The sequence below is a fragment of the Rhodococcus sp. NPDC003318 genome (genome assembly GCF_042879035.1).
GTDB lineage: Bacteria > Actinomycetota > Actinomycetes > Mycobacteriales > Mycobacteriaceae > Rhodococcus_G.
The window spans coordinates 1-56,161 of the sequence record NZ_JBIAOU010000015.1 but is presented as its reverse complement, the minus strand read 5'-3'; the positions used below and the strand labels follow the sequence as shown (position 1 = coordinate 56,161).

Annotated in this window: 56 protein-coding genes, 1 pseudogene and 1 riboswitch (1 of these 58 cut by a window edge); of the genes and pseudogenes, 26 read left to right on the top strand and 31 right to left on the bottom strand. The window is 70.3% G+C overall.

Translation table 11 applies throughout. The features are described 5' to 3' along the window. A protein-coding gene (locus ACFYVR_RS20575; protein ID WP_387476575.1) for a cytochrome P450 crosses the window boundary here: on the bottom strand, positions 1-594 show its 5' portion. The gene continues 807 nt to the left of window position 1, outside the view; 594 of the gene's 1,401 nt are visible here — the first part of the coding sequence; the start codon lies at positions 592-594; its stop codon lies beyond the left edge, outside the window. A gap of 164 nt (positions 595-758) precedes the next feature. After that, positions 759-1,670, bottom strand: a complete 912-nt coding sequence (locus tag ACFYVR_RS20570) for a dioxygenase (RefSeq protein WP_387476573.1) — start codon at positions 1,668-1,670, stop codon at positions 759-761. A gap of 279 nt (positions 1,671-1,949) precedes the next feature. Here ACFYVR_RS20570 and ACFYVR_RS20565 point away from each other — a divergent pair, with 279 nt between their 5' ends. Further along, complete coding sequence (locus tag ACFYVR_RS20565) at positions 1,950-2,984, top strand: phosphotransferase family protein (RefSeq protein ID WP_387476571.1); 1,035 nt, start codon at positions 1,950-1,952, stop codon at positions 2,982-2,984. Positions 2,985-3,337: 353 nt separating this feature from the next. Here ACFYVR_RS20565 and ACFYVR_RS20560 read toward each other — a convergent pair whose 3' ends face one another. After that, entirely contained in the window at positions 3,338-3,784 is a 447-nt protein-coding gene (locus tag ACFYVR_RS20560) for an acyl-CoA thioesterase (RefSeq protein ID WP_387476569.1), read from the bottom strand. 50 nt (positions 3,785-3,834) lie between these two features. Further along, a pseudogene (locus tag ACFYVR_RS20555) lies at positions 3,835-4,658 on the bottom strand (benzoate/H(+) symporter BenE family transporter); the annotation flags it as partial. 178 nt (positions 4,659-4,836) lie between these two features. On the opposite strand from ACFYVR_RS20555, the gene ACFYVR_RS20550 reads away from it, so the two are divergent. Together ACFYVR_RS20550 and ACFYVR_RS20545 are read left to right on the top strand one after the other, a co-directional pair. After that, positions 4,837-6,129, top strand: coding sequence for a serine hydrolase domain-containing protein (locus tag ACFYVR_RS20550; RefSeq protein WP_387476567.1), 1,293 nt, complete (start codon positions 4,837-4,839; stop codon positions 6,127-6,129). Positions 6,130-6,138: 9 nt separating this feature from the next. After that, positions 6,139-6,651, top strand: coding sequence for an O-acetyl-ADP-ribose deacetylase (locus ACFYVR_RS20545; RefSeq protein ID WP_387476565.1), 513 nt, complete (start codon positions 6,139-6,141; stop codon positions 6,649-6,651). A gap of 90 nt (positions 6,652-6,741) precedes the next feature. On the opposite strand, the gene ACFYVR_RS20540 is transcribed toward ACFYVR_RS20545, so the two are convergent. Next, positions 6,742-7,569: a shikimate 5-dehydrogenase gene (locus tag ACFYVR_RS20540; RefSeq protein ID WP_387476563.1), complete on the bottom strand. Its 828-nt coding sequence runs from the start codon at positions 7,567-7,569 to the stop codon at positions 6,742-6,744. A 382-nt stretch (positions 7,570-7,951) separates the two neighbouring features. Here ACFYVR_RS20540 and ACFYVR_RS20535 point away from each other — a divergent pair, with 382 nt between their 5' ends. From ACFYVR_RS20535 to yhjD, 6 genes are all read left to right on the top strand, one after another. After that, the gene (locus ACFYVR_RS20535; RefSeq protein ID WP_387476561.1) at positions 7,952-9,175 is read left to right on the top strand and encodes an NADP-dependent isocitrate dehydrogenase; all 1,224 of its coding nucleotides are present in this window, start codon (positions 7,952-7,954) and stop codon (positions 9,173-9,175) included. A 199-nt stretch (positions 9,176-9,374) separates the two neighbouring features. Next, positions 9,375-10,517: an MFS transporter gene (locus tag ACFYVR_RS20530; RefSeq protein WP_387476680.1), complete on the top strand. Its 1,143-nt coding sequence runs from the start codon at positions 9,375-9,377 to the stop codon at positions 10,515-10,517. A gap of 36 nt (positions 10,518-10,553) precedes the next feature. Beyond that, the gene (locus tag ACFYVR_RS20525) at positions 10,554-11,357 is read left to right on the top strand and encodes an exodeoxyribonuclease III (RefSeq protein WP_387476559.1); all 804 of its coding nucleotides are present in this window, start codon (positions 10,554-10,556) and stop codon (positions 11,355-11,357) included. Positions 11,358-11,382: 25 nt separating this feature from the next. Further along, on the top strand, positions 11,383-11,838 hold the full coding sequence (locus tag ACFYVR_RS20520) for a barstar family protein (RefSeq protein ID WP_387476557.1): 456 nt from the start codon (positions 11,383-11,385) through the stop codon (positions 11,836-11,838). Positions 11,839-11,893: 55 nt separating this feature from the next. Then, positions 11,894-12,940, top strand: coding sequence for a tryptophan--tRNA ligase (trpS, locus tag ACFYVR_RS20515; RefSeq protein ID WP_387476555.1), 1,047 nt, complete (start codon positions 11,894-11,896; stop codon positions 12,938-12,940). Between the two features lie 65 nt (positions 12,941-13,005). Then, entirely contained in the window at positions 13,006-14,028 is a 1,023-nt protein-coding gene (gene yhjD, locus ACFYVR_RS20510; RefSeq protein WP_387476553.1) for an inner membrane protein YhjD, read from the top strand. A 12-nt stretch (positions 14,029-14,040) separates the two neighbouring features. On the opposite strand, the gene ACFYVR_RS20505 is transcribed toward yhjD, so the two are convergent. The 4 genes from ACFYVR_RS20505 to ACFYVR_RS20490 are packed head-to-tail and all read right to left on the bottom strand — an operon-like array spanning position 14,041 to position 17,159. Beyond that, positions 14,041-15,351 carry a D-alanyl-D-alanine carboxypeptidase family protein gene (locus tag ACFYVR_RS20505; protein ID WP_387476550.1) on the bottom strand — a complete coding sequence of 437 codons (1,311 nt, stop codon included), beginning with the start codon at positions 15,349-15,351 and terminating at the stop codon, positions 14,041-14,043. A 1-nt stretch (position 15,352) separates the two neighbouring features. Next, on the bottom strand, positions 15,353-16,336 hold the full coding sequence (locus tag ACFYVR_RS20500; protein ID WP_387476547.1) for a hypothetical protein: 984 nt from the start codon (positions 16,334-16,336) through the stop codon (positions 15,353-15,355). Continuing rightward, positions 16,333-16,848 (bottom strand): hypothetical protein, encoded by a 516-nt coding sequence (locus ACFYVR_RS20495; RefSeq protein WP_387476545.1) that lies wholly within the window; start codon positions 16,846-16,848, stop codon positions 16,333-16,335. The genes ACFYVR_RS20500 and ACFYVR_RS20495 overlap by 4 nt, the downstream gene beginning before the upstream one ends. Continuing rightward, positions 16,848-17,159 carry a hypothetical protein gene (locus tag ACFYVR_RS20490; protein ID WP_387476544.1) on the bottom strand — a complete coding sequence of 104 codons (312 nt, stop codon included), beginning with the start codon at positions 17,157-17,159 and terminating at the stop codon, positions 16,848-16,850. Before ACFYVR_RS20490 ends, ACFYVR_RS20495 begins: the two co-directional genes overlap by 1 nt. 319 nt (positions 17,160-17,478) lie before the next feature. Between ACFYVR_RS20490 and ACFYVR_RS20485 the strand changes: the two genes are divergently transcribed. Further along, complete coding sequence (locus ACFYVR_RS20485; protein WP_387476542.1) at positions 17,479-18,009, top strand: hypothetical protein; 531 nt, start codon at positions 17,479-17,481, stop codon at positions 18,007-18,009. 114 nt (positions 18,010-18,123) lie between these two features. Here ACFYVR_RS20485 and ACFYVR_RS20480 read toward each other — a convergent pair whose 3' ends face one another. From ACFYVR_RS20480 to sdhC, 5 genes are all read right to left on the bottom strand, one after another. Beyond that, positions 18,124-18,543, bottom strand: a complete 420-nt coding sequence (locus tag ACFYVR_RS20480) for a helix-turn-helix domain-containing protein (protein ID WP_387476540.1) — start codon at positions 18,541-18,543, stop codon at positions 18,124-18,126. A gap of 220 nt (positions 18,544-18,763) precedes the next feature. Next, complete coding sequence (locus tag ACFYVR_RS20475; protein WP_387476538.1) at positions 18,764-19,540, bottom strand: succinate dehydrogenase iron-sulfur subunit; 777 nt, start codon at positions 19,538-19,540, stop codon at positions 18,764-18,766. Beyond that, positions 19,540-21,291, bottom strand: coding sequence for a succinate dehydrogenase flavoprotein subunit (gene sdhA, locus ACFYVR_RS20470; RefSeq protein WP_387476535.1), 1,752 nt, complete (start codon positions 21,289-21,291; stop codon positions 19,540-19,542). The genes ACFYVR_RS20475 and sdhA overlap by 1 nt, the downstream gene beginning before the upstream one ends. Before the next feature lie 15 nt (positions 21,292-21,306). Next, positions 21,307-21,744 carry a succinate dehydrogenase hydrophobic membrane anchor subunit gene (locus ACFYVR_RS20465; protein WP_387476533.1) on the bottom strand — a complete coding sequence of 146 codons (438 nt, stop codon included), beginning with the start codon at positions 21,742-21,744 and terminating at the stop codon, positions 21,307-21,309. 1 nt (position 21,745) lies between these two features. Further along, positions 21,746-22,150 carry a succinate dehydrogenase, cytochrome b556 subunit gene (gene sdhC / locus ACFYVR_RS20460; RefSeq protein WP_387476531.1) on the bottom strand — a complete coding sequence of 135 codons (405 nt, stop codon included), beginning with the start codon at positions 22,148-22,150 and terminating at the stop codon, positions 21,746-21,748. 267 nt (positions 22,151-22,417) lie between these two features. On the opposite strand from sdhC, the gene ACFYVR_RS20455 reads away from it, so the two are divergent. Genes ACFYVR_RS20455 through ACFYVR_RS20445 form a run of 3 tightly spaced genes read left to right on the top strand, consistent with a single transcriptional unit; the run spans position 22,418 to position 25,287 of the window. Next, positions 22,418-22,843, top strand: a complete 426-nt coding sequence (locus ACFYVR_RS20455) for a cytidine deaminase (RefSeq protein ID WP_387476529.1) — start codon at positions 22,418-22,420, stop codon at positions 22,841-22,843. Continuing rightward, a complete protein-coding gene (locus tag ACFYVR_RS20450) occupies positions 22,840-24,135 on the top strand; it encodes a thymidine phosphorylase (RefSeq protein ID WP_387476527.1) in 1,296 nt (431 codons plus the stop codon). Before ACFYVR_RS20455 ends, ACFYVR_RS20450 begins: the two co-directional genes overlap by 4 nt. 30 nt (positions 24,136-24,165) lie before the next feature. Beyond that, entirely contained in the window at positions 24,166-25,287 is a 1,122-nt protein-coding gene (locus ACFYVR_RS20445) for an adenosine deaminase (protein WP_387476678.1), read from the top strand. A 135-nt stretch (positions 25,288-25,422) separates the two neighbouring features. Here ACFYVR_RS20445 and ACFYVR_RS20440 read toward each other — a convergent pair whose 3' ends face one another. From ACFYVR_RS20440 to ACFYVR_RS20420, 5 genes are read right to left on the bottom strand one after another with little or no spacing between them, the layout of a single operon-like run. Next, a complete protein-coding gene (locus tag ACFYVR_RS20440; RefSeq protein ID WP_387476525.1) occupies positions 25,423-26,694 on the bottom strand; it encodes a primosomal protein in 1,272 nt (423 codons plus the stop codon). Between the two features lie 10 nt (positions 26,695-26,704). Beyond that, entirely contained in the window at positions 26,705-27,007 is a 303-nt protein-coding gene (locus tag ACFYVR_RS20435) for a YbaB/EbfC family nucleoid-associated protein (protein ID WP_387476523.1), read from the bottom strand. Then, a complete protein-coding gene (locus ACFYVR_RS20430; RefSeq protein ID WP_387476521.1) occupies positions 27,004-27,408 on the bottom strand; it encodes a hypothetical protein in 405 nt (134 codons plus the stop codon). Before ACFYVR_RS20430 ends, ACFYVR_RS20435 begins: the two co-directional genes overlap by 4 nt. After that, positions 27,405-28,535: an NlpC/P60 family protein gene (locus tag ACFYVR_RS20425; RefSeq protein WP_387476519.1), complete on the bottom strand. Its 1,131-nt coding sequence runs from the start codon at positions 28,533-28,535 to the stop codon at positions 27,405-27,407. The genes ACFYVR_RS20430 and ACFYVR_RS20425 overlap by 4 nt, the downstream gene beginning before the upstream one ends. After that, positions 28,532-28,861: a type VII secretion target gene (locus tag ACFYVR_RS20420; RefSeq protein ID WP_387476517.1), complete on the bottom strand. Its 330-nt coding sequence runs from the start codon at positions 28,859-28,861 to the stop codon at positions 28,532-28,534. The genes ACFYVR_RS20425 and ACFYVR_RS20420 overlap by 4 nt, the downstream gene beginning before the upstream one ends. Before the next feature lie 121 nt (positions 28,862-28,982). On the opposite strand from ACFYVR_RS20420, the gene upp reads away from it, so the two are divergent. After that, entirely contained in the window at positions 28,983-29,612 is a 630-nt protein-coding gene (gene upp, locus ACFYVR_RS20415; protein ID WP_387476515.1) for a uracil phosphoribosyltransferase, read from the top strand. 9 nt (positions 29,613-29,621) lie between these two features. On the opposite strand, the gene ACFYVR_RS20410 is transcribed toward upp, so the two are convergent. Next, positions 29,622-31,235, bottom strand: coding sequence for a phospho-sugar mutase (locus tag ACFYVR_RS20410; protein WP_387476513.1), 1,614 nt, complete (start codon positions 31,233-31,235; stop codon positions 29,622-29,624). Next, positions 31,232-32,017, bottom strand: a complete 786-nt coding sequence (locus ACFYVR_RS20405; protein ID WP_387476511.1) for a purine-nucleoside phosphorylase — start codon at positions 32,015-32,017, stop codon at positions 31,232-31,234. The genes ACFYVR_RS20410 and ACFYVR_RS20405 overlap by 4 nt, the downstream gene beginning before the upstream one ends. Before the next feature lie 53 nt (positions 32,018-32,070). On the opposite strand from ACFYVR_RS20405, the gene ACFYVR_RS20400 reads away from it, so the two are divergent. The 3 genes from ACFYVR_RS20400 (at position 32,071) to ACFYVR_RS20390 (ending at position 35,205) form a co-directional block, all read left to right on the top strand. After that, positions 32,071-32,769, top strand: a complete 699-nt coding sequence (locus ACFYVR_RS20400) for an enoyl-CoA hydratase/isomerase family protein (protein ID WP_387476509.1) — start codon at positions 32,071-32,073, stop codon at positions 32,767-32,769. A 94-nt stretch (positions 32,770-32,863) separates the two neighbouring features. Continuing rightward, complete coding sequence (locus tag ACFYVR_RS20395) at positions 32,864-34,039, top strand: M20 family metallopeptidase (protein WP_387476507.1); 1,176 nt, start codon at positions 32,864-32,866, stop codon at positions 34,037-34,039. Continuing rightward, a complete protein-coding gene (locus tag ACFYVR_RS20390; protein WP_387476505.1) occupies positions 34,036-35,205 on the top strand; it encodes a M20 family metallopeptidase in 1,170 nt (389 codons plus the stop codon). The genes ACFYVR_RS20395 and ACFYVR_RS20390 overlap by 4 nt, the downstream gene beginning before the upstream one ends. Positions 35,206-35,235: 30 nt before the next feature. On the opposite strand, the gene ACFYVR_RS20385 is transcribed toward ACFYVR_RS20390, so the two are convergent. Beyond that, positions 35,236-35,712 carry a gamma-glutamylcyclotransferase gene (locus ACFYVR_RS20385; protein WP_387476503.1) on the bottom strand — a complete coding sequence of 159 codons (477 nt, stop codon included), beginning with the start codon at positions 35,710-35,712 and terminating at the stop codon, positions 35,236-35,238. 185 nt (positions 35,713-35,897) lie between these two features. Between ACFYVR_RS20385 and ACFYVR_RS20380 the strand changes: the two genes are divergently transcribed. After that, entirely contained in the window at positions 35,898-37,301 is a 1,404-nt protein-coding gene (locus ACFYVR_RS20380; protein ID WP_387476501.1) for an NAD(P)H-quinone dehydrogenase, read from the top strand. Between the two features lie 12 nt (positions 37,302-37,313). On the opposite strand, the gene glpK is transcribed toward ACFYVR_RS20380, so the two are convergent. Continuing rightward, positions 37,314-38,804, bottom strand: coding sequence for a glycerol kinase GlpK (gene glpK, locus ACFYVR_RS20375; RefSeq protein WP_387476499.1), 1,491 nt, complete (start codon positions 38,802-38,804; stop codon positions 37,314-37,316). A gap of 77 nt (positions 38,805-38,881) precedes the next feature. Between glpK and ACFYVR_RS20370 the strand changes: the two genes are divergently transcribed. After that, positions 38,882-40,615, top strand: coding sequence for a glycerol-3-phosphate dehydrogenase/oxidase (locus ACFYVR_RS20370; protein ID WP_387476497.1), 1,734 nt, complete (start codon positions 38,882-38,884; stop codon positions 40,613-40,615). A gap of 2 nt (positions 40,616-40,617) precedes the next feature. Here ACFYVR_RS20370 and ACFYVR_RS20365 read toward each other — a convergent pair whose 3' ends face one another. Beyond that, positions 40,618-41,112 (bottom strand): hypothetical protein, encoded by a 495-nt coding sequence (locus ACFYVR_RS20365; RefSeq protein WP_387476495.1) that lies wholly within the window; start codon positions 41,110-41,112, stop codon positions 40,618-40,620. A gap of 267 nt (positions 41,113-41,379) precedes the next feature. Further along, the gene (locus ACFYVR_RS20360; RefSeq protein WP_387476493.1) at positions 41,380-42,021 is read right to left on the bottom strand and encodes a TetR family transcriptional regulator; all 642 of its coding nucleotides are present in this window, start codon (positions 42,019-42,021) and stop codon (positions 41,380-41,382) included. An 81-nt stretch (positions 42,022-42,102) separates the two neighbouring features. Between ACFYVR_RS20360 and ACFYVR_RS20355 the strand changes: the two genes are divergently transcribed. The 3 genes from ACFYVR_RS20355 (at position 42,103) to ACFYVR_RS20345 (ending at position 44,051) form a co-directional block, all read left to right on the top strand. Continuing rightward, a complete protein-coding gene (locus ACFYVR_RS20355) occupies positions 42,103-42,867 on the top strand; it encodes an SDR family NAD(P)-dependent oxidoreductase (RefSeq protein ID WP_387476491.1) in 765 nt (254 codons plus the stop codon). A gap of 111 nt (positions 42,868-42,978) precedes the next feature. After that, positions 42,979-43,563 (top strand): TetR/AcrR family transcriptional regulator, encoded by a 585-nt coding sequence (locus ACFYVR_RS20350; RefSeq protein ID WP_387476489.1) that lies wholly within the window; start codon positions 42,979-42,981, stop codon positions 43,561-43,563. A 29-nt stretch (positions 43,564-43,592) separates the two neighbouring features. Continuing rightward, positions 43,593-44,051: a hypothetical protein gene (locus ACFYVR_RS20345; RefSeq protein ID WP_387476487.1), complete on the top strand. Its 459-nt coding sequence runs from the start codon at positions 43,593-43,595 to the stop codon at positions 44,049-44,051. Positions 44,052-44,141: 90 nt separating this feature from the next. Here the strand turns inward: ACFYVR_RS20345 and ACFYVR_RS20340 are convergent, their stop codons facing one another. The 5 genes from ACFYVR_RS20340 to ACFYVR_RS20320 form a co-directional block, all read right to left on the bottom strand. Beyond that, the gene (locus ACFYVR_RS20340) at positions 44,142-44,465 is read right to left on the bottom strand and encodes a fluoride efflux transporter FluC (RefSeq protein ID WP_387476485.1); all 324 of its coding nucleotides are present in this window, start codon (positions 44,463-44,465) and stop codon (positions 44,142-44,144) included. Positions 44,466-44,481: 16 nt separating this feature from the next. After that, positions 44,482-44,569: riboswitch (Fluoride riboswitch) on the bottom strand. A gap of 22 nt (positions 44,570-44,591) precedes the next feature. Then, complete coding sequence (locus ACFYVR_RS20335) at positions 44,592-45,383, bottom strand: DNA-formamidopyrimidine glycosylase family protein (protein WP_387476483.1); 792 nt, start codon at positions 45,381-45,383, stop codon at positions 44,592-44,594. Further along, on the bottom strand, positions 45,370-49,908 hold the full coding sequence (locus ACFYVR_RS20330) for an ATP-dependent helicase (protein ID WP_387476481.1): 4,539 nt from the start codon (positions 49,906-49,908) through the stop codon (positions 45,370-45,372). Before ACFYVR_RS20330 ends, ACFYVR_RS20335 begins: the two co-directional genes overlap by 14 nt. Before the next feature lie 37 nt (positions 49,909-49,945). Next, positions 49,946-50,953 (bottom strand): acyl-CoA dehydrogenase family protein, encoded by a 1,008-nt coding sequence (locus ACFYVR_RS20325; protein ID WP_387476479.1) that lies wholly within the window; start codon positions 50,951-50,953, stop codon positions 49,946-49,948. Between the two features lie 123 nt (positions 50,954-51,076). Continuing rightward, entirely contained in the window at positions 51,077-52,588 is a 1,512-nt protein-coding gene (locus ACFYVR_RS20320; protein WP_387476477.1) for an aldehyde dehydrogenase family protein, read from the bottom strand. A gap of 55 nt (positions 52,589-52,643) precedes the next feature. Here ACFYVR_RS20320 and ACFYVR_RS20315 point away from each other — a divergent pair, with 55 nt between their 5' ends. The 4 genes from ACFYVR_RS20315 (at position 52,644) to ACFYVR_RS20300 (ending at position 55,670) form a co-directional block, all read left to right on the top strand. Next, complete coding sequence (locus ACFYVR_RS20315) at positions 52,644-53,084, top strand: Lrp/AsnC family transcriptional regulator (protein ID WP_387476475.1); 441 nt, start codon at positions 52,644-52,646, stop codon at positions 53,082-53,084. A gap of 63 nt (positions 53,085-53,147) precedes the next feature. Further along, complete coding sequence (gene lat / locus ACFYVR_RS20310; protein ID WP_387476473.1) at positions 53,148-54,479, top strand: L-lysine 6-transaminase; 1,332 nt, start codon at positions 53,148-53,150, stop codon at positions 54,477-54,479. Positions 54,480-54,627: 148 nt separating this feature from the next. After that, positions 54,628-54,810 (top strand): hypothetical protein, encoded by a 183-nt coding sequence (locus ACFYVR_RS20305; protein ID WP_387476471.1) that lies wholly within the window; start codon positions 54,628-54,630, stop codon positions 54,808-54,810. 50 nt (positions 54,811-54,860) lie between these two features. Continuing rightward, the gene (locus ACFYVR_RS20300) at positions 54,861-55,670 is read left to right on the top strand and encodes a tyrosine-protein phosphatase (protein ID WP_387476469.1); all 810 of its coding nucleotides are present in this window, start codon (positions 54,861-54,863) and stop codon (positions 55,668-55,670) included. On the opposite strand, the gene ACFYVR_RS20295 is transcribed toward ACFYVR_RS20300, so the two are convergent. Next, the gene (locus ACFYVR_RS20295) at positions 55,657-55,998 is read right to left on the bottom strand and encodes a hypothetical protein (RefSeq protein WP_387476467.1); all 342 of its coding nucleotides are present in this window, start codon (positions 55,996-55,998) and stop codon (positions 55,657-55,659) included. The genes ACFYVR_RS20300 and ACFYVR_RS20295 overlap by 14 nt on opposite strands. Positions 55,999-56,161: the final 163 nt, after the last annotated feature.

Here is a 56,161-nt window from a genome sequence, read left to right as displayed (position 1 = left end):
GGGCAGGCGGTACGCGCTGCGCCCCATGTAGGCGAAGCCGCGCATGACGGCGGCCGCGTACGGGTCCGGATCCGCTCGATCGAACGAGTGGAAGTCGTGGCCGAAGCCGATCAGTCCGATGGTCTGCAGCGTCATCTTGCTGGTGCCGGTGTGCACGTCCACCGGTCCGGTCCGGGACTCGGAATCCCAGTAGGCGATCAGCTGCCGGGCCGTCCGCAGCATCGTGTCGTGATAGTTCTTCATCGCCGACAGCGAGAACGCCGGTTGCAGAATGTTGTGCGCGCGAACCCAGTTCGGTTCGGTGGTGTACGCGGAGAACAGCGCGTCACCCACCACCTCCCGCGCGAACGCGATGCTGAATCCGATGTGTTTGCCGAAGCGCCTGTCGTCGCACAGGTCCGCATACAGGTCGGTGCCGGACACCACGGTCAGGTGTCTGCGGAAGATCCGGGTGTCGAATATCGGACCGAGCGTTGCCGCGAGTTCGGTGAGGTGCTGCGCCGGGCGGCTCGGGTCGGCGGTGAGCACGTCACCGAGGACAGGCAGACGGTGCGGCGGGTGCGGGAGGCTCGAACGCGGGAGCGTGGTGGTCATCGGATTCACTTCGATTCCCTGATACACGGCGGTTCTGGCTGCACTGCGGTTCTGGGTCGCACGTCGATTCTCCCGCACCGTCCGCGGAATGTCTGTGCCCGATCTGTGATGCATCGGTTTCGTTTCGGCGCCGCCCGGTCGGGGTGCGCCGCCCTACCCTGACCTCACCCGACAGAAGAGCAGGAGGACTGCCCATGAGGTTCGTTCGAGGATGTTCGGCAGCGGGAGCCCTGGTGGGGGCCGTGGCACTCGTGGCGGCGCCACCCGCCGTCGCGGCAACGGCGTACCAGATCACCGTCGTTCCCCCGATCGGGACGGTGTACGCGAACAACCTGGTCACGCTGGGGGTCTCGGTCGGTCCGGTACCCGTCGGCGCGGACGCGACGACGCCCGTCGAAGCGACCGTCACCGAACCGGACGGTGACAGTCGTGTCGTGACGATGCCGCTCACCCTCGGCGTCGCCACGGTGGTCACGCCGATCGACGAACCCGGGCACTATTCCGTGGCGTTCACCTACGACCCGCCCGGTGGCGATCCGGCGGAGGCGAGCCTCGAGTTCGACGCCGTCGCGTCGCCGATCACGGGCGGCAGCGCGTCCTGACATCCGGGCATCGGCGACGGGATTGCCGTCGGTGTCGGTGACGGTGCCCTCCACCCAGCACGGCTGGCCGGTGGCACCGCCCGCGATGTCGCCGCCGAGCTCGATCCGTGGGGCGTCCTCGACGAAGAACGGGCCGAACACCGTCGCGTCGGTCGCCCCCTGATACGCCTGGTTGTCGACCGCGATGGTCTGCATCGACGCACCGAGAACGTCGGAGAGCAGCACGAATTCCTGCCGCTTGTCGTCGGTGACGTGGCCGACGGCGGTGAGGAATTCGATGGCGGTGTTCCACTCGGCCTCCGTCAGCCGCACGTCCCGGATGAACGCGTGCCGGTGCCGCGTCAGCGACTGCACGACCTGCCGCAGTCGGGGATCGGGCGTGTTCTCGAACGAGGCGACGACCCTGGCGACCAGGTCGTCCTCGAGTGCCCGTTGTTCGGGGGAGACCTCGGTGGTGGCGGGGGTGGTGGTCATGGCGTGAATTCCTTTCACAGAACCGGGGTCTCGCCTGCACGTACCGCGCGCAGTCCGGAGGGCTGGTGCGGTCGGCTCGACCGCCCGGAGATGCTCGCCGCGGAGTCCACCGTCCTTCGGCGAGCCGGACGCGTCAAGGGTGCCCGCACCGCGCCGGGGAATCTCTCGCTGTGCGGCCCTCCCGAGCACTAGCATCGTGGCAGGACCAGGCGGTGCACGGCCGTCGAAGCCGCCTCGCCCGAACCGGGACGCGGGCGCCACCTCGAAGGGAGCGATCGCATGAGCAACGTTGTGGTGGGACTGGACGAGCGGGCGGTGACCGCCTGGATCGCGAATCTCGGGGTCGGTGCCCTGGCGCCGCTGTCGTTCCGGCGAATCGGAAACGGCCAGTCCAACCTGACCTACCGGGTCACCGATTCCAGCGGGTCGAGCTGGGTGCTGCGCCGGCCGCCGCTCGGGCATCTGCTCGCGTCCGCACACGACGTCGCCCGGGAGTACCGGATCATCTCGGCCCTGCAGGGCACGGGGGTTCCCGTTCCGAAAGCGCTTGCCCTGAGCGAGGATCCGTCCGTCACCGATGCGCCGCTCATGCTCATGAGCAACGTCGACGGCATCGTGGTCGACAGCATCGGCGTGGCCAAGCAACTGACGCCCGCGTTGCGCCGCGCCACCGGGCTGTCGATGCCGAAGGCGCTGGCCAGCATTCACCGCGTCGATCTCGAACTCGCCGGCCTCGACGACCTGGCCAGCCGGTCGCCGTTCGCGGAACGTCAGCTGAAGCGATGGACCGGGCAGTGGGAGAAGTCGAGGACGCGGGAGGTTCCGGCGATCGACGAGTTGACCGCCCTGCTCACCCGATCGATTCCGCAGCAGCGGGAAACCACGTTGGTGCACGGCGATTTTCACCTGAGCAACGTCATCACCTCGCGCGAGGACGGCAGTGTGATCGCCGTCGTGGACTGGGAGCTGTCGACCCTCGGTGACCCGCTCGCCGACGTGGGCGCGCTGCTCGGGTACTGGGCCCAGGCCGACGACGAGGTGGCCGGGCCCTTCGTGGCGTCGACGGTCGACGGCTTCCCCACCCGCGACGAACTCGCGGAGGTCTATTTCACCGAGACCGGGCGCGATCCGGCGGCGCTCGGGTTCTGGCACGCGCTGTCGCTCTGGAAGCTCGCGATCATCGCGGAAGGCGTGCTGCGCCGGACCTTGGAGGACCCGCGCAACACCGCGGAGACCGGCGGTCCGTCGCTGAAGAACATCGACGACATCGTCGAGCGGGCGATGGCCACGGCCCGCGACGCGGGACTGCGCTGAACGGCGCAATTAGCAGAACTCCGTCAAGATCGTTGCCGATTCGTGTCCATTCGGCTCTTGCAAAATTGGTGTTCGAAACGCCGGCGGTGGAGGGTGCGACGGTGCACACTGCCTCGGCAGCCGACACGGCTACCGGTAACACAGCACCGAAGGAGTCACCATGGAAGCGATCATCGCTAGGGTATTTCTCCTGATTCCCTTGTCGGCGAAGGGAATCGAGAGACACGCCGAGCGGGCGGGTCCCGCATCCGGGAACGTGTGCCCGCGCGTACGCACAACTGCATCCGAACGCCCGCTCCGTGCCCGGAGCGGGCGTTCGGCGTGTCCGCCGAACCTGCGGCGGCTCTCGTGGCTCAGGGTCGGACGAGGCGGGCGACGGCGCCGCGGATCTCGTCCGGAATCGACACCGGACGGCGGGACTGCGCGTCCACGTACACGTGCACGAAGCGGCCCGTCGCTGCCAGCTGCAGAACCTCTCCGGACTCGCGGAAGATGGCCAGCGAGTAGGTGATCGAGCTGGTCCCTAGGCGTTCGACGGACAGGCCGACGCGCAACTTGTCCGGGAAGCTCAGCTCGCTGCGGTAGCTGCACGACGTCTCCGCGACGACTCCGATCGCGGGCAGGTCGCGGATGTCGACGCCGGATTCGGCGATCAGGAAGGCGTTCACCGCGGTGTCGAAGTACGAGTAGTAGGTCACGTTGTTCACGTGCCCGTAGTGGTCGTTGTCCGCCCACCGCGTCGGCACCGGCCACAGGACGGGGTAGTCGGCTGCGGTCGGGGTGGGCGCGTCGGCGGTCACGAGGGTGACCCTATCGCGGGTGTGTTCACCAGCAGTCGGATGCCCAGACCCGCGGCGAGCGCGGCGCTGATCGCCGCAAGGTTGATCGCGTGACCACCGGCAGGAGCCCCGACGATCGTGCCGACGCCGGTGACGGCCGTCGCGGCCCGCCACGGCACCCGGTAGCCGAACGCGCCCATCACCGCGGTGCCCGGAAGGTTCTGCGACGCCATCGTGACGATGTACAGCGGCAGGGCGATGCCGACGATCGCCTGCCACGGCCACTGGGGGGCGGTGACCTCGAGACGAGGGTCGGTGAGCCGGTGTCGAGGGACGCGTCGCCGAGAACGAGATCGACGCCGATCACCACGGCCGCCGTCGCGAACGCGGCGGGGGCCGCCCACCGCGTCGAGAACGGTTGCAGGACAAGCCAGACCACCACGACCGGCGCGACCGCCGCCGGTGAGGTGCGCAGCGCGGTCACCGGCGCGAGGCACAGCGGCAGCAGGACGCCGGCGAGCATCGCCTGCACGAGCGGGACGGGAATCGACTCGATCAGCCGGCCCAGTCGTGGCCACAGCCCGGTGAGGACCACCGCGGCACCGACCACGACGAACGCGCCGACCGCGGCGGGCCAGCCTCCCGTGATCGTGCCGGTCCCGGCGAGCAGGGCGGCGCCGGGCGTCGACCACGCCAGGGTGATCGGCATCCGGTAACGGTGTGCCAGCCACAGCATCCCGACCGCCTGCGTCACGCACAGGATCATCAGACCGGACGCCGCCTGACCGGCGCTCGCTCCCACCGCCGTCAGTCCGGTGAGCACGACCGCGAACGAGCTGGTGAAGCCGACGAGCGCGGTCACGACACCCGCCGCCAGCGGTTGGCCTCGCCGCATCGAATCGGCCGGGACGTGAGGACACGTCCGCCATCCTCACCCACGGTGATCCCGGTCCGGGTCACCTGCCGGCTCTTCCGGCTTCGTGTTCGGGCGGACCACTCGCGCCCGAGGGTCGTGATCTGTCACAGTCTCATGGAGGTTCGACGACAATCCACTCCGACCGACGGGACGTGCGATGAGGAATCAGACCGGGACCGGAACTGTTCGATGCAGAGCACTTCGCCACCGGGGGCTGGTCGCCGCGGCGGCCGTCGGCCTCCTCGTCGCGGCGGGCTGCGCCGACGACTCGACCCCCGATTCGACCACCTCGACCACCGGGACCACGTCCGCGGGCGAGGCCGCCGCGATGGACTCCGCGGTCGCGGAACGACTCGACTCGGCGATCGAGGCCGCGATGGCGCAGGCCTCCGTGCCGGGTGCGATCGTCGGAATCTGGGGTCCCGACGGGAACTACGTCGAGGCCCACGGGGTTGCGGACAAGGCGACCGGCGCGCCGATGCAGGCGGACTTCTTCAGCCGGATCGGCAGCGTCACCAAGACGTTCACCGTCACCGGGGTGCTGCAGCTCGTCGACGAGGGCAAGGTCGGTCTCGACGACCCGATCTCGAAGTACGTCCCCGGAGTGCCCGACGGCGACCGGATCACGATCCGGCAGCTGGCGCGGATGCAGAGCGGGCTCGCGAACTACACCGTCAGTGAGCAGTTCCAGCAGGCGTTCTTCGCCGACCCCTCCGCGCCCTTCACGCCGCAGCAGCTTCTCGGCTACGCGTTCGCGCTGCCGCCGACCTTCCCGCCCGGCGAGGGCTTCGAGTACTCGAACACCAACACCACGCTGCTGGGCCTGGTGGTCGAGAACGTCAGCGGAATGACCCTCCCGGACTACGTGCACGACAAGATCGCCGTGCCGCTGCAGTTGGACGACACGATCTTCCCCACCACCAACGCGTTCCCCGAGCCGCACGCGCAGGGCTACACGAACCAGACCGCGGACGGTCAGGAAGCGGCCGCGACCGACTGGAACCCGTCGTGGGGCTGGGCCGCCGGCGCGATGATCTCGACGCTCGACGACCTGCGGATCTGGGGTCCGGCGCTGGCCACCGGCACCCTGCTCGAGCCGGCGACGCAGGAGCAGCGACTCGAGACGGTCACCGCACCCGGTCATCCGGCGGGCGTCGGCTACGGCCTCGGCATCTTCGACGTGAACGGGTGGATCGGCCACAACGGCAGCCTGCCCGGCTACCAGACCGTGGTCGTGTACCTGCCGGAGCAGGAGACGACGCTCGCGATCATGATCAACACCGACGAGGCGTACGAGGGCTCGGAGCCGAGCACCCTCCTGGCCACCGCGATCACGCAGATCATCTCCCCGGACCACGTGTACCGGCTCTCCGACAGCGGTCCGATGCCGGGCCAGACCGGCACGTCGACATCCGGGACCAGCGTGCCGACCCCGACACCCACCAGCTGAGGCGGGCCGGTGGTCGCCATCGAGGTCGTGCGCGGCGACATCACGCGGTTCGCGGCCGACGCCATCGTCAACGCCGCGAACTCGCGGTTGCTCGGCGGCGGGGGAGTGGACGGGGCGATCCATCGTGCCGGTGGCCCCGCGATCCTCGCGGAGTGCCGGGCCCTGCGGGCGAGCAGCCTGCCGGACGGGCTGTCCGCCGGTGACGCGGTGGCCACCACGGCGGGAAACCTGCCCGCGCGCTGGGTGATTCACGCCGTCGGCCCGGTGTACTCGACGGTCGAGGACCGGTCGGCGATCCTGCGTTCGGCGTACACCCGCAGCCTCGAGGTCGCCGACGACCTCGAGGCGCGGACCGTCGCGTTCCCGGTGATCTCGGCCGGCATCTACGGCTGGCCGCACGCGGACGCCGCCCGGCAGGCGGTGTCCGCGGTGCGTGGATCGGGGACGGCGGTGGAGACGGTGACGTTCGTGGCCTTCGCCGACGAGATGGCGGACCTCCTGCGCGCCGCGCTCGACGCCTGAACCCCACCGGCTGAAGGCGACCTTCGACTCGCCCAGCGGTACGAAGGCCACCTTCAGCCGCAGGGGGAGAGGGGGCTGGGGGAGGCAGGGTCAGGCGCGGGAGAACTCGGAGGCGCGGCGCACCTGATCCGGGGTCGGGGTGACGCCCGTGTAGAGCACGAACTGGGCCGCCGCCTGCAGCGCGATCACCTCGGCGCCGGTGATCACCGCCTTGCCGGCCGCGCGGGCCGACCGGATCAGCGGCGTCTCGGGCGGCATCGCGACCACGTCGAAGACGGTGTCGGCGGCCCGGACGGCGGCGCCCTCGAACGGTGAGCCGTCCTCGTCCGCGCCCGCCATGCCGATCGGGGTGGCATTGACGAGCAGCGCGGCACGCAGGTCGCCGGGCTCGGACCGCCAGTCGAAGCCGTACTCGTCCGCCAGCGCCCGGCCGGTCGCCTCATTGCGGGCGACGATCGTCACCGCGCGGAAACCCTTGTCGCGCAGGGCCGCCACCACCGCCTTGGCCATGCCGCCGCTGCCGGCCACGACGGCGGTGCCCGACGGGTCGACGCCGCGGTCGGTGAGCAGGGACGCCACCGCCTCGTAGTCGGTGTTGTACGCGTGCAGCACGCCGTCCTCGTTCACGATGGTGTTCACCGACGCGATCGCCGACGCGGACGGGTGCATCACGTCGATGTGCTCGATGCACGCCTCCTTGAACGGCATCGACACACCGCAACCGCGGATCCCGAGCGCGCGGATACCGGCGATCGCAGCGGGGAGGTCGGTGGTGGTGAAGGCCTTGTACACGTAGTCGAGATCGAGTTCCTCGTACAGGTGGTTGTGGAACCGTGTCCCGATGTTCGACGGTCGCCCGGACAGCGACATGCACACCGTCGTGTCCCGGTTGATGGAGTCCCTGCTGATCCGGCGCACGGACTCCACCGTATCGCTCCCCACGACCCGGCGCGTCCGGTGGGCGCGGGCGCTTCCGCGGGCCGGTGACTCCCGTCACGATGCGTCGTAGAGTCGTGGGGAGGCCGAGGGTTCGACGAGGCGCCCACTGTCGTGGCGGCGGCGGTGGATCCGTCGCAGGTAGGGGTCTGAGCTGGGGAAAGTTGTCGAACAGTGGGTGGCCGTTCGGCGGCCCTCGCGTTGCGCGTCGAGGCAATAGCAGTACGCTTGTCTTGTTTGGCGCCGCGAGTCCGGGCCCGAGTGTGTTGTACGGCTCTACCGATCGAGTCGTTCGCCGACCGCTCACGAATCGGACGGCCAACCGTGTGACCAGGGAAACTTCCTAGGAGGACGCGAAGTACACATGTCCAAGATCAAGGTTGAGGGCACCGTCGTCGAACTCGACGGCGACGAGATGACGCGCATCATCTGGCAGTTCATCAAAGACAAGCTGATCCACCCGTACCTCGATGTGAACCTCGAGTACTACGACCTGGGTATCGAGAGCCGCGACAAGACCGACGACCAGATCACCATCGACGCCGCCAATGCCATCAAGGCTCACGGGGTCGGCGTCAAGTGCGCGACCATCACGCCGGACGAGGCCCGGGTCGCGGAGTTCGGCCTCAAGAAGATGTGGCGCTCGCCCAACGGCACCATCCGTAACATCCTCGGCGGCACCATCTTCCGCGCGCCGATCCTGATCTCCAACGTGCCGCGCCTGGTTCCCGGCTGGACCAAGCCGGTCATCGTCGGACGTCACGCGTTCGGCGACCAGTACCGCGCCACCGACTTCAAGGTCCCCGGCGCCGGCACCGTCACCATCACCTACACCCCCGACGACGGCTCCGAGCCGATCCAGCACGAGGTGTGCCGCATTCCCGAGGACGGCGGCGTCGTCATGGGGATGTACAACTACCGCAAGTCGATCCAGGACTTCGCGCGGGCCTCGCTGTCCTACGGCCTGCAGCAGAACTACCCGGTCTACCTGTCGACCAAGAACACCATCCTCAAGGCCTACGACGGCATGTTCAAGGACGAGTTCCAGCGGATCTACGAGGAGGAGTTCAAGGCGGAGTTCGACGCCGCGGGCCTGACCTACGAGCACCGCCTCATCGACGACATGGTCGCCTCCTCGCTCAAGTGGGAGGGCGGCTACGTCTGGGCCTGCAAGAACTACGACGGTGACGTCCAGTCGGACACCGTCGCGCAGGGCTACGGCTCGCTCGGCCTGATGACCTCGGTGCTGATGACCCCGGACGGCAAGACCGTCGAGGCGGAGGCCGCGCACGGCACCGTCACCCGGCACTACCGTCAGCACCAGCAGGGCAAGCCGACGTCGACCAACCCGATCGCGTCGATCTTCGCGTGGACCCGGGGCCTCGAACACCGCGGCAAGCTGGACAACACCCCCGAGGTGATCGGCTTCGCGCAGCAGCTCGAGGACGTCGTCATCACGACCGTCGAGGGCGGCCAGATGACCAAGGACCTCGCGCTGCTCGTCGGCGGGGACCAGGGCTACCTGACCACCGAGGAATTCCTCGGCGCGCTCGACGACAACCTGCAGAAGGCGTACGCGGCGAACTAGTTGCGGACACACGTCACACAGGCACGACGCAGCCGACAGGGGCGTCCGGATTCCGGGCGCCCCTCGCGGTTGCCGCGCCGAGTGAGCGAACTCACCTCCTCCCGCTTGGAGATGTCGGAGCCGCCGTGACCACAATTGGTCAGTGGTTTCGTCGACACTTCCCCGCACCGAACCTGCTTCCACGCGTCGTGGCCGCGCGATGCTCGCGCTGTCCCTCGGCGGATTCGGCATCGGCACGACCGAGTTCGTCGCGATGGGGCTGCTGCCCGACATCGCGTCCGGCCTCGACATCAGCGAACCGACCGCCGGACACGTCATCTCGGCCTACGCGCTCGGCGTGGTCGTCGGCGCCCCACTGATCGCGGCACTCACCGCCCGGGTACCGCGGCGGACCCTGCTCATCGCACTGATGGTGGCGTTCACCGTCGCCAACGCCGCGTCCGTGTTCGCGCCCGACTACGCGACGTTGATGGCCGCCCGGTTCCTCGCCGGCCTGCCGCACGGCGCGTACTTCGGGGTGGCCGCGCTGGTCGCCGCGCACCTCGCCGAACCGGGCCGCCGCGCCAAGGCGGTCGCCACCGTGATGCTCGGTCTGTCCGTCGCGAACGTGATCGGAGTTCCCGTCGCCACCTGGATCGGCCAGCACCTCGGGTGGCGGGCCGCATTCGCCGTCGTCGCGGTGATCGGCGTGGTGACCGTCGCGTCGCTCGCCGCGTGGATTCCGCGGCTCGACGCGATGCCGATCACGAACCCGATCACCGAACTCGGCGCGCTCGGCCGCGTCCAGGTGTGGATGACGCTGATCATGGGCACGGTCGGCTTCGGTGGCATGTTCGCCGTCTACTCGTACATCACCACGACGCTGACCGACGTGACGGTACTCGCACGCTCCCTCGTGCCCCTGGCGCTGATGCTGTACGGCCTCGGCATGGTCGCGGGCAACCTGCTCGGCGGGTACCTCGCCGACCGCGCGCTGACCAAGGGCCTCGCGGCCTGTATGGCCGCGCTGGCGGTGATCCTCGCGGTGTTCGTCGTCGCGGTGCGCAACCCGGTCACCGCGATGCTGTTCGTCTTCCTCGTCGGGCTGGCCGGTGCGGCGATGGTGCCCGCGCTGCAGACCCGGCTGATGGACGTGGCGGCCGACGCGCAGACCCTCGCCGCGGCGCTCAACCACGCCGCCCTCAACATAGCCAACGCGTTCGGGGCCTGGATCGGCGGCGTCGTGATCGCCGCCGGACACGGGTACACCGCGCCGGCCGCGGTCGGGTCCATGCTGGCGGTGGCCGGACTCGTGGTGCTGGGCGTGGCGGTGCTGATGGAGCGCCGCGCGGCCGGTCGATAGGCGGCACCCTCGGCGGGTTCGCTACGGTGTTCTGCTGTGCCGCACATCATTTCCACGGTCAACGTCAACGGCGTCCGCGCCGCCGCGAAGAAGGGCCTGCTCGAGTGGCTGACCGCCACCGACGCCGAGGTGGTGTGCCTGCAGGAGACCCGCGCCGACGACAAGCAGTTGCGGTCCACCCTCGCCCCGGCCCTCGACGACGGGTGGCACCTGGTGGCCGCGGAGTCCGCGGTCAAGGGACGCAACGGTGTGGCCGTGCTGTCCCGGCGGCCCGCCGACGCGGTGCGCATCGGGCACGGCGACGACGAGTTCGCCGAGGCCGGACGGTACCTCGAGGCCGACTTCGACGAGCTGACCGTGGCGAGCCTGTACCTGCCGTCGGGTGAGGTGGGGACGGACCGCCAGGTCGAGAAGGAACGGTTCCTCGACTCGTTCGGTGCCCACCTGTCCACGACCGCGGCGGCGGCCACACAGGCCGGCCGCGACGCCGTGGTGTGCGGCGACTGGAACATCGCCCACACCGAACTGGACCTGAAGAACCACAAGGGCAACGTCAAGAACTCGGGGTTCCTGCCGAACGAACGGGCCTGGATGGATTCGGTGTTCGGCGAGTTCGGCTGGGTCGACGTGATGCGGTGGCTGCACCCCGACCTCGCCGGCCCGTACAGTTGGTGGTCCTACCGCGGCAAGGCATTCGACAACGACGCCGGTTGGCGGATCGACTACCAGGTCGCCACCCCGACCCTCGCGGAACGAGCGAAGGAGGCCGTCGTCGAACGCGCACAGTCGTACGACCAGCGCTGGTCCGACCACGCACCCGTCACGGTGCGGTACCGGTGAACCGGGTCGTTCCGGAGGCGCGCCGATGACCACACTGGAGCGGTTCGCCGCGGGAACAGGTTCGGAGTTCGCGGCACTCGCGGGGTCACCCCGGGACGCCGACAACGCGGCGTTCGCGCTGTCCGAGCTCGGGCACACCGTCCGTCTGGTGCGGGGTGCGACCATGCGGACGGTCGCCGCCGTGTACGACGAGTTCGCCGCGGCCCTGCAGTTCCCCTACCACTTCGAGCCCGGCAAGGCCGCGTTCGGCGAGTGCCTGCGTGACTGGCGCGACTGGCTCGGTGACGCTCCCGCCCTGTTTCTGGTGATCCGGGACGCCGACATCCTGCTGGGCGACGAACCGGGGGCGCTGACCTGGTTGCTGTCCGCGTTGGCGGACGCCGGGATCCGGGTCGTCGGGCAGGTCGACCGGGGACGCGCGGTCACCCTCGCCCACCGGTGGACCAGCGCGGGGGTGTCGCCGGTCCGTCTCGACACCTGAGCCCACCTTCGGGGTGCGGGCGAGGGGGCGTTTCCGGCATGAAAGGATCGAGGTCATGTCGAGTTCCGAATCGTCCGCCCCCGGTTCCGCACCCACCGCCCGGCAGCGCGTGCTGTCCGGCATCCAGCCGACCGCCGATTCCTTCCACCTCGGCAACTACCTCGGTGCCCTGGCCCAGTGGGTGCAGCTGCAGGACGATTTCGACGCCTTCTACTTCATTCCCGACCTGCACGCGATCACGGTGCCGCAGAACCCGAAGGAGCTCCGCAAGCGCACCAAGATCGCGGCGGCGCAGCTGCTCGCGCTCGGCATCGACCCGGAGCGGTCCACCCTCTTCGTCCAGAGCCAGGTGCCCGAGCACGCCCAGCTGGCGTGGGTGCTCAACTGCATCACCGGCTTCGGCGAGGCCAGCCGGATGACGCAGTTCAAGGACAAGTCCGCCAAGCAGGGCACCGAGGCCGCCACCGTCGGACTGTTCACTTATCCCGTCCTGATGGCCGCCGACATCCTGCTCTACCGTCCGCAGCGGGTGCCGGTCGGTGAGGATCAGCGTCAGCACCTCGAAATGGCTCGCGATCTCGCCCAGCGGTTCAACACCCGCTTCGGCAAGACGTTCGTGGTGCCCGAGGCGCAGATGATCAAGGGCACCTCGAAGATCTACGACCTGCAGGACCCGACGTCGAAGATGAGCAAGTCCGCCGCCTCCGACGCGGGACTGATCAACCTGCTCGACGACCCGAAGGTCTCGGCGAAGCGGATCCGGTCGGCCGTCACCGACAACGAGCGGGAGATCCGGTTCGACCGCGAGGAGAAGCCCGGCGTCTCCAATCTCCTCACCATCCAGTCGGCGCTCTCCGGGACGAGTGTGGAGGACCTGGAAAAGGGGTATGCCGGAAAGGGTTACGGAGACCTGAAGTCCGACACCGCCGACGTGCTGGTCGAGTTCGTGACGCCGCTGCGCGCCAAGGTGGACGAGTTCCTCGCCGACCCGGCCGAACTCGACCGGATCCTCGACGCCGGCGCCGAGCGTGCACGCGAGGTGTCGTCGAAGGTTCTGGCGGCGGTCTATGACAAGGTGGGTTTCCTGGCCCAGAAGGGGTGACGCTGCCCGCCCCCGGGTGAGATCCGGGAGTACGACACGGCGGCTCGAGCTCGAGAGGAGTGCGGGTGCCGGATCTGATGGGCATGCTCGAGCGTCGCCGGGCGGCGTGGCCGTGGCTCGACCACGCCATTCGTGCGGGCGTCCGCTACCAGGACCAGAAGGGTGACTACTTCGCCGCGGGTATCACCTACTTCAGCGTTTTCGCGCTGTTCCCACTCATGATGGTCGCCTTCGCGATCGGCGGTGTCGTCCTCGCGCAGAACCCCGAGATCGTCGACTCGATCCACAGTGCGGTCGTCAAGGCCATGCCCGGCGACCTCGGTGACCAGATCAACCAGTTGATCGACTCGGCGATCTCGGCGCGCGCCACCGTCGGCGTGTTCGGTCTGCTCGTCGCCGCCTACTCCGGCCTCGGATGGATGGCGAACGCCCGCGAGGCGTTGACGGCGATGTGGGCGCAGCAGCACCCGCGGTCGGGTTTCGTGACGACCAAGCTGCGGGACCTGACCAAGCTGGCTGCCCTGTTCCTCGGGATCGTCGCGGCGGGCGGACTGTCGGTGCTCGCCGAGGGCGGGGTGATCCGGACGGTGTTGACGTTCCTCGGGATCGACGACCTCGGCTGGGTGCAGGCCCTGGTCCAGGTCGGGTTGTCCCTGCTCGCGGTCGCCGTGAGCTGGGGCGTGTTCGTCCTGGTGATCGCCCGGCTGCCGCGGGAACCGGTGACGTTGCGCAGCGCCGCCAGGGCGGCGCTCATCGCGGCCGTCGGGTTCGAGGTGTTCAAGCGCGTCGGCGTGATCTACCTGCAGGCCGTCACCAACGGACCGGCGGGATCGACGTTCGGGCCGATCATCGGTCTGCTCGTGTTCATCTACTTCACCGCCCGGCTGGTGCTGATCTCGACTGCGTGGGCGGCGACCGCGCACGAGAACGAGGCACGCGCGTTCGTGCCGCCACCGGAACCCGCGGTCATCGCCGTCGCAGCCCCCTCGGCGAAGGGACCGACGGCCGTGGAGGCGCTCGCACTGATCGGCGCCGGGGCGGCGGCCGCGCTCGGCGTGCGCGGGTTGTTCCGGCGCGGACGCGACTGAGGTACTCGCCCGTCAGCGGCGTCGCCGACGGTGGGCCAGCGCCGCGGCGCCGACGAACACCGCGGCCAACGCCGCACCCGAGGCCGCCACCACCGTCCGGGAACCGCCCGACGCGATGGCGACCGACCCGGCGGTGGTGTCGGCGGTGGCGCCGTCGGCGGCCGGAGGAGAGGCGACGGTGACCGGTGCCGCACCGGCGGACGAGCCCGGTTCGACGAGCTCGCCGACCGAGGTTCCGGACGGCAACGCGAACCCGTGGTCCAGGAGCCGTGCCGCCTGCTCCCACGGACGGATCGGCAGCACGTCGGCCTTCATCAGCGTCACCGCCAAGCGGCGTCCACCGCGTTCCGCGCCGCCGACGAAGGTCTGCCTGGCGTCGTCGGTGTACCCCGTCTTGCCGCCGAGCGCGCCGTCGTAGTTGTAGAGGAGCTTGTTGTCGTTCGCGAGGACGAAACCGGGATGGTCCTTGTCCTCCGGGTCGGCCGGATCTCTCGGGAAGCCGGGAAAGTCCACGGTCTGCGTGTGGATCAGCTCCGCGAACGTCTCGTTGCGCATCGCCTCCCGGTAGATCAGCGACAGGTCGTAGGCGGAACTCGACATGCCGGGGCCGTCGAGTCCCGACGGTGTCGCGGCGCGGGTGTCGAGCGCCCCGAGGCGTCGCGCCATCTCGTTCATCTTCCGTACCGTCTCCGCGTCACCGCCGAGTTGCGCGGCGAGAGCGTGCGCCGCGTCGTTGCCCGACGCCATCACCAGACCCTGCAGCAGTTGCCGGTTGGTGTACGTCCCGCCCGGGCCGAGGCCGACCGCGCTGCCCTCGACGTCGGCATCCGCCTTCGTCGCGACGATCGTGGTGTCGAGGTCCAGGTTCTCGAGCGCGACCAGCGCCAGCAGGATCTTGATGGTGCTCGCCGGGCGGTACCGGCCGTGAGGGTCCTTCGCGGCGAGCACCTCACCGGTGTCCAGGTCCGACAGCACCCACGACGTCGCCGAGATGTCCGCAGGCAGCGGGGGAGTGCCCGCCGCGGTCACCACACCGCAGCGGCCGAGATCGTCGCCGCCGACCGGCTCGGACGGCACCGGCAACGGCGTCGGAACCGGATCGCCGGGCGCGGGCACCTCGGACTGGTCGATCGCCGGCGGTGGCACCGAGCGCTGCGGGCAGGCATCGGTGTTCGGTGCGATGAACGGCGCCGGCAACGGGGGACCGGGCACCGGAACGGGCTGCGCCGCGACGGGGACACCGATCAACCCGATCGCCGCGGCGGCGATCGCGCAACTCCGGATCGTGCCGAGCGACATCATCGGGGCGGCCGGGTGACGCATGCTAGGTGACGGTCGAACCGGCGCGCCGCCGCGGCCGGTCGTACGCTGCGGACAGCGCGAGGATCCACTCGCGGTCGGTCACCTCGACCGGCGTCCCCAACCATCTCGGATCGATCGGCTCCACCTCGAACGCGCTGCGGTGCAACCAGGCCGCGACCACCGTGGCCCGCTGGGACAGATCCTCCGGAGGAGCGGTGGATCCCGGCCCGATCAGTCCGCCGCCGGCGTGCAGATACAGGCCGTCGAGGATCTGCGACACCCGATCGCCGGCCGTCAGGGTTGCCGTCACCGACCGGTAGTCGCTGTCGAGCAGTTCCGGATGCGCAGCCGTCAGAGCCGTCCACAGACGGCGCGTACGACGCAGATCGACCTTCGCGCGGACCCACGCCTCGATCATCACAGACGAACAGCCGCCGCTGACCAGAATGACGGCCACAGACCACCAACTGCTCGCCGGATCCAGGTGATTTCCCGGATTCGCGACCAGGGTGACGGCGCAGACACCGGCGATCACCGCGAGGCCCAGACAGTACAGGCCGATGGCACGGCCGAGCGGATTCCACGCGACGTGCCGCACACCGACCGCAACGGCGAACACCGTCGTCACCACCAGATACCCGTTGGTCAGCGCACCGTGATCCGCGGTCACCTCGACCGCCGCGACAACCAGAGCCAGGGCCGCCGCCGTCACCGCCACCGGCCACTGGGATCGCGTGCTGAGCCGGGTCAGTGACGCGGCCGCGATCAGCGACGTCGTCGCGGCGAACGCGATCAGACACCACTCGAACGAGGTCGCCGCGAGATCGTCGCGGAAGCCGTCGAGCACGTCGACGACGGTCGTGGTGCGCACCGTCGCCGCCGCGGTCAGTGCGACCGCCGCGATCGCGATCGACACCCGAGCGAGCGACGGCGGCCGCACCGTCAGCCGCCCGATCCGCGCCCCCACCGCGGTCGAGCACAACAGTGCGACAAGCCAGGTGATCACCCCAGCGCCTCGTCGAAGCACAGCAGCGGACGCCAGTTGTCACCGCGCTCGAACTGCCCGAGCCGCTGCAGCAGCCGGACCGCGAACGCCTCCGCCTCCCACTCGTGCAGCGCCTCCCGCGACATGTCCACCGTCACCGCCGACCGCTCGCTGAGCATGTACGCGATCAGATCGTCGTCCGCTGCCAGCGTCGCCTCGGTGACCGCGGCACCCGGATGCCGGAACACGATGTGCCCGATCTCGTGGGCGAGTGTCCTGGTCACACTCGGCAGGCTACGCGCAAGCACGATCCGGTCGTGATCGGGGAACTCCCGGCGCTGACCCCACACACCCGGACCGAGATCCTCGAACTCGATCTCGATCGGACGCCGCCGCACCGCGGCCAACGCCTGCGCGATGTCCTCGATGGTCACCGCGTGGGTCTGCGCGGCCATGTCCAGCACCGCATCCACCGCCGCGAGCACGCGACGATGATTCCGGACGGGACGCGAACCGGCCTCCGACGCGGCCATCACGCCCTCGGCTCCAGGAACTCGGCGCGCGCCACGTTCAGACGCACCCGGGCGGCGCGGGCACTGCGGAAACTCATGAAACCGGTCGCACCGGCCGCGAACAACACGGCCGTGACACCCGCGGTCGCGGCACCGAGATCACCACCCGGCCCGGACGCGGACGCCAACTCGACCTCCGGCGACGCGGGGTCCCCGGAGGGCTGCTGCGCGGACGACCGCTGCGCCGACGACTGCTGTGCGGCAGGCGAATTCGCAGGATCCCGGGTCGCATTCTCGGCCCGAGCGAGCACCTCCGCGCCCCGCTCACTCACCGCATGATCACCCACACCCGCCGACGAGACGTCGTTCGCGGCCGCCGAATCATCACCCAGCGCGTCGGTCGCGCCAGCCGGATCGGTTGCACCGGTTGCACCGGTTGCACCGGTTGCACCGGTTGCACCGGTTGCACCGGTCGCGGCGGATGCGCCGGCCGCAGGCGGAGCCGACTCCTGCTGCACCGCCTCCACCGGCGACGGAGACGTGGGACGGTCGTCGTCATCCCCGTCCGAACCATCCGGCGGACCACCCGGCCCCACCGCAGCAGTCGTACTCACCGAGGCCGTGGTGGTCGTGGGGGCCGTCGTCGTGGTCGTGGGCTCCGCCGTCGTGCTGGTCGGCGCGACCGTGGTGGTGGTCGGCTCCGCGGTTGTGGTCGTGGGCTCCGCCGTCGTGCTGGTCGGCTCGGCCGTGGTGGTCGTGGGGTCCGCGGTTGTGGTGGTCGGCTCGACCGTGGTGGTTGTCGGCTCCGCGGTTGTGGTCGTGGGCTCCGCGGTTGTGGTGGTCGGCTCCGCGGTTGTGGTCGTGGGCTCCGCGGTTGTGGTCGTGGGCTCCGCGGTTGTGGTGGTCGGCTCTGCCGTCGTGGTCGTCGGTTCGACCGTGGTTGTGCCGGTGGGTTCGACGCTCGTCGTGGACTCAGCCGTCGTGGTGGTCGGTTCGACCGCGGGCGTTGTCGGCTCGGGGGTGGCCGGGGGGTTGGTTGTCTTGGTGTTGCCGTTGCCGCAGTTGTCGCCGTTGCCTTCGTGGTCGCACCAGCCGCCGCCGTTGTTGCCGTTGCCGTTCGCGTTGCCGTTGCCCGGTTTGCTGTCCGGCGTGGTCACGGCCACTGTGGCGCTGTTGGGCTGATCGTCGCCGTTGGCGGCGGATGCGAGCCCGGGGACGAGAACGACGAAACCGAGGAAGGCGCCGGCGGTCAGGACCCGCCGGCGCCTTGCCCGGATGTCAGTGGTGCGCACAGATCTACTCGGTGGAGTCCGGCGGTGTGGCCGGCAATCCTTCACTGCGCCGGAGCTTTTCGGCCATGGCGGTGAGAAGTTCCTGTGATTCGGTGGACAGGTCGAATGCCCGGGCGGACAGTCGACGCAGGCCGTACCCCCGCAGCTGTGCGAGCAGCTCGAGATCGTGGTCGATCTTCGACGCGTAGATGTCGTCGAAGAAGTAGTCCGACTTGACCTTGAAGAACTGGGCCAGCGCAGCGACGGTCTCCGGAGACGGGTTGGTGCGCTGCCCGTTTCGCAGTTGTGAGATGTACGGCTTGGAGATGCGGTGACCCGCGGCGTTCAACGCCTCGGCCACCTCGGTGTTCGTGTGTGGCTTTCGCCCCGGCGGGTGCACAGTGTCGAACAGCTTGTTCAGCCGAGATGCGAAGTCTGAATCCATTGCCGTAGGTCCCGATCCCTTCGTGTGTGCCCCTGGAATTAGGGGCTCGCTACCTCTGCGTGCACATGGTAGCGGATGGGTTGCCACGACGGTGAAGATTCTCGAGCCGAAACACGCTGTTAACCGGCGAACTGGGAAAATGGCGCACGAAGGCGCGGACCCGACTGGATCCGCGCCTTCGTGGCAACAACCTCGCGAAATGCGTGCGGTCGAAGGTTCGTCAGCGGGCGAACAGGAGCGCGCGCTTGACTTCCTGAATGGCCTTCGTCACCTGGATGCCGCGGGGGCACGCGTCGGTGCAGTTGAAGGTGGTGCGGCAGCGCCACACACCGTCCTTGTCGTTCAGGATGTCGAGACGCTCGGCGGCACCCTCGTCGCGGCTGTCGAAGATGAACCGGTGTGCGTTCACGATCGCGGCCGGGCCGAAGTAGCTGCCGTCGCTCCAGTACACCGGGCACGACGTGGTGCAGCAGGCGCAGAGGATGCACTTGGTGGTGTCGTCGAACCGGGCGCGGTCGGCCTGCGACTGGATCCGCTCGCGGGTCGGCTCGTTGCCCGACGTCATCAGGAACGGCTTGACGGCACGGAACGCGTCGAAGAACGGCTCCATGTCGACCACCAGGTCCTTCTCCACCGGCAGGCCCTTGATGGGCTCGATGGTGATGGTCAGCTGCTTGCTCGAATCCTTCGGCAGCAGGTCGCGCATCAGCACCTTGCAGGCGAGCCGGTTGACGCCGTTGATCCGCATCGCGTCACTGCCGCACACGCCGTGTGCGCAGGACCGGCGGAACGTCAGCGTGCCGTCGAGGTAGCCCTTCACGTACAGCAGCAGGTTCAGCAGACGGTCGGTCGGCAGGGTGGGAACCTGGAAGGACTCCCAGTGCTGACCCTTGCCGTCCTCCGGGTTGAACCGGGCGATCTTGAGGGTGACCATGACAGCGCCCTCGGGCACGGGCGGCAGCGCGGGTGCGTCCTTGTCTACAACGGGTGCGGACATCAGTACTTACGCTCCATCGGCTCGTAGCGGGTCTGGACCACCGGCTTGTAGTCCAGACGGATCGGCGCAATGAGGTCCGACCCCTCCTTGTACGCCATCGTGTGCTTCATGTAGTCGGCGTCGTTGCGGTTCGGGTAGTCCTCGCGGGCGTGGCCGCCGCGCGACTCCTTGCGGTTCAGTGCACCGACGACGGTCACCTCCGCCATCTCAAGCAGGAAGCCGAGCTCGACGGCCTCGAGCAGGTCGCTGTTGTAGCGCTTGCCCTTGTCCTGCACGGTGATGTGGTTGTAGCGCTCCTTGAAGCCCTTGATGTCCTTCAGGGCCTGCGTCAGCGTCTCCTCGGTGCGGAAGACGGACGCGTTGTTGTCCATCGACTGCTGCAGTTCGCGACGGATGTCGGCGACCCGCTCGTTGCCGTGGTCGGAGAGGATGACCTCGAGCCACTCCTCGACCATCTTCGCGGGCTCGTCCGGCAGCGGCACGAAGTCGGTGGACAGGGCGTGCTCGGCGGCGGCGATGCCGGCCCGACGACCGAACACGTTGATGTCGAGCAGCGAGTTGGTGCCGAGGCGGTTGGCGCCGTGCACCGAGACGCACGCGCACTCGCCCGCGGCGTACAGGCCGGGAACGTGATCGTCGTTGTTGCGGAGCACCTCACCGTTGATCTTGGTGGGGATGCCGCCCATGACGTAGTGGCAGGTCGGGTACACCGGCACCAGCTCGGTGACCGGGTCGACACCGAGGTACGTGCGGGCGAACTCGGTGATGTCGGGGAGCTTCTCCTCGAGCACGTCCTCGCCGAGGTGGGTCACGTCGATGTAGACGTAGTCCTTGTTCGGTCCCGCGCCGCGACCCTCGAGCACCTCGAGCACCATCGAGCGGGCGACGATGTCGCGGGGCGCGAGGTCCTTGATGGTGGGGGCGTACCGCTCCATGAAGCGCTCGCCGTCGGCGTTGCGGAGAATGCCGCCCTCGCCGCGGACGGCCTCGGAGATGAGGATGCCGAGGCCCGCGAGTCCCGTCGGATGGAACTGGTGGAACTCCATGTCCTCGAGGGGCAGGCCCTTGCGGAAGATGATGCCCATGCCGTCACCGGTGAGGGTGTGCGCGTTGGACGTCGTCTTGTACATGCGTCCCGAGCCGCCGGTCGCGAACACGATCGACTTGGCGTGGAAGACGTGGATCTCGCCGGTCGAGAGCTCGTAGGCGATGACACCGGTCGCGACCGGGCCCTCCTCGGTCTCGGTCAGCGCGATGTCGAGTGCGTAGAACTCGTTGAAGAACTCGACGTCGTGCTTGACGCAGTTCTGGTAGAGCGTCTGCAGGATCATGTGGCCGGTGCGGTCGGCGGCGTAACAGGCGCGGCGGACCGGGGCCTTGCCGTGATCGCGGGTGTGGCCACCGAAACGGCGCTGGTCGATCTTGCCCTCGGGGGTGCGGTTGAAGGGAAGACCCATCTTCTCCAGGTCGAGCACCGCGTCGATGGCCTCCTTGGCCATGATCTCGACGGCGTCCTGGTCGGCGAGGTAGTCGCCACCCTTGACGGTGTCGAAGGTGTGCCACTCCCAGTTGTCTTCCTCCACGTTCGCGAGCGCGGCGCACATGCCGCCCTGCGCGGCGCCGGTGTGGCTGCGAGTGGGGTACAGCTTGGTCAGGACCGCGGTACGGGTACGCGGCCCGGACTCGATTGCCGCGCGCATCCCGGCGCCGCCGGCGCCGACGATGACCACGTCGTAACGATGTTCCAGCATGAAGTGTCTGCTCCCCTAGGCCGAGATGTTGGGGTCGAATGTGAAGATGACGTAGGTGCCGAGGCCCATGATGAGGATCATCGAGACCGCGAGGACCACGTTCAGCCAGAAGCGCGTCGAATCCTTGCGCGAGTAGTCCGCGATCACCGTGCGCAGGCCGTTACCGCCGTGCAGCTGCGCGAGCCACAGCATCGACAGGTCCCAGAACTGCCAGAACGGGCTGGACCAGCGTCCCGCGACGAACGCGAAGTTGATGCGGTGCACACCCTCGTCGACCATCAGCATGATGAACAGGTGGCCGAGCACGAGCACGATCAGCGCGAGGCCGGACAGACGCATGAACAACCAGGCGTAGAGCTCGAAGTTGTTCTTGGCCTGGCGGCGCGGCGAGCGCGGGCTGTCCAGGCTGGCCGGGCGGTCGTACGCCGTGGCCAAAATCTTCGCTTCGCTCATGTCAGTGCCCCGCAAACATGTTGTAGAAGATGCGTCCCGCGCCCGGGATCATCACGACGAACCAGATCGCGAGGATGACCCAGAGCATCACGCGCTGGTACTGGGGGCCCTTCGACCAGAAGTCGACGAGCATCACGCGAAGACCGTTGAGTGCGTGGTAGAGGACCATCGCGACCAGGGCGAGCTCCATGAGCCCGACAACGGGGTTCTTGTAGGTCTCGATGACCCGGTCGTAGGTGTCCGGGTTGACTCGCACCAGTGCGGTGTCGAGAACGTGGACGAAAAGGAAGAAGAATGTCGCGACGCCGGTGATCCTGTGTAGAACCCAAGACCACATTCCGGGGTCGCCCCGGTATAGCGACCGCGTGCGCTCCTGTGCCGGAGCGGCTTCAGTCGTGCTACTCATCGAGTGCTGTGCCTCCAACGTCTTTGGTGGACGCGTCGCACCGGGATTTCGACTGTTACTGGGGACACCCTGGAGTTTTCAGTCTTGGCGCGACGAGAACCTGAACCGACTTCCTGCACTGTAATCCTCCCGCAATCGGGGAACTAATTCGGCAAGCGGTTCGTACGTGGCACCGACAGCTTACTTAGGTTTGCCTTCCCAATCACGCACCACCCTCCCGCGTGTCGGCCGTGCGTGCCTGCGGAGCTCGTGCCAGGATGGTGAACCGTGGTGGAAATCGAGTGGAAGTTGTTGCGGGACAACGCGGATCGAGTGCGCGAGCGGGCGTATGCGCCCTACTCGAACTATCCGGTCGGGGCGGCTGCGCTGGTGGACGACGGGCGCATCGTCGTCGGATGCAATGTGGAAAATGTCTCATACGGCCTGAGTCTGTGTGCCGAATGCGGACTGGTCGGTAACTTGCACGCGTCGGGTGGGGGACGTCTGGTGGCATTCAGTTGCCGCGACGCGTCATCCGCCGTTCTGACCCCCTGCGGACGGTGCAGGCAACTGCTGCTCGAACACGGCGGTCCCGACCTCGCCGTCGACACACCGACCGGTCCGGTTCCGTTGTCGGCCCTGCTGCCTGCGGCATTCGGGCCCGACGACCTCGGTCGGGTGCTCGGCGCCGGGGACGGGGGAACGGCCCGGTGACCGACTTCGACATCATCTCCGTCATCACCGGTAAACGGGACGGGCGGGAACTCGGCGCCGCCGAGATCGCATGGGTCCTGGACGCCTTCACGCGGGGCGAGGTCGCCGACGAGCAGATGTCCGCACTTGCCATGGCGATCGTGTTCCGGGGACTCACCCGCGCCGAGACCACCGCCTGGACCGCGGCCATGATCGCGTCCGGACGCCGGATGGACCTGTCGGTGTTGCCGCGACCGACCGTCGACAAGCACTCCACCGGCGGTGTCGGGGACAAGATCACCCTGCCGCTCGCGCCGCTGGTCGCCGCGTGCGGGGCGGCGGTTCCGCAACTGTCCGGTCGTGGACTCGGCCACACCGGCGGGACACTCGACAAGCTCGAGTCGATCCCGGGATGGCGGGCCGATGTCGGCTCCGGCGAGATGATGCGCATTCTGGCGGATCCGCAGGTCGGTGCCGTGGTCTGCGCGGCGGGCGCGGACCTGGCGCCCGCCGACCGCAAGCTCTACGCGTTGCGCGACGTCACGGGGACGGTCGAGTCGATCCCGCTGATCGCCAGTTCGATCATGAGCAAGAAGATCGCCGAGGGCTCACAGGCGCTCGTCCTCGATGTGAAGGTCGGGTCCGGTGCATTCGTCAAGTCGACGGCCGACGCTCGCGAACTGGCCACCACGATGGTCGAACTCGGCCACGACGCCGGTGTCCACACGGTCGCGTTGCTCACGTCGATGAACTCGCCGCTCGGCCGCACCGCGGGCAATGCGCTCGAGGTCGCCGAGGCGGTCGAGGTACTCGCCGGTGGCGGCCCGGCCGACGTGGTGGAACTGACCCTGACCCTGGCCGGGGAGATGCTGGCCGCCGCCGGACTCGACGCCGTCGACCCGGCCGACGTCCTGCGCGACGGACGCGCGATGGACCGGTGGCGTGCGATGGTGGCCGCGCAGGGTGGAGACCCGGGCGGGGAACTGCCCGTGGCGCGAGAGCGGGAAGTGTTGTACGCGAACGCATCCGGTGTGCTCAGCCGGCTCGACGCGATGGCGGTCGGGGTCGCGGCCTGGCGTCTCGGGGCCGGGCGCGAACGGCAGGGACAGCCCGTCCAGGCCGGGGCCGGGGTGCAGTGGCACGCCAGGCCCGGCGATGCCGTCGTCGCGGGACAACCGCTGCTCACCCTGCACACCGACACCCCGCAACGGTTCGCAGCAGCCCGTGCGGCGCTCGACGGCGCCTGGTCGATCGGCGACACGCCGCCCGACGAGCCGCTCGTGATCGACCGTGTCGGACTGGTCCGGGTCTAGCGTCGCCATATGAGCTCCACACCGCCCCGGATGACCACACCGACCCCGTCCGGCGCGCACGCCGGACCCGCTCCGCTCGACCTCGACACGGTGCGGACCGCGCCCAAGGCGCTGCTGCACGATCACCTCGACGGCGGTCTGCGCCCCGCCACGGTGCTGGACCTGGCAGGCCACTGCGGCTACGAGGGGCTGCCCGCGGACGACGCCGACGCCCTCGCCGCCTGGTTCGCCGACGCAGCGAGCAGTGGGTCGCTCGAGCGGTACCTCGAGACGTTCGCGCACACCGTCGCGGTCATGCAGACTCCGGAAGGGCTGCAGCGAGTCGCCCACGAGTGTGTCGCCGACCTCGCCGTGGACGGTGTGGTGTACGCGGAGATCCGCTTCGCGCCCGAGCAGCACCTCGAACGCGGGCTGACACTCGACGAGGTCGTGCACCACACCCTGCTCGGGTTCGAGGACGGGATGGCGTCGGCTCGCGACGCCGGACGGGAGATCCGCATCGGCTGCCTGCTCACCGCCATGCGGCACGCGGCACGATCCCGCGAGATCGCGGACCTGGCCGTCCGGTTCCGGGACCGCGGCGTCGTCGGTTTCGACATCGCGGGCGCGGAGGCGGGGCACCCGCCCAGCCGCCACCTCGACGCGTTCGAACACATGCGTGCCAACAACGCCCACTTCACCATCCATGCTGGCGAGGCCTTCGGGCTGCCGTCGATCCACGAGGCGATCGCGTTCTGCGGTGCGGACCGGCTCGGCCACGGCGTGCGGATCACCGACGACATCCGCGTCGACGACGACGGGATCACCCGACTCGGGCGTCTGGCGAACTACGTGCGGGACAAGAGGATTCCGCTCGAACTGTGTCCGAGCTCGAATGTGCAGACCGGTGCCGTGCCCAGCCTCGACAGGCATCCGTTCGACCTGCTCGCGCGGTTGCGCTTCCGCGTCACCGTCAACACCGACAACCGGCTGATGAGCGCCACCACCATGAGCGAGGAGATGGTCAAGCTGGTGGACACGTTCGGGTACGACTGGACCGACCTCGAACGGTTCACCATCAACGCGATGAAGTCGGCGTTCATCCCGTTCCCGGACCGGCTGCGCCTCATCGACGAGGTCGTCAAACCCGGGTACGCCCGGTTGAAGGGCTGAGCCGCGGCGCATGCCGGAAACCGTGTGCACAGGGGTTCTGCCGCGTGCACAGGGGTTCTGCGCGGGCAGAACGGGTGTGCGCGGTGCAGCAGGGGTGTGCACAGGGGTTTTCGACGGCGACGGGCGGCGGCCGGGTCACTCCACCCGCAGTCGGGACTCGAACTCGTGTTCGAGCGTCCGCCATGCCTCCGCCTCGTTGGTGAACGGGGCGGAAGGTGCCAGTCGGGACGGATCGGGGTTCAACGTGTACGAGACGTACCAGCCGAGCGGGGTCGAGGATGCCAACGCCCGCTCGGTGGACTCGTCGTCGGCGTAGGCGGCGGCGTCGGTGAACAACTCCACCGCGAGGTCGAGCTGGTCGACGTCCACCGACTCCGGACCGCCGGACAGGTCGTCCGCGAGCCCCGGGAGCACGTAGACGTTCTCGTCCGTCACCTCGATCTCGAGCGCGCCGTCCACCGCCGCGGCCTGCACCTTCGAGTAGGTGCTGACGTGGGCGAGGTCGTGGTCGTGGTTGTCCGCGAGGTAGCGGGCCAGTGCACGTTCGGACGTGAACACCAGGATCTTGCCGGCCTTGCCGAGGAAGACCGGATCGTCGTCCAGATAGCAGCGCAGCGTGAAGTACGTCGCCGACGAGGTGATGATCTTGACGGGGTCGATGCCGACCGCCGTCCAGAACGTCTCGTCCTCCGCTGCCTCGGCGACCGGATCCGTCTGGTGGTCGTCGAGGTCGAGCGACACGAACTCGAGGTCGTCGCCGTCCTCCTCGCCCTCGTCCGCAACGTCGTCGGCGTCGACGACGTTCTCCTCCGCGGCAACGATTTCGGCTTCGGCCTCGGCGACCGCCGCCGCATCGACCGGCGGAGTGGCCACGATCGCGTCGATCGCGTCGACCAGGGCGTCCCAACCGTCGGCGACCGCGGTACCGATCCGATCCCAGCGCTCCGCCCCGTCCCGCCCCACGAACCCGTTGGGACCGGCCGCGACGGCACCCAGCAGGGGATTGGAGCTGAAAAAGCGTGTGACGGCGTCGAGCTCGCACACCTCGCCGATGGAGCGGGCCATCTCGAAGGTGTCTTCGAGTTCCCCGAGGGTGTCGGCGTCCGGGTCGCCCGCCACCAGCTCGGGCACCCCGATCAGGTCGTACACGTGGGTGTCGTCCGGCTCGAACTCGGCGGCGGACAGCGCCGCCACGATCGGCCACGACGGATGTTCCACCAGATCGTGGTCCTTGGCGCCACGAACGAACGCCGCCAGTTCGGCGGCCGAGGAGAAGCCGTACAGATCGTCCTCGTGGCCGAGGAACGCCTCCCACTCGTCGTCGCCCTCCCGCCACCGCGGAGCCCACAGCGTGACGAGGTCTCCCTCGGTCAGACCGAGTTGGATCGGGACGATGTCTCCTGCCATGGCGCGAAGCCTAGTAGGTCAACCGGCCTTCGAGCGATGCCAGTGTCCGATCCCGCCGATCCGACACCAGCGCCGCCGCGTGGGCCGCCGCCTCGACCACTGCGCGCGCCACGTCACGGGCGTCGACCCGGTGGAGGGACTGCGCGATCCACAGCCCCGACATCCCGCCCTGCCAGTCCACCTCGACGCTCACCAGCCCGGACGGGTGGGTGACCCGGGCCCGCGCCGTGGACAGCTGGTGCAGCGCGTCCTCGAGGGAGTCGAGGCCCGCGGTCGCGCGGGCGACCGCCGCGTCCATCTCCGATCCGCTCACAGTGGCTTCATCCAGGTGTGCGGGACGCTGCCCGGGTCCGGCGCCGATTGGTCCGGCGCCGGCAGCCCCAGATCCTCCAGGACCGGTGTGGGTACGCCGGCCTCGGCCAGGTCCTCGCGGCGCCGCAACCTCGCCGACACGGTGGCGGCGCGGCCCACGTCGAGAATCGCGACCGCGAGTGCCTCTCCGCCGTAACGCATCTCACGAGGGTCGATGCGGAGGTCCAGCGGCAGACCGCGATCCGTCGCGGTGACGGTGACCGTTCCCGAGCGGTTCGCGGCGGTCGCCACGGCGACCCCCTCGTGGTCGTGACCCGGCGCGGGTGGGGCCGTGGGAGCGGGATCCGGGTCGGCCGCGCCGAGCACGGCGGCGACGGGGACACCGGGACCGAACGCGCTCATACGGTCGGCCGGTAGAAGCCATAGAAGCCCATTCCCATGTTCGCCGTGCGCACGGCGCTGACCTGCACGGGGTCTCCGGCCTCGATCATCTGGCCGTTCCCGATCACCATCGCGACGTGACCGTCCCACACGGCGAGGTCGCCGGGCATCAGGTCCGTCTGGTCGACGGGGCAGCCGACGTTCTGCTCCTGCGCCAGCCGGGGGATCTCGACGCCCGCTTCACCGTAGGCCCACTGGGTCAGTCCGGAGCAGTCCAGGCCCTGGCCGGGTGTCGTCCCGCCCCACGAGTAGGGGACGCCCTGCTGACTGAGCGCATTGCGGACCGCCTCCGCGGCCTCCCTGTTCGGGGCCATCGCGGTGCTGCCGTCGGGAAGGAACACCTCGACGCCGCCGCTGCAGTCCGAGGACGCGGCGCTGCCGGTGCCTCCCGCGACCGGTGCGGGGGCGGGCGAACCGGTGTACTCCGAGCAGGCAGGTCCCGGCGCCGAGGAGGCGGCGTCCGCGAAACCCTGCACGAACCCGCTGAAGGCGTCCCCACGCTGCTGGAGACCCGACAGCGACAGGGTGGGCGTGACCGCGGTCGGCCGGACCGCCGCCTGAACCGTCCCCGCCGGGGTCAGGGCCGGATCCGGCGCGGTCATTTCGGCCATCGCGGCGGTGTGGACGCAGAGTTCGGCGCGGACCCGCGCGACCACGGCCATGCCGCGGGACAGGTGGTCGATCGCGGACGCGACGATCGCGACCTGCCCGGCCGGGGTGGCCAGGGCCGGGCCGGCCGAAACGGCCGTGGAGACGAACGACGCGACGATCGACTGCAGCTCGGCCAGGCCCGCGCCGACGACCTCGGACGCCGCGGTGAGCACGGACGCGATCTCGGTGCCGCGCTCGGAGAGCTGGACCTGCTGGACCTGGGCCTGCTCCGCCTTGATCTGGGCGCCCTCGGCGGCCGCGCCCGACCACACGGCGCCGAGTTCGGCGAGAGCGAGTTTGCCGATGGCATGAGCGGAGTCGAGCGCGGCGGAGGCGACCGCGAGCGCCTGCGGTGGTCCGTCCGCGGGCAGGGCCCCCGTCCCGAACGTCGCGACCAGGTCCGTCAGGGGCCGCGCCAGCACGTCGACGGCGATCATGCGTCATCCCCCGATCCGGCGCCCGCCGCCGCCAGGCCCGTCGCGACGCCCAGGTCGGCCTCGTCGTACGCGGTCGCCGACTCGGACGCCGCGGCACCCATGCTGTCGAGGGTGTCCGCGAGATTCGTCAACCCGGCGGTGTGCGAGCTGTGGGCAGCGGTGAATGCCGCCAGGAAATCGCCACCGATCACGCCGAACACCGGCGCGAGCAGACCCGGCCCGGCCGCCGCGGCGCCCGTCGCGGCCGCTCTCGCCTCGGCGGCCATCGTCGTGGCGGTCGCCCCGTACCCCCGGATTCCGTCGGTCACCGCTGAAAACTCGGTCATCGCCCGCTTCCCCCCGTCGTTGTCGGCTGCACAGTCCTCGCGTCTGCACAGCTGTCCTGTCACGAAGTAGGACGCATGTTCGCGCGGACCGGTTCCCGTCGGTTGCCTATCCTTGAAGGCCATGGACACGCACGTGGTCGACCACCCCCTCGCGGCATCACTGTTGACCACGATGCGGGACGAGCGCAGCAGCAATCCGGCGTTCCGGGCGGCGTTGCGCGAACTCACCCACATGCTGATCTACGAGGCCATCCGCGACGCCGAGGTCGAGGAGTTCGACATCGTCACCCCGGTCGCGCCGGCGCGCGGGGTGCGCCTCGCGAAGCCCCCGTTGCTGGTGCCGGTGCTGCGCGCCGGGCTCGGCATGGTCGAGCAGGCGAGCTCGCTGATCCCGCAGTCGCAGGTCGGCTTCGTCGGCATGGCCCGCGACGAGCGAACCCACCAACCGGTTCCGTACCTGGAATCCCTGCCGGCGGACCTGGCGGGGATCCCCGTCTACGTCCTCGACCCGATGCTCGCCACCGGCGGCTCGATGGTGCGGACCCTCGAGTTGCTCGCCGAACGCGGCGCCACCGACGTCACCGCGGTGTGCGTGGTCGCCGCGCCTCAGGGTGTCGAAGCGCTCGCGGAGTCGGGTGTACCGGTTCGTCTGGTGACGGCGAGCATCGACGAGGGACTCAACGACGACGCCTACATCGTGCCGGGCCTCGGCGACGCGGGCGACCGGCAGTTCGGGCCCCGCAACATCTGACGCGCGTCCTCACCCCTGCGCGGCGGCGAACGTCGCGCAGGCACGCAGTGTCTCCACCGCCGCGGCCCGCGCGCGGGGCAGGTCGGCGCGATCGGCCACCGGTTCGACGGCCTCGACGTAGCACTTGAGCTTCGGTTCGGTTCCGGACGGCCGCACCACCACCCGGACGCCGTCCCCGGTCAGCACGAGGGCGTCGGTGCGGTCCTGCCCACGCCGGTCGAGCAGGTCCTCCGCGGTGACCGGTCGACCCGCCAGTTCGGTCGGCAGGTCGGCCCGGAGCCGACCCATGAGCGCGGTGATCCGTTCGACGTGCTCGACGCGCAGCGACACCTGCGTGGTGGCGTGGACCCCGAACTCGACCGCCAGGTCGTCGAGTGCGTCGAGGAGCGTGCGTCCCCGCGACTTCAGCTCGGCGGCGAGATCGGCGAGCGCGACGGCGGCGGAGACTCCGTCCTTGTCCCGCACCGACTCCGGGTCGACGCAGTGCCCGATCGCCTCCTCGTAGGCGTACACCAGCCCGCTGCCCGCGCGCACCAGCCACTTGAACCCGGTGAGGGTCTGCGCGAAGCGGGCGCCGCGGGCGGCGGCGATCCGTGCGAGCAGTTGCGACGACACCACCGTGGTGGCCACGAGCGGGTCGGAGTCCGCCGGTCGACCCGACAGGATCCGGTCGCCGAGCAGTGCCCCCGTCTCGTCGCCGGTGAGCATCCGCCAGCCGTCCGCGGTGGGCACGCCGACGGCGCAGCGGTCGGCGTCCGGGTCGAGCGCGATCGCGAGGTCGGCGTCCACCCGGGCGGCGGTGGCGAGCAGGGCGTCGGTGGCGCCGGGTTCCTCCGGATTGGGGAACGCGACGGTGGGGAAGTCGGGGTCGGGTGCGAACTGCTCGGCGACGGTGTGGATCTCGGCGAACCCGGCCGCCTGCAGGGCCTCGACGGCGACACCGCCGCCCACTCCGTGCAGCGGGGTCAGCGCGATCCGCAGGTCGCGTGCGGTGCCGCGCGGCAGCGTCGCGACCCGGGCGAGGTAGTCACGGACCAGGGTCGTGCCGTCGGCGGGTGAGACGGGGGATCGGGGCACGTCGACGGCGGGACCGACCGCGGCGATCGCCGCCTCGATCTCCCGATCCGCGGGTGAGACCAGTTGCGCGCCGCTGTCGAGGTAGACCTTGTACCCGTTGTCGGTGGCCGGGTTGTGCGACGCGGTGATCTGCACGCCGAGTTGCGCTCCGAGTGCGCGGACGGCGTAGGCGAGCACAGGCGTCGGCGTCGGTCCGGGCAGCAGCACAACCGAGAATCCCGCTGCGGCAAACACTTCGGCGGTCGTGGTGGCGAAGACCGCGCTGCCGTGACGGCCGTCGCGGGCGACCACGACCACGGATCCGCCGAGGCATCTCGACTGCAGCCAGGCCGAGATCCCGGCGGTCGTGCGGGTGACCACGGCGACGTTCATGCCGTCGGGCCCGGCGTGCAGGGGGCCGCGCAGTCCCGCGGTTCCGAACGTCAGTTTCGACGAGAATCGTTGCGCGAGTTCGCCTTCCGTGAGGCCGGCGAGTTCGGTGCGGGCGGCGGGGTCGGGATCGCCCGCGATCCACGCGTCCACGGCGCCGCGGAGCCCGGGATTCACAGCGCGGCCACCAGTTCCCGCAACAGCTCGCCGATCCGACCGGCCGACGCGGCGCCGGCGGCCAGCACCTCGGCGTGGTCGAGGTTCTCGCCGGTGATCCCGGCGGCCAGGTTGGTGACGAGCGAGATGCCCAGGACCTCCGCGCCCAGCGCGCGGGCGGCGATCGTCTCGTGCACGGTCGACATGCCGACCAGGTCGGCGCCGAGGGTGCGCAGCATCCGGATCTCGGCGGGGGTCTCGTAATGCGGGCCGGGGAGGCCCGCGTACACGCCCTCCTCGAGGGTCGGGTCGATGGTGCGGGCGAGAGTGCGCAGGCGGGGGGAGTAGGCGTCGACGAGGTCGACGAACTGGGCACCGACGAGGGGCGAGCGGGCGGTCAGGTTGACGTGGTCGCTGATCAGGACCGGCTGCCCGACCCGCAGTCCGGACCGGATTCCGCCCGCGGCGTTGGTGAGGACGACCGTCCGGACGCCGGCCGCGACCGCGGTGCGCACCGGGTGCACGACCTGGGCGAGGTCGTGGCCCTCGTAGGCGTGGGTGCGTCCGAGCAGGACGAGGACCGTGGCGTCCCCGATCCGTACCGACGAGACGGTTCCGCTGTGGCCGGCGGCCGAGGGGGTGGCGAATCCGGGGAGGTCGGCCATCGGAATGCGCGAGCCGGGCCGACCGAACGCGTCGGCCGCGGCCTGCCATCCCGAGCCGAGGACGATCGCGACGTCGTGCTTCGCCACGCCGGTGTGTTCGGCGAGAACCTGTGCGGCCTGCTGTTCGGGGGTGCCCATGAAGGCACACAGTACTGGCGACACCACAAGTTACTCGCAGGTAGTATTTCGGCATGCCTTACCTCGAGCGCGTCGGCGACGTCCACATTCTCCACCTCGGTGACCAGGGCCGGACGGACAGCGAGAACCGCTTCCACCCGGACTGGATCGACCGGTTCCACGCCCTGCTCGACGAGGTCGAGGCGGCCGAGGGTCCGGCCGCGCTGGTGGTCGCGGCGTCCGGCAAGTACTTCACCAACGGCCTCGACACAGACTGGTTGTTCGGCAACCTCGACAAGATCCACGGCTACCTCGACCGGGTGCACACGATCTTCACCCGGCTGCTGACCTTCCCGATGACGACCGTCGCGGCGATCCAGGGCCACGCCTTCGGAGCCGGTGCGATGCTGGCCGTCTCGTGCGACCTGCGTGTCATGCGCGCGGACCGCGGCTTCTACTGCCTGCCCGAGGCGAACCTGAACATGCCGTTCACGATCGGGATGAACGCACTGATGACCACCCAGCTGCCCCGGCTGGTCGCCGTGGAGGCGATGACCACGAGCCGTCGGTACGGCGGCGCCGACGCCCTCGCAGCCGGGATCGTCAACGAGACCGCCGACGGAGACGGCGTGCTCGCCGCGGCGGTCTCCCGCGCCGGCGCGACGGTGGCACTGCACGGGCCGAACCTCCGCAAGATCAAGTCCGACCTGCACGCCCCCATCCTGACCGCGCTCGCCGTCCCGACCGATCCGACGAACCTCTCGTTCGGGTAGCGGCTGCGCCGCAGTGGTGCACTTGTGGACGCCCCGACGTCCGTAAGTGCACCACTGCGGCTTCGCCGCCCTCCGAGGTGAGAGACTGGAAATCGTGACCTCGGATGTGGACCGGACGATTACCGTCGCCCAGACGGACCTGATCGCGCTGTCCCATTCCCTCCACGCCGAGCCGGAACTGTCCTTCGCCGAGCATCGCAGCGCCGCCAAGACCACGGAAGTGCTGTCCCGGTACGGCTTCGAGGTGACCACCGCCTACGCGGACCTGCCGACCGCGCTGTGCGCGGAGTACGGCAGCGGTGAGATGGTGATCGGCATCTTCGCCGAGTACGACGCCCTGCCCGAGATCGGCCACGCGTGCGGGCACAACATCATCGCCGCGGCAGCCGTCGGCGCCGGCGTCGCGCTCGCGCCGCTGGCGGACCGGCTCGGCATCACGGTCCGGGTGATCGGCACCCCGGCCGAGGAGAGCGGCGGCGGCAAGGTGGTCATGCTCGAACGGGGTGCGTTCGACGACCTGGCCATGGCCGCGATGGTGCACCCCGGACCCGAGGACATCGCCGGGGCCACGTCACTCGCGATGGCCGACCTCGCCGTCACCTACGCCGGTCGCGAGGCGCACGCCTCCGCTGCACCGCAGCACGGCCGCAACGCCGCCGACGCCGCGACCGTCGCCCAGGTGGGTCTGGGACTGCTCCGCCAGCACCTCGCGCCGGGACAGCAGATGCACGGAATCGTCAGCGACGGCGGTGTGGCGCCGAACATCGTTCCCGCCCGCACCGAGATGCTGTACTACCTGCGCGCACGGACCTCCGATTCGCTCGACGAGCTCACCCGGCGGGCGCTGGCCTGCTTCGAGGCCGGTGCGCTCGCCGCCGGTTGTACGCACGAGATCCGCACCGTCTCACCCAATTACGTCGAGCTTCGGCCGGACCCCTGGCTGGTGGGGGCCTACCGGGAACTGATCGAAACGATGGGCCGCACACCGCTGCCCCCCGACCGGGAAGGATCGCGCCCCCTGGGCAGTACCGACATGGGAAACGTGACGCATGTGATTCCGGGGATCCACCCGGTGATCGGGATCGAAGCGGCCGGTGCGGTGACGCACCAGCCGGAGTTCGCGGCGGCGTGTGTGACGCCCTCCGCCGACCGCGCCGTGCTCGACGGTGCCCGCGCGCTGGCGGGCACCGCGATCGCCGCCGCGACCGATCCGGTGCAGCGCGCACGTCTCCTCGGCGTCGTCGCCGACCGACGGGGGGCACGGTCGTGAGCAACTGGATCGACCGCTGGGTCGAGGACCACACATCCGACCTGTCGGCGTGGCGCAGGCACATCCACGCCCATCCCGAACTCGCGCGTCGCGAGTTCGCCACCACCGAGTTCGTCGCCGGCAAGCTCACCGCGGCCGGCCTCGAACCCCGGATCCTGCCCGGCGGAACCGGACTGACCTGCGACATCGGGCCGGACGGACCGCGGGTGGCGTTGCGCGCCGACATGGACGCACTGCCGCTGCAGGAAGACACGGGCGCGCCGTACTCGTCGACCGTCCCCGGTGTCTCGCACGCCTGCGGCCACGACGCGCACACCACCATCCTGCTGGGCGCCGGACTGGCACTCGCGCAGGCACCGGAGCCGCTGCCCTACGGCGTGCGCCTGGTGTTCCAGCCGGCGGAAGAGGTCATGCCCGGTGGTGCGCTCGACGTCGTCGCCACCGGCGCGATGAAGGACGTGTCGAGAATATTTGCGCTGCACTGTGATCCGCGGCTGGCGGCGGGCCGCGTCGGGGTGCGTCTCGGCGCGATCACCTCGGCCGCCGACACGGTCGAGTTGCTGCTCGACTCGCCCGGCGGGCACACCTCCCGTCCGCACCTGACCACCGACCTGGTCTACGCGCTCGGCACCGTCATCACCGGTCTGCCCGGCATGCTCAGCCGGAGGATCGATCCGCGAACCAGCACCGTGATGGTGTGGGGCGCGGTCAGCGCCGGTCAGGCCCCCAACGCCATCCCGCAGACCGGACGCCTCGTCGGTACCGTCCGCACCGGCGACCACGACACCTGGGCGCTGCTCGAGCCGCTCGTGCGGGAGATCGTGCACGGCCTGCTCGCCCCCACCGGTGTGCGCTACGAACTGAACTACCGGCGCGGCGTCCCCCCGGTCGTCAACGACGAGGTGTCGACCCGGATGTTCGAACACGCCATCTCGCAGCTCGGCCCCGATGCGCTGTCCGACACCCCGCAGTCCGGCGGCGGCGAGGACTTCTCCTGGTACCTCGAGGAGGTCCCGGGGGCGATGGCACGGCTCGGGGTGTGGTCCGGCGTCGGCGAACAACTCGACATCCATCAGCCGACCTTCGATCTCGACGAACGAGCCCTGGCCGTCGGTGTGCGGGTGCTCGCCAACCTCGCGACAGGCGGCGAGCCGACGGTGCCCTGAGTGCGGCGAGCCGACGGCCCGGCCGGGCTGCTATTCGGAGTAGCCGATGGTCCCCGGGCCGACGTTGCGGCTGTTGCGGGTCCGCAGCTCACGGACGTAGTCCGCGGGCGCACCCGCGATCTCCGCGGCGTCGGCCATCACGCCGAGGTAGCGGGCCGACGGCAGACCGCCCTCGTACGCGTCGAGGACGTACAGCCATGCCAGAACCGACTCTCCGGTGTCGGTGTCGACGCGCAGCCGGATCTTGCGGTGGATGCCGAGTTCGGAGCCCTCCCAGCGGTCGAGCCGGACCTCGTCCTCGTCGGGGACGTCGTAGAGCACCACGAACACCCGCGAATCGGGGTCCTCGACGACGGTCGCGAGCGCGCCCTCCCAGCCGATGTCGCCGCCACTGAAGGTCAGGCGCCACCCGTTGAGCCAGCCCGTGCCCGCCATCGGCGAGTGGGGGCAACGCTCGAGCATCTGCTCCGGATGCATGTTGGATCCATACGCGGCGTATATCGGCACGGAGAAAGCGTAGACCGTGACCCGGCGGCCTTCGAACGGTATGCCGCCCGAACCGACCGTGTGGTCGCCGCCGCGCGACGCCGGGATGCGTCCGCCGTCGCCCGTCGATGTGCGCTCGACCGGCGCCGTTGAATAGGGTGGACGGACCGACGAGTGCGTGCACGCTGCCGAAACATGGAGGATGGATGAGCCGGATCGTGATCATTGGCGGAGGACCCGCGGGCTACGAGGCGGCTCTCGTCGCGGCGCAGCACGGGGCGTCGGTCACGCTGGTCGATTCGGACGGAATCGGTGGCGCGTGCGTGCTCTGGGACTGCGTGCCGTCGAAGACCTTCATCGCGTCGACGGGCGTGCGCACCGACATGCGCCGGGCCACCGACCTGGGCATCACGCTCGACCCGTCGCAGGCGACGATCTCCCTGCCGCAGATCAACTCCCGGGTCGTGAGCCTCGCGCAGGCGCAGTCCGCGGACATTCGCGACAAGCTGCAGACGGCCGGTGTCGAACTGCTCGCCGGCACCGCCGAGCTGATCGACCCGGTCATCGGCATGGCCTCCCACAAGGTCAAGGCGACCCTGGCGGACGGCGGCGAGCGGGTGCTCGAGGCCGATGTCGTGCTCATCGCGACCGGCGCGTCGCCCCGCGTCCTGCCGGGTGCCGAGCCGGACGGCGACCGCATCCTGAACTGGCGTCAGCTCTACGACCTCGAGTCGCTGCCCGAGCACCTCGTGGTCGTCGGCTCCGGCGTCACCGGTGCCGAGTTCGTCTCCGCGTACACCGAGATGGGCGTGCAGGTGACGATGGTGTCGAGCCGCGACCGGGTGCTGCCGCACGAGGACGCCGACGCCGCGCTGGTGCTCGAGGAAGCGCTGTCCGAGCGGGGTGTCACCCTGGTCAAGCACGCCCGGGCGGACGCCGTCGAACGCACCGAGGACGGGATCGTCGTGCGGCTGTCCGACGGTCGCACCGTCGCGGGCAGCCACGCCCTGATGACCGTCGGTTCCACGCCGAACACGTCCGGGCTGGGGCTCGAGAAGGTCGGCATCGAACTCGACCGCGGCGGCTACCTGCGCGTGGACCGGGTGTCGCGGACCAGCGTGTCGGGGATCTACGCGGCCGGCGACTGCACCGGTCTGCTCCCCCTGGCGTCGGTCGCGGCGATGCAGGGACGCATCGCGATGTACCACGCGCTCGGCGAGGGCGTGAGCCCGATCAAGCTCAAGACCGTCGCGTCGGCCGTCTTCACCCGCCCCGAGATCGCGAACGTCGGCGTCAGCCAGGCCTCGATCGACAGCGGCGAGGTACCCGCGCGCACGGTGATGCTGCCGCTGAACACGAACCCGCGCGCCAAGATGTCCAGCCTGCGGCGCGGTTTCGTGAAGATCTTCTGCCGCCCCGCGACCGGCGTCGTGATCGGCGGTGTCGTCGTGGCGCCGACCGCGTCGGAGCTGATCCTCCCGATCGCGATCGCGGTGCAGAACAACCTGTCGGTCAACGACCTGGCGCAGACCTTCTCGGTCTACCCCTCGCTGTCGGGATCGATCACCGAGGCCGCACGCCAGTTGATGAGGCACGACGACCTCGACTGAACGCGTCCGGGCTCACTCGACCCAGTCGTAGGTGCGCTCCACCGCACGGTTCCACTCCCGGTACAGCCGATCCCGTTGCTCCGCAGGCATGTTCGGGGTCCACGTCTTGCCGACCTCCCAGTTCGCGCGGATGTCGTCCTCGGACCTCCAGTACCCGACCGCGAGGCCGGCGGCGTAGGCGGCGCCCAGGGCGGTGGTCTCGTTGACGACCGGGCGGATCACGGGGACGTCGAGGATGTCGGCCTGGAACTGCATCAGGGTCTCGTTGAGCACCATGCCGCCGTCGACCTTCAGCGAGGTGAGCGCCACGCCCGAGTCCGCCTGCGCCGCCTCGATCACCTCGCGGGACTGGAAGGCGGTGGCCTCCAACGCCGCTCGCGCCAGATGCCCCTTGTTCACGAACCGCGTCAGGCCGACGATCGCGCCGCGCGCGTCCGGACGCCACCGGGGCGCGAACAGTCCGGAGAACGCGGGGACGAAGTAGGTGCCGCCGTTGTCGGGGACCGCGGAGGCCAGCAGCTCGACCTCCGTGGCGGAGTCGATGATGCCGAGGTTGTCGCGCAGCCACTGCACGAGAGATCCGGTCACGGCCACCGATCCCTCGAGTGCGTAGACGGGGGCGGCGTCGCCGATCCGGTAGCACAGTGTGGTCAGCAGGCCGTGTTCGCTGTGGACGGGTGTGGTGCCGGTGTTCAGCAGCAGGAAGTTGCCGGTGCCGTAGGTGTTCTTCGCCTCGCCCGGGGACAGGCAGGCCTGTCCGAACGTCGCGGCCTGCTGGTCGCCGAGGATGCCCGCCACCGGGACGCCCGCCAGGCTGCCGCGCGCACGCGACGTGCCGTACTGCTCGGACGAACTGCGGATCCGCGGCAGCATCGACATCGGGATCCGCATGTCCGCGCAGATGCTCTCGTCCCAGTCCAGCGTGCGCAGGTCCATCAGCATCGTCCGGGACGCGTTGGTGACGTCGGTCGCGTGCACGCCGCCGGTGAGGTTCCACAGGATCCAGCTGTCCATGGTGCCGAAGCACAGGTCGCCGGCCTCGGCGCGGTCGCGGACGCCGTCGACGTTGTCGAGAATCCAGCGCAGTTTCGGCCCGGAGAAGTACGTGGACAGCGGCAGCCCGGTGGTCTGCCGGTAGCGGTCCGGACCGTGGTCGCCGGCGAGTTCCTCGCACAGCTGGTCGGTGCGGGTGTCCTGCCAGACGATCGCGTTGTACACCGGTTCGCCCGTGGTCCGGTCCCAGACGACGGTGGTCTCGCGCTGATTGGTGATGCCGACCGCGGCGATGTCGTGGGCGGTGAGGTCCCGTTTGGCGAGGGCCGTGGCCACGACCTCCCGGGTGGACCGCCAGATCTCCGTCGCGTCGTGCTCGACCCATCCGGCCCGGGGGAAGATCTGGCGGTGCTCCTGCTGCGCCGAGCAGACCACGCGACCGCCGTGGTCGAAGATCATGCACCGACTCGACGTGGTGCCCTGGTCGATCGCGGCGATGTACTGGGGCACGGGCGTCCTCTCTCGGGCGGTCTCGGCTCGAACCTACTAGCCTGGGACCTGATTCGCCGACAACCTCGGGAGTGCGCGTGGACAGACAACCTGGTGTGCAGTTCCTCGGCCCACGGCAGCGGGAACTGGCGTGGGAGCAGTTGGGGACCGAGCAGTTCGACGTGGTGGTGATCGGCGGCGGAGTCGTCGGCGCCGGCGCCGCGCTGGACGCCGCGACCCGGGGTCTGAAGGTGGCGCTGGTGGAGGCCCGCGACTTCGCGTCGGGCACCTCGTCGCGGTCGTCGAAGATGTTCCACGGCGGGCTGCGCTACCTCGAGCAGCTCGAGTTCGGTCTGGTGGCGGAGGCGCTGCACGAGCGGGAACTGTCGATGTCGACGCTGGCGCCCCACCTGGTGAAGCCGCTCGAGTTCCTCTTCCCGCTCACGCATCGGGTGTGGGAGCGGCCCTACATGGCTGCCGGGTTCCTGCTGTACGACCGGATGGGTGGGTCGAAATCCGTTCCGGCGCAGAAACATCTGACCAGGGCCGGTGCCCTGCGGATGGCACCGGGTCTCAAGCGGCACGCCCTGATCGGCGGAATCCGGTACTACGACACCGTCGTCGACGACGCCCGGCACACCATGACCGTCGCGCGGACCGCGGCGCACTACGGGGCGGTGGTGCGGACGTCCACGCAGGTCGTCGCCTTCCTCCGTGAGGCGGATCGGGTTTCCGGTGTGCGCGTGCGTGATTCGGAGAACGGCAGCACGACCGAGGTGCGGGGACACGTGGTGATCAACGCGACCGGAGTGTGGACGGACGAGATCCAGGCACTGTCGAGCCAGCGTGGCCGGTTCCGGGTGCGGGCGTCGAAGGGCGTCCACGTGGTGGTGCCCCGCGACCGCATCGTCAGCGACGCGGCGATCATCCTGCGCACCGAGAAGTCGGTGCTGTTCGTCATCCCGTGGGGCGGGCACTGGATCATCGGCACCACGGACACCGACTGGAACCTCGACCTGGCGCACCCCGCGGCGACGAAGGCCGACATCGACTACATCCTCGGCCACGTCAACAAGGTGCTCGTCACGCCCCTGACCCACGACGACATCGACGGGGTGTACGCGGGACTGCGCCCGCTGCTGGCGGGGGAGAGCGACGAGACCTCCAAGCTCTCCCGCGAACACGCCGTGGCCCGCGTCGCGCCCGGGCTGGTCGCCATCGCCGGCGGCAAGTACACGACCTACCGGGTGATGGCGCAGGATGCGGTGGACGTGGCGTCCGAGGACGTCCCGGCCCGGGTCGCGTCGTCGATCACCGAGCGGGTGCCTCTGGTCGGCGCCGACGGCTACTTCGCGCTCGTCAACCAGACCGTTCATCTCGGCGAGCTCTACGGACTGCATCCGTACCGCGTCAAGCACCTGCTGGACCGGTACGGGTCCCTGGTCGACGAGGTGCTCGAACACGGCCGGGCGACGCCGGAGTTGCTGCAGCCGCTCACCGACGCCCCGGACTACCTGCAGGTCGAGATGGTGTACGCGGCGGCCGCCGAGGGGGCGCTGCACCTCGAGGACATCCTCGCCCGCCGGACCCGGATCGCGATCGAGTACCCGCACCGCGGCGTCAACTGCGCCGAACAGGTCGCCCGGCTCGTCGCGCCGATCCTGGGCTGGGACGAGGCCGCGGTCGACCGCGAAGTGTCGACGTACCGGGCCCGGGTCGAGGCCGAGGTGATGTCCCAGGCCCAGCCCGACGACCTGTCGGCGGACGCCTTGCGGGCCGCGGCGCCCGAGGCGCGTGCCGAGATCCTCGAACCGGTGCCGATCTCGCGGTGACGTCAGTGCGTGAGCACGAGCTTGAGCGCGACGACCACAACCGCGACGACCCCGAGAACGACTGAGCCGAAGAGGGTTTGCCCGGTCGGGCGTTCACCGCGCAGGCGGGCGATCACGAACGTGGTGCCTGCGATGCGGGTGACCACCAACACCTCGGCGATCACCAGGGCGGTGTTCAGCCCGATCCAGCCGGCGCCACCCATGGCGACGACGACGGTCGGGATGAGACCGGAGGTGAGGACGGGGACCGAGTCGCGGAGTTCGGCGACCCGCTCGACGGTGGTGAGGTTCCGTCCGGCGCGCGCGCTGCGGCCCACGGATTCGGCGAACGCGTGCGCGATGAAGGTGGCGATCGACGTCCCGATGACCACGGCACCGGCGTGCGAGACGCTGGTGTTGTGCAGGGGTATCAGCGCGGTCAGGACGAGAATGTTCCCGTAGACGTAGGCGCTGATCCGGCTGGCGGTGTCTTCGACGGAGATCGGCTGACGCGGCATGCGTTACAGCTTGGCACGGGGTGCACCCCGGTGTCGGATCGTGCGCGGCGTCAGCGGGTACGCACCACCGACCGGGGTGCCGAGCGGGCGGCGGGCACGGACAGCGCCATCATGGACAGCGCGAACAGGGTGAGCGCGACGGTGATCACGAGGACCTCCTGGATCGGTGGACTGTGGTGATTCCACGATCGCGCGCCCGTCCGTGAGCCACATCGGAGCACGCTGTGAACTCGCCGTGATTCGGTCCACCCCGCGGCGTCGGGGAGTTCAGGTCGTCGGTGGACGCCCGAGGCCGGCGGTGAGGGTGCGGATGCAGCGCACCGCGATGTCGGCGGGACGGGGCCCCGGTGTGTCGGTGTCGGTGCCCGCCCACGTCGCGACGGCCAGCCGCATCGCCGTGTTGCCCGCGACCGCCATCATGCGGACGTCCAGGGGATCGGCGTCCGGCCCCATCAGTGTCCCCAGCACGTCGACGAGAGCCTCCTCGGTCTCCTGCACGACCCGGAACCACACGGATTCGAGTGCCGGATCACCCGGGACGGCCCGAAGCAGGTCGCGGGTCAGGCGCAGCGCGTCGACGCCCGCCGGGCCGGGGACGCTGAGCGCGCGGCGGGCGGACGTCTCCAGCGCGACGGCGACGGGAACGTCGTCCGGTGTGGCGGCCAGGTCCCGGAGCCAGTCGGTCACGCCCGCGGAGAGGAGAGGGGTGACGGCCTCCTCCTTGGTCCGGAAGTACCGGTAGAAGGTGCGCAGGCCGATGCCTGCGGAGGTGGCGATGTCCTCCGCGGTGACGGCGCCGGTGCCGTGCGCGGCGAACAGTTCGGCGGCGCGGTGGGCTATCTCGACCTGGGTCCGCGCCTTGCGTCTCTCGGTGAGTGAACCGGGGGCTTGCGCTGAGGGGTCGGCCATGGCCACCATCATGACACGTCGTGCCACTCCGGCATGACGTGCAGGGGCGCGGGTCGCGCCGAAGGACAAGGAGCGCTGTTCATGAATCGATTCGAGGGACGTCCCGTTCTCGTCACCGGCGCGGGGTCCGGCATCGGCCAGGCGACCGTGGCCCGGCTCCTCGCCGAGGGCGCGGTCGTCGCGGCCGCGGACCTGTCCGAGCCGGGACTGGCGGTGACACGGGAGCGCGCCGAGGAGGCGGGCGTCGCCGACCGCCTGAGCACCGTGGTCGCCGACATCGCCGACGAGGCGTCGGTGCGGGACGCGATCGGTGGCGCGATCGCCGACCTCGGCGGCCTGCGGGTACTCGTCAACGCCGCCGGGATCCTGCGCGCGTCGCACACCGCCGAGACCACGCTCGAGTTCTGGAACACGATGATCGGCGTCAACCTGACCGGGACGTTCCTGGTGACCAGGCAGGCACTGCCCGCGCTCCTCGCGTCGGGCAGCGGTGTGGTGGTGAACTTCAGCTCCACCTCGGCGTCGTTCGCGCACCCCTACATGGCGGCCTACGCGGCGACGAAGGGCGGTATCCGGTCGTTCACCCACGCGATCGCACTCGAGTACGCCAAGCAGGGACTGCGCGCCGTTGCCGTCGAGCCCGGGTCCATCGCGTCCGGCATGACCAGCAACCCCGGGTTCCCCGAGGACGTCGACCCGAGCCTGATCGGCAAGCTGTACCCGTGGATCGGGAACGGTTTCGCGCCGCCGGAGGACGTCGCCGGCGTCATCGCGATGCTGGCCTCCGACGACGGAAAGTTCGTCACCGGCACCGAGATTCGCATCGACGGTGGCACCCACATGTGAGTGTGCGCCTGCGGTGCCTGTGCGTGTTCCTGGTGGCTCCGGCTACCGAGACTCGCACAGGCTGGGGGCAGCTCCCGCTCGCGGGGGACGGAGCTGCCTACACTCGGGGCGATGAGCATCGACCGTCCCGACCTCGACCAGCGCCGGCTGCAGCGCCGCACGCGACTGCTCGAGGTGGGGGTCGATCTGCTCGGCGCCGCCGACACCCGGGGTGTGAACGTGCGCGCCGTCTGCCGCGCGGCGGGGCTCACCGAACGGTACTTCTACGAGAGCTTCGCCGACCGCGACGTCTACGTCCGCGAGGTGTACACCGAGGTCGGGGACCGTGCGCGCGCTGCGGTGGTGGCCGCGGTGTCGCGGGCGACCGATCCGGCCGAGATCGCCGAACTCGCGGTCCGGGCCTTCGTCGCGCTCGTCCTCGACCATCCGGAGGCGGGCCGGGTGCTGCTCGTCGCGCCGCTGCGTGAACCGGCACTGGGTGGACGTGGTCTCGAACTGGCACCGAATTTCGTTGCGTTGGTGGAGGATCGGCTCGAGGTCCTCGACGACCCCGACGAGCGGGCGCTGCGGGCACTGGGTCTGGTCGGCGCGTTGACGAGCCTGTTCATCGGCTACCTCGACGGCACGGTCACCGTGACCCGCGAGCGGTTCGTCCGGCACTGTCTCGACCTGCTGCGCCGGGCGACATATGTTTGAACTGTGAACTATCTGGGTAGTCGTCCGTCATGACCACAGCTGCGGATCGTGAGATCGTCGACGACACACTGGGCACCTTGGTGCGTGGCCAGCTCGAGCTCTCCGACGGCAACCTCGTCGACAACGGATACTTCGACCTGACATGCGAACTCGGCGGCCGCCGCGTCACCGTCATGGTGACCACCGCGGACCCCGACGAGGCTCGCCGCCTCCTACCCGGTGTCCGTCGGGTCGTCGAAGACGTCGAGGCGCTGCGTCAGCGGGCCACGGACGAGGTGGTCCGGCGGTTCAGCGAGGACACCCCGACCGACGAGGAACTGGCCGATGCCCGCCACGACCTCGTGCTGGACACGATCGAGGCGCGTTCGGGTGGCGATGTGGTCCTGCACCTGACGGACACCTGCGGAAGCCACTTCCCGGACGGGTACTGGCCCGCCGTCCGTCTCGCCCCCGACGGCAGCATCACGGACGTGACCGTCGAGTCGTGACGGGCGGGGCCGCCGGCATCATCGTCGATGGTCGGGCAGGTCAAGCCCCGAGAACCGCTGCAGATCCTGCCCGAATTCGGCGGCGCCCGATCACATTCCGGCGAACACGAGACCGGCGCCGGCCGCAGTGCCCGCAGCGAGAAGACCACCGACCGCGTAGAGCGCACCGGCGACGGCGCGTCCGCGCTGGACCAGACGCACGACGTCGACGACGGCGGTGCTGAAGGTGGTGTACGTGCTGCAGAATCCGACACCGACGACCAGTCGCAGTTCGTCGGGGGCGCCTCGGTGGAGGACCAGTCCGGCGGCGACCGCTGCCAGTGCCGGCGGATGCAGGTGCAGCGGCGTCACGGCGCGGGGTGGGATGTCGGGTTCGATCGGCGACCCCGGAATGTGGGTGTCGCGGCCGTTCACGGACAGACTCCTTCCTCATCGGAAAGGAGCCATCAGCCTCGGAGGGAGGCGGTTCGGACGCCGACAGAATCGGGTCCAGGCGGAGATCCATCGCCGGGCGTCAGTGTAGCCGACCGCGTCCGGGAGTCACGGCGGAGGCGGCTGGCAGGTCGGACACCAGAAGATCCGACGCTCAGGATCGGGTGTGTCGCCGCCGAGAGTGCCTGTCTCGACGAGGGTTCCGCAGCGCAGACACGGGCTGCCCGCCCGGCTGTGGACCCAGGCCGACCGGCCGCGGCGCCGGTCGCCCGTGGTGATCCGCACGACGCGGTCGCGGTTGGCGGTCAGGATCCGGTGCGCGAGGTCGGCCCAGGCGGCCGGCTGCCCGGCGTCCGCGAGGGGTGTCGCCGGGTGGACGCCGCGCAGGAAGCACAGTTCGTTGCGGTACACGTTGCCGATCCCGGCCATCACGCGCTGGTCGAGCAGGGCCAACCCGATCGGTCGGTCCGGGTCGGCGGCGAGATTGGCTGCGGCGCGGGAGGAATCCCAGTCGGGGCCGAGCAGGTCCGGACCGAGGTGCCCGACCGCGTGGTCCTCGTCGGCGCGGGCGAGCACCTCGACGATGCCCAGCTGGAAGCCGACGGCGAGGCAGTCGGCGGTGCCCAGCAGGATCCGGGCCTGCCACGCGGGCCGTCGCCAGCGGGCCCCCGTCGGGTAGACGTGCCAGGCGCCCTCCATCTTCAGGTGGGTGTGCACGGTGTGTTCGCCGACCCGGATCAGCAGGTGCTTGCCGCGACTGATCACCTCGTCGACCGGTCCGGGCGTCAGATCGACGGTCGCGTAGCGTGGCACCCGGATGTCGCAGAGCGTCAACGTCTTCCCCGCGAGCGCGGCGCGCAGGCGGCCCGCGGACTGCCAGACGGTGTCACCTTCCGGCATGGGACGCCCGCTTGCGCAGCCCACGCGGCGTCGCCGAGAACCCCGCCTCCACCAGCACGGGGGACAGGGCGCTCGTGTGCACCGACTCGCCGTCGACCTTCTCGACGACGATCCGGTCGACGCCGCCACGGTCCACGAGTTCGGCCAGCGCGATGGCGGCGGTGTGCAGATCGCCGGGATCGGTGGTGAACGTCAGCAGCGTCCTCCCACCGCGCTCGACGTACAGCGCGGGCACCCCACCGACGAGGACCACCATCGCGCCCGCCTTCCGGCCCGGCCGGTGACCCCCGTCGACCGCGGGCCACGGCAACGCCGCGCCGTACGGGTTCGCCGGATCGGTCGCCGCCAGGGTCACCGCGGTCCGGGGCGCCGCGGCGGCCGGGTCGTCGGCGTAGCCGCGGAGCCGGTCGACGACCTCCGACGTCGAGAACTGCGCCGCGCCCAGGCCTTCCACGAAGTAGCCGCGACGGCAGCGACCGCTGTCCTCGAAGGTCCGCAGCAGCTTGTACATCAGCGCGAATCCGCCGGGGACGTCCTCCGTGACCACGGATCCGCGGGTCAGCACCCCGTAGCGGTCCAGCAGCAGGTCGGCGCGGGCGTGCGCGCGGATCGTCGAATCCGGTTCCGGTTCCGGCAACAGCGACCACCTACCCGCCACGGTGGGGGGACCGGTGCGGGTCGGCAGCGCGGGCCTCGGCAGCGCGCGGTACGCCCGGGTGCGTGGTGCTCGGCGGGGCGCGCGATGACTGGGTGTCGCGCGGGTCGTTCCCGACAGCTGTGCCCGCAGCGGCGCGAAGGAGTCGTTGCTGACCAGTCCGGCCCACGCCAGCTGCCACAGCGCCTCGGCGAGGGCGGTGTCGTCGGTGGACTCGATCTGGTCGGACAGGTTCCGGAAGAAGAACGCACCGCCCGGCGCCAGCGCGTCGAGCATCGCGTGGTGCAGCTCGGACAGGTCGATGTCCAGCGCCGGCGGGAGCGTCACGGGCGCGGTGTCGGCGAGATGCAGTCGCACCCAGCCGTCGTTGCCGGTGATCTGCCCGGCGCCCGACCACAGCACCTCGCCGGTCGTGGTGAGCTCGTCGAGCATCGCGGGACTGTAGTCGCGCACCCGCGACGGCAGCACCATCGACTCCCACGCCGACGCGGGGATCGGCACCCCGGCGAGCTGGTCGATCACGGCCGCGACACCGTCGACGCCGCGCAGTCCGCCGCCGACGTGCTGCCAGTCCGGCAGGAACCGGCCCAGCGCGGCCGGCTCGACCGGTTCGACGTCCTTGCGGGCCGCGGCGAGCGAGCGGCGGCGCAACCGGCGCAGCACCTCGCTGTCGCACCACTCGGAACCCGCTCCGGACGGCCGGAATTCGCCCTCGACGACGCGCCGGTCCTGGGCCAGACGCGCCAGCACGTCGCGGACCACCGACGTGCCGAGGCCGAACCGCGCCGCCGCGTCGGCGAGGGTGAACGGCCCGTGGGTGCGGGCGTAGCGGCCGAGCAGGTCGCCGAGCGGGTCGTCGACCGGTTCGATGAACGCGGCCGGGGTGCCGATCGGCAGCGGCACACCGAGAGCATCGCGCATGCGGGACGCGTCCTCGACCGCCACCCACCACTGCTCACCCGCGAACGTCACCCGCATCGCGCGCTTCCGGGACTCGAGCTGCGCCAGCCAGTCTCGCGGATCCGCCGTGGCGCGCGCCGTGACCTCGGCCACGGTGAGCGGACCGAGCAGCCGCAGCAGGTCCGCGACGCCCTCCGCGTCCCGGGCCCGCCGGTCCTCGGCGAGCCGCTGCAGCTCACGTTCGGTCTGCGCGATGACCGCCTCGTCGAGCAGCTCGCGCAGTTCGACCCGGCCGAGCAGCTCGGCGAGCAGGGTCGAGTCCAACGACAGTGCGGCAGCCCGTCGTTCGGCGAGGGGACTGTCGCCCTCGTACATGAATGCGCCGACGTAGTCGAACAGCAGCGCCGTCGCGAACGGGGACGGTGACGGCGTCTCGACCTCGACGATCCGGATCCGGCGACGACCGACGTCCGTCAGCAACCGGACCAGCGACGGCAGGTCGTAGACGTCCTGCAGGCACTCCCGGACCGTCTCGAGCAGGATCGGGAAGGTCGGGAACTTGCGGGCCACGTCGAGCAACTGGGCCGAACGTTGCCGCTGCTGCCACAACGGCGCCCGACGCCCCGGCGTGCGGCGCGGCAGCAGCAGCGCCCGGGCCGCGCACTCGCGGAACCTCGACGCGAACAGCGCCGACGAGCCCACCTGCTCGGTGACGACGTCCTCGATCTCGTCGCGGTCGAACACGAACAGGTCCGCGCCGGGTGGGGCGTCCTCGGTGTCGGGCAACCGGACGATGATGCCGTCGTCGGACGCGGTGGGCGTGGAGTCGATGCCGTACCGGTCCTGCAGGCGGGCGCCGATCGCCAGGGCCCACGGCGCGTGCACGGGAAGACCGAACGGCGAGTGCAGCACCAGCCGCCAGTCGCCGAGCTCGTCGCGGAACCGCTCGAGCACCAGGGTCCGGTCGCTCGGCACCTGACGGGTGGCGGTGGCCTGCTCGTCGACGAGGGCGAGCAGGTTCGTGACGGCGTTGGCGTCGAGGCCCTGGGCCGCGAGACGCAGCCGCAGATCCGCCGGATCGCCCAGGGACGTCTCGCGCAGGAACTCGCCCAGCGCCGCACCGAGTTCGGCGGGCCGGCCGAGGCCGTCGCCGTGCCAGAACGGCAACCGGCCCGGCAGCCCGTACGCGGGGGACACCAGCACCCGGTCGTGGGTGATCTCCTCGATCCGCCAGCTGGTGGCGCCGAGCGCGAACACGTCACCGACACGCGACTCGTAGACCATCTCCTCGTCGAGTTCGCCGACGCGGCTCTGCTTCTCGCCCACCATGTAGACGGTGAACAGTCCGCGGTCGGGGATGGCTCCGCCCGAGGTGACGGCCAGGCGCTGCGAGCCGGGCCTGCCGGTGAGGACGTCGGCGTCGCGGTCCCACACCAGACGCGGCCGCAGTTCGGCGAACTCGTCCGACGGGTAGCGGCCGGCGAGCAGGTCGAGGGTGGCGTCGAACGCGGACCTCGGGAGGGTCGCGAAGCTGCCGGTCCGCCGGACCGCGTCGAACCACTCACCCGCGTCGATCGGGTCGAGCGCGCACGCCGCGACCGTGTGCTGGGCGAGGATGTCCAGCGGATTCGCCGGCACCGCAAGGGCTTCGATCTTCCCGGTGGTCATCCGCTCCACCGTCACCGCGCAGTGGATCAGGTCGGTGCGGTGCTTCGGGAACAGCACGCCTCGGGAGATCTCGCCGACCTGGTGTCCGGCTCGGCCCACCCGCTGCAGACCGCTCGCCACCGAGGGCGGCGCCTCCACCTGGACCACCAGGTCCACCGCACCCATGTCGATGCCGAGCTCGAGGCTGGAGGTGGCGACCACGCACCGCAGCCGACCGGACTTCAGATCGTCCTCGATCAGTGCGCGCTGGTCCTTGCTGACCGAACCGTGATGGGCCCGGGCGAGCAGTGGTTCGGCGCCGTGGTTCACCTCCGTCGTCGGGCCGATCAGCGCCGGCGGCGCGTGGACGGTGGCGACAGGGTCGCCGAGCCGCCCGGAGTACACCTCGTTCAGCCGCGCCGTGAGGCGTTCGGCGAGACGGCGGGAGTTGGCGAAGACGATCGACGACGAGTGCGCGAGCACCAGGTCGACGATCTGTTCCTCGACGTGCGGCCAGATCGAACCCTGCTGCGGTGCGGGTGATTCGGATGTCGGATCCGGATCGGTGACACCGAGTTCCGTCATGTCCTCGACCGGTACCCGCACCGTCAGGTCGAACGTCTTCGGCGCCGGCGGTGCGACGATGTGCACCGGCGCCGACCCGGCGAGGAACCGCGCCACCTCCTCGTGGGGCCGGACCGTCGCCGACAGGCCGATCCGCTGCGCCGGTGCCTCCAGCAGCATGTCCAGGCGTTCGAGCGAGAGGGCCAGGTGCGCACCGCGTTTGGTGGCCGCGACCGCATGCACCTCGTCGACGATCACGGTCCGGACCGTCGCGAGGGTCTCGCGGGCGGCGGAGGTCAGCATCAGGAACAGCGACTCCGGGGTGGTGATCAGGATGTCGGGCGGTGTGCGCAGCATGGCACGACGCGCATTCGGGGTGGTGTCACCCGACCGGACACCGACCGTGATCTCCGGCGGCGTCAGCCCGAGGCGCTTCGCGGTCTGGGTGATCCCGACCAGCGGCGCCCGCAGGTTCCGCTCGACGTCCACGGCGAGGGCCTTGAGCGGGGACACGTAGAGCACCGTCGTCCCGGTGGGGCGGTCCGCGTCCGGAGGTCGGGTGGCCAGCTGGTCGAGCGCCCACAGGAACGCCGACAGCGTCTTGCCCGACCCCGTCGGCGCGACGACGAGGGCGTGCGCGCCGTCCGCGATCGCCTCCCAGGCGCCGAGCTGAGCGGAGGTCGGGGCGGGGAAGGCGCCGGCGAACCACTCCCGGGTGGGAGCGGAGAACCTGCCGAGCGCCGAGTCCATGCCGTCCATCCTGCCCTGGTGCCCCGACAGAGTGGGTGCAGGTGCGTCAGCTCAGGCGGTCGAGCAGCGCGGCACGGATCTGCGGCCGGGACGCGGCGACCAGCGTCAACGTCGCCTCGCGCATCAGGCGCTCCGCCGTCGCGCCGCTGATCGACGCCGCGCTGCCGGTCGCCGTCACCAGGGCGGCCGCGCTGCGCACCGCCAGTTCCGAGGCGCTCGCCCGGGCCGCGTACAGGTCGCCCTCGCCGGCCAACGCCGCGTCGAGGCGATCGCGCACCATCCGGGCCTCCGCGTCGAACGCGCCGGTCGCGACGCCCAGTTCGCCGAGTTCGAGGCGGCAGCGCTGCGCGACACCGGTCGCCATGCACCCGTTCAACCACGACGCGAAGGTCTGCCCGGCCGCGAACACCTCGGGTTCGACGACACCGACCACCTGCTCGTCCGGGATCCGGGCGCCGTCGACGCGCAGCCGGACGGTGTTGCTGCCGCGGGCCGCGATCAGCGGCAACTCCTCGACACCGATCTCCGCGGTGGGCGCGGCGTCGACGAGGACGTGCACGATGGAGTCGTCGAACTCGTCGCGGGCGCTGAGCTGCAGGACGTCGACGATGCCCCACCCGGTGACGAATGGCGCGACGCCGTCGAGGACGTACCCGCCGTCCACCCGGCGCGCGTACAGCAGCGGCGGCTGGGGGATCGCGCCGGCGTACGCGACCCCGCCGCGTACCGACCCGGTGATCACCTCGTCCCAGAACCGTTCCTTCAGTTCGTGATTCGTACTCGCGGCCAGCGCGGCCACGACGCCGTGGTGCTGCATCCAGGTGAACGTGGTGGCCAGGCACCCACCGCACAGCGTCTCCACGACCGTCACCAGGTCGCCGAGGTCGATGGTCGGGCCGCCGAGTTCGGTGGGCACGGCCAGCCCGTACAACCCGGCGTCGGCGAGCGCGTAGAAGTGGTTCGCGGGGATCATCCCGTCGGCGTCCACGCTGTCGGCGGCCGGGAACAGCACGTCCTCGGCGATGTCGCGAGCAAGCTCCGGCCAGTGCGTCACCCGCTCAGCGTATGCGGCTTCGCCGCAGTGGTGCGGTTACGGATGCCCGGCGATCCGAAAGTGCACCACTGCGGCGGTGCCGCATCAACACCACTGCGGCGGTGCCGCATCAGCACCACTGCGTCAGCCGAAGCGGACACCCTGCGCGAGGGGGAGCTGATCGGAGTAGTTCACGGTGTTCGTGGCGCGGCGCATGTACGCCTTCCAGGAGTCGGAGCCGGATTCGCGGCCGCCGCCGGTGTGCTTCTCGCCGCCGAACGCGCCGCCGATCTCGGCCCCGGACGTCCCGATGTTGACGTTGGCGATTCCGCAGTCCGACCCGTCGGCGGCGAGGAACCGTTCGGCCTCCCGCTGGTCGAGGGTGAAGATCGCCGACGACAGGCCCTGGGGGACCGCGTTGTGCAGCGCGATCGCGTCGTCCAGGTCGTCGTACGTCAGGACGTAGAGGATCGGGGCGAACGTCTCCTCGCACACCACCGGGGTCTGCGCCGGCATCCGGACCACGGCGGGGGAGACGTACACCCCGTCCCGGTCGACCCGCTGCCCGCCGCACACGACCTCGCCGCCGTCGGCACGGGCGCGGTCGAGCGCGGCGGCCATCGCCTCCCACGACCGTTCCCGGATCAGGGGCCCGACCAGCACCCCGTCCTCGAACGGGTTCCCGACACGCAGTTGGCGGTACGCCGCCGTCACCCGCTCGACCACCGTGTCGACGACCGAGTGGTGCACGATCAGCCGACGCAGCGACGTGCACCGCTGCCCGGCGGTCCCGGCGGCGGCGAACACGATTCCGCGGACCGCGAGGTCGAGGTCGGCGGAGGGAGCCACGACGGCCGCGTTGTTGCCGCCGAGCTCGAGCAGGCAGCGACCGAACCGGGCCGCGACACGCGGGCCCACCTCGCGGCCCATGCGCACCGATCCGGTCGCACTGACCAGCGCCACCCTCGGGTCGTCGACGAGCCGCTCGCCGACCGGGCCGCCGCCGAGGACCAGCCGGTGCACCCCGTCCGGAGCGCCGGTGTCCGCGGCCGCCCGCCGCAGCAGGGCGTCGCAGGCCAGGGCGGTCAGCGGCGTCAGGTCGGACGGCTTCCACACCACCGGATCGCCGCACACCAGCGCGATCGCCGCGTTCCACGACCACACCGCGACCGGGAAGTTGAAGGCGGAGATCACCCCGACCACCCCGAGCGGATGCCAGACCTCCATCAGTCGGTGTCCGGGCCGCTCGGACGGCATCGTCCGGCCGTACAGCTGGCGGGACAGGCCGACGGCGAACTCGCAGACGTCGATCATCTCCTGCACCTCGCCGAGCGCCTCGGAGGGGATCTTCCCGGCCTCGATCGTGACCAGGGCCGCGAGATCCTCCTTGTGTTCGGTCAGCAGGGCGCCGAGTCGCCGGACCAGGGCACCGCGCTGCGGGGCGGGCACCAGCCGCCACTGCGTGAAAGCCCGACGCGTGTCGTCGAGCGCGGCGTCGACCTCCGCGGGCGTACTCGCCCGGAGTCGGAGCAGTTCCGACCCGTCGATCGGGCTGGTCACGGGCAGGTCGCCGCCCTCGGTGGGGACGGTCGCCCCGCAGGCGAGGAGGGCCGCCACGGCGCGGTCCCGAACGGTGGTCGGAGTGGTCTCGGTCATCGGTGCTGCCTTTCCGGTCGCGGCGATGCGGTGCTCGTTGGGTTAGCCTGCCCCCATGCCGGAGCCTTTGGACGAGATCGACACGCTGCTGGTGCGCGAACTCGTCGACGACGGCCGGGCGACCCTGGCCACGCTGGCGCAGAAGGCGGGACTGTCGGTGTCGGCGGTGCAGACACGGGTGCGTCGTCTCGAGTCGCGCGGCGTGATCCAGGGGTACGGCGCCCGGGTCGATCCGGCCGCGCTCGGCGAGGAGCTGTCCGCATTCGTCGCGATCACTCCCTTCGATCCGGCGGGCCCGGACGACGCGCCGGCCCGGTTGGCGCACCTGCCCGCGATCCGAGCCTGCCACTCGGTCGCGGGGGAGGACAGCTACATCCTCCTGGTGCGGGTGGCGTCTCCGCGGGCGCTCGAGCATGTGCTGCAGGAGATCCGGACCACGGCGAACGTCCGCACCCGGAGCACCATCATTCTCCAGACTTTTTACGATCGTCAGTAGATGATGCCGGAATTGTTACTGTCTTGCGCGGCAGAGCGGGAAGATTTGCTCTAACCTCGGAACATGAGTGGCGCAATGGAACAGCGGCACGGGCCCGGTGCCGTCGCACCCGCGGAGGTCCTCGACGTTCTCCGGTCCAGCCTGCTCGTCGACGGCTTCGACCTGGTCCTCGACCTCGCCCGATCGCACGACCGAACACTGGTCGACCAGCGTGACGGCACCGAGTACCTCGACATGTTCGGGTTCTTCGCCTCGTCCGCGCTCGGCATGAATCACCCGGCACTGGCAGACGATCCCGCCTTCCTCGCCGAACTGACCGAGGCGGCGATCAACAAACCCAGCAACTCCGACGTCTACACGGTCGCGATGGCGCGTTTCGTGCAGACCTTCACCCGCGTCCTCGGCGACCCGCGACTGCCGCACCTGTTCTTCGTCGACGGGGGTGCACTCGCCGTCGAGAACGCGCTGAAAGTGGCATTCGACTGGAAGAGCCGCCGCAACGAAGCCGCCGGACGCGACCCCGCACTCGGCGGCCGGGTGATGCACCTGCGGCACGCCTTCCACGGACGCAGCGGCTACACGATGTCGTTGACCAACACCGATCCGATCAAGGTCGCCCGCTACCCGAAGTTCGACTGGCCGCGGATCGACTCACCCGCCGTGGAGTCGGGAACCGACGTGGCCGCCGCCGAGGGGTCGGCGCTCGAGCAGGCCCGACGCGCCTTCGTCGACCACCCCCACGACATCGCATGCTTCGTCGCCGAACCCATCCAGGGCGAGGGCGGCGACCGGCACCTGCGGGCCGAGTTCCTGCAGGCGATGGCCGCGCTGTGCGCCGACAACGACGCGCTGTTCGTCCTCGACGAGGTGCAGACCGGGGCGGGAATGACCGGAACCGCCTGGGCCTACCAGCAATTGGGGCTCGAACCGGACGTCGTGGCGTTCGGGAAGAAGACCCAGGTGTGCGGCGTCATGGCCGGCGGCCGCGTCGACGACATCGCCGACAACGTCTTCCACGTCAGCTCCCGGATCAACTCGACGTGGGGCGGCAACCTCACCGACATGGTTCGCGCTCGCCGCATCCTCGAGGTGATCGAACGCGACCGCCTGATCGACCGTGCCCGGTTGCTGGGGTCGCAGTTGCTCGCCGATCTGACCGCACTCGCCGCCCGCCACGACGGTCTGTCCGATCCCCGCGGTCGAGGTCTGATGTGCGCGATCACCCTCGACACGCCGCGCCGCCGCGACGACGTCGTCACGGCACTGCGCGAGCGCGAACACGTCCTCTGCCTCGGCACCGGCGACCGCGGCATCCGGTTCCGGCCGCCACTGACCGTCACCGCGTCCGAACTGTCCACCGCGGTCGCGGCACTCGACCGAGTCCTCACGACCTGACCGGCCACACGAGCAGAAGATCTGTCGGCCCCCTCTGTCATCCTGGTCGGCTCCGAGGTGGAGCGGCGAGCACCCCGCGAACGATGCTGTCCGACAGCGTCACCCGCAGTGGTGAGCGCCTCGAACCACACGATTCGAGGACTGTTCGGTGAACCAGAACCATCCGACCTGGACAGGTGACGACGCGGTCTCGCGGGCAGCCTGGGTGATCGGCATCGCCGCGGCACTCGTGCTCGGCATCGCGATCGGCGCGGCGGTCACCGACGGTGCGGGGACGGGCTCCGTGTCGACCGCCGGCTCGGTCTGCGCGACACCGTCCGCGGGGCAGTGATCCCGCGACCGCGGGGTGGACGCGGGCGCGGTGTGGTTTACCGTGCAGGCATGAGCATCTCGCGCCCGGTCGGGTCCCCGATCCCCGTTTCCTCCGTCCCGAACCTGCGGGACGCCGGCGGATACCGCACCGCCGACGGGGCCGTGGTGCGTACGGGCCTGATCTACCGGTCCACCGATCTCGGTCAGCTGACCGACTCCGACGTCCCCGCACTCGACGCGCTCGGTATCGCAGCCGTGTACGACCTGAGGACCGTCGCGGAGCGGGAGAACCGTCCCGACCGGGTACCGGCGGGAGCGAAGGAGGTACCCCTCGACGTCCTGGCGGACCGCGACCCGTCCGCGGCTCCCGCCATGCTGCAGAAGCTGCTCGAGGATCCGAGGCTCGCGGAGCAGCTCCTCGGGGAGGGTGAGACGAGTACCCATCTGCTGAACAGCTACCGGGAGTTCGTGGAACTGCCGTCCGCGGTCACCGCCTATCGTGCGCTCTACACGGACCTCGCCCACGTCGAGGGTCCGGCGTTGATCCACTGCACGACCGGCAAGGATCGCACCGGCTGGGCCGTCGCGGCGCTGCTCCTGCTGCTCGGCGTCGACGAGGGGCAGGTGTTCGAGGAGTACCTGCTCACCAACGAGCAGTTGCTGCCCGCGCTGGCCCCGATCTTCGACCGCTTCCGGGCACACGGTGGCAACCCTGACCTGCTGCTGCCGCTGCTCGGCGTGCGCCGCGAGTACCTCGAGGTCGCGGTCGGCCGGATGCGCGCCGACTTCGGCGACATCGAGACCTACTTCACGCGGGGACTCGGGGTCGGAGCCGAGGATGTCGCGGCGCTGCGCTCGCGACTGCTCAACCGGGACTGACCGTCAACCCGAGGCCGGATTCGCCGAACCGGGCAACCGTGGTCAGTGCGGCGTCGAGTGCCGCATCGTGGCCGGGACGGGCCCAGCCGGTGAGGACGGCGCTGTCGCCGTCGAGGGTCAGGCCGACCTCGGCGAGCAGTTCACCGGTGGTCGGCTCGCACACTGCCCACGAGTAGTGCTCGTCCGCGGCCCACTGGGCGGTGCGGCGGGCGACGTGGCCCGGGTCCTCGATGCCGCCCGCGGTGAGTGCCGGCCGGTCGTCGACACGGTCGTCGGCGCGCAGCGCGCGCAAGTACCAGGATCCGGCGTTGATCTCGATCGGTTCCATCAGCTCTCGTTCCGGACGGCTTCGCCCGTGAGTCCTTTCGGCCCGTATCCGGGCCGAAAGGACTCACGGGGGGGGTGCGGGGTGTTACTTCAGTTCGGCGAGGACGGTGCCCTGGGTGATCGCGGCACCGGGCTCGACGGCCAGACCGGTGACGACACCGGCC

Bases quoted from the DNA above. Each gene is read 5' to 3' on its own strand.
- ACFYVR_RS20570 (WP_387476573.1), bottom strand. From the start codon at position 1,670: ATGACCACCACCCCCGCCACCACCGAGGTCTCCCCCGAACAACGGGCA.
- ACFYVR_RS20565 (WP_387476571.1), top strand. From the start codon at position 1,950: ATGAGCAACGTTGTGGTGGGACTGGACGAGCGGGCGGTGACCGCCTGG.
- ACFYVR_RS20550 (WP_387476567.1), top strand. From the start codon at position 4,837: ATGAGGAATCAGACCGGGACCGGAACTGTTCGATGCAGAGCACTTCGC.
- ACFYVR_RS20535 (WP_387476561.1), top strand. From the start codon at position 7,952: ATGTCCAAGATCAAGGTTGAGGGCACCGTCGTCGAACTCGACGGCGAC.
- ACFYVR_RS20530 (WP_387476680.1), top strand. From the start codon at position 9,375: ATGCTCGCGCTGTCCCTCGGCGGATTCGGCATCGGCACGACCGAGTTC.
- ACFYVR_RS20520 (WP_387476557.1), top strand. From the start codon at position 11,383: ATGACCACACTGGAGCGGTTCGCCGCGGGAACAGGTTCGGAGTTCGCG.
- trpS (WP_387476555.1), top strand. From the start codon at position 11,894: ATGTCGAGTTCCGAATCGTCCGCCCCCGGTTCCGCACCCACCGCCCGG.
- ACFYVR_RS20505 (WP_387476550.1), bottom strand. From the start codon at position 15,351: ATGCGTCACCCGGCCGCCCCGATGATGTCGCTCGGCACGATCCGGAGT.
- ACFYVR_RS20495 (WP_387476545.1), bottom strand. From the start codon at position 16,848: ATGGCCGCGTCGGAGGCCGGTTCGCGTCCCGTCCGGAATCATCGTCGC.
- ACFYVR_RS20480 (WP_387476540.1), bottom strand. From the start codon at position 18,543: ATGGATTCAGACTTCGCATCTCGGCTGAACAAGCTGTTCGACACTGTG.
- ACFYVR_RS20475 (WP_387476538.1), bottom strand. From the start codon at position 19,540: ATGTCCGCACCCGTTGTAGACAAGGACGCACCCGCGCTGCCGCCCGTG.
- sdhA (WP_387476535.1), bottom strand. From the start codon at position 21,291: ATGCTGGAACATCGTTACGACGTGGTCATCGTCGGCGCCGGCGGCGCC.
- ACFYVR_RS20465 (WP_387476533.1), bottom strand. From the start codon at position 21,744: ATGAGCGAAGCGAAGATTTTGGCCACGGCGTACGACCGCCCGGCCAGC.
- sdhC (WP_387476531.1), bottom strand. From the start codon at position 22,150: ATGAGTAGCACGACTGAAGCCGCTCCGGCACAGGAGCGCACGCGGTCG.
- ACFYVR_RS20445 (WP_387476678.1), top strand. From the start codon at position 24,166: ATGACCACACCGACCCCGTCCGGCGCGCACGCCGGACCCGCTCCGCTC.
- ACFYVR_RS20440 (WP_387476525.1), bottom strand. From the start codon at position 26,694: ATGGCAGGAGACATCGTCCCGATCCAACTCGGTCTGACCGAGGGAGAC.
- ACFYVR_RS20430 (WP_387476521.1), bottom strand. From the start codon at position 27,408: ATGAGCGCGTTCGGTCCCGGTGTCCCCGTCGCCGCCGTGCTCGGCGCG.
- ACFYVR_RS20425 (WP_387476519.1), bottom strand. From the start codon at position 28,535: ATGATCGCCGTCGACGTGCTGGCGCGGCCCCTGACGGACCTGGTCGCG.
- ACFYVR_RS20420 (WP_387476517.1), bottom strand. From the start codon at position 28,861: ATGACCGAGTTTTCAGCGGTGACCGACGGAATCCGGGGGTACGGGGCG.
- upp (WP_387476515.1), top strand. From the start codon at position 28,983: ATGGACACGCACGTGGTCGACCACCCCCTCGCGGCATCACTGTTGACC.
- ACFYVR_RS20405 (WP_387476511.1), bottom strand. From the start codon at position 32,017: ATGGGCACCCCCGAACAGCAGGCCGCACAGGTTCTCGCCGAACACACC.
- ACFYVR_RS20400 (WP_387476509.1), top strand. From the start codon at position 32,071: ATGCCTTACCTCGAGCGCGTCGGCGACGTCCACATTCTCCACCTCGGT.
- ACFYVR_RS20380 (WP_387476501.1), top strand. From the start codon at position 35,898: ATGAGCCGGATCGTGATCATTGGCGGAGGACCCGCGGGCTACGAGGCG.
- ACFYVR_RS20365 (WP_387476495.1), bottom strand. From the start codon at position 41,112: ATGCCGCGTCAGCCGATCTCCGTCGAAGACACCGCCAGCCGGATCAGC.
- ACFYVR_RS20360 (WP_387476493.1), bottom strand. From the start codon at position 42,021: ATGGCCGACCCCTCAGCGCAAGCCCCCGGTTCACTCACCGAGAGACGC.
- ACFYVR_RS20355 (WP_387476491.1), top strand. From the start codon at position 42,103: ATGAATCGATTCGAGGGACGTCCCGTTCTCGTCACCGGCGCGGGGTCC.
- ACFYVR_RS20350 (WP_387476489.1), top strand. From the start codon at position 42,979: ATGAGCATCGACCGTCCCGACCTCGACCAGCGCCGGCTGCAGCGCCGC.
- ACFYVR_RS20345 (WP_387476487.1), top strand. From the start codon at position 43,593: ATGACCACAGCTGCGGATCGTGAGATCGTCGACGACACACTGGGCACC.
- ACFYVR_RS20335 (WP_387476483.1), bottom strand. From the start codon at position 45,383: ATGCCGGAAGGTGACACCGTCTGGCAGTCCGCGGGCCGCCTGCGCGCC.
- ACFYVR_RS20330 (WP_387476481.1), bottom strand. From the start codon at position 49,908: ATGGACGGCATGGACTCGGCGCTCGGCAGGTTCTCCGCTCCCACCCGG.
- ACFYVR_RS20320 (WP_387476477.1), bottom strand. From the start codon at position 52,588: ATGACCGAGACCACTCCGACCACCGTTCGGGACCGCGCCGTGGCGGCC.
- ACFYVR_RS20315 (WP_387476475.1), top strand. From the start codon at position 52,644: ATGCCGGAGCCTTTGGACGAGATCGACACGCTGCTGGTGCGCGAACTC.
- lat (WP_387476473.1), top strand. From the start codon at position 53,148: ATGAGTGGCGCAATGGAACAGCGGCACGGGCCCGGTGCCGTCGCACCC.
- ACFYVR_RS20300 (WP_387476469.1), top strand. From the start codon at position 54,861: ATGAGCATCTCGCGCCCGGTCGGGTCCCCGATCCCCGTTTCCTCCGTC.
- ACFYVR_RS20295 (WP_387476467.1), bottom strand. From the start codon at position 55,998: ATGGAACCGATCGAGATCAACGCCGGATCCTGGTACTTGCGCGCGCTG.